51 protein-coding genes, 1 tRNA gene and 3 pseudogenes (1 of these 55 running past the window's edge) are annotated in these 57,671 nt (G+C 43.4%); 49 read left to right on the top strand and 6 right to left on the bottom strand.

Going from position 1 to position 57,671, the window contains the following annotated elements:
• The 3 genes from DW981_RS04955 to serS form a co-directional block, all read left to right on the top strand.
• On the top strand, nt 1-1,281 hold the 3' portion of the coding sequence (locus tag DW981_RS04955) for an EAL domain-containing protein (protein WP_118506968.1). 1,266 nt of this gene lie to the left of the window's left edge; only the last 1,281 of its 2,547 coding nucleotides appear in the window; its start codon lies off the left edge, out of view; it ends in the stop codon at nt 1,279-1,281.
• Nucleotides 1,282-1,452: 171 nt separating this feature from the next.
• Nucleotides 1,453-2,013, top strand: coding sequence for a hypothetical protein (locus DW981_RS04950; RefSeq protein WP_118506967.1), 561 nt, complete (start codon nt 1,453-1,455; stop codon nt 2,011-2,013).
• Nucleotides 2,014-2,105: 92 nt separating this feature from the next.
• Nucleotides 2,106-3,398: a serine--tRNA ligase gene (serS, locus tag DW981_RS04945; protein ID WP_022024200.1), complete on the top strand. Its 1,293-nt coding sequence runs from the start codon at nt 2,106-2,108 to the stop codon at nt 3,396-3,398.
• A 114-nt stretch (nt 3,399-3,512) separates the two neighbouring features.
• Here serS and DW981_RS04940 read toward each other — a convergent pair whose 3' ends face one another.
• Nucleotides 3,513-4,001: a DUF402 domain-containing protein gene (locus DW981_RS04940; protein ID WP_022024201.1), complete on the bottom strand. Its 489-nt coding sequence runs from the start codon at nt 3,999-4,001 to the stop codon at nt 3,513-3,515.
• 260 nt (nt 4,002-4,261) lie between these two features.
• On the opposite strand from DW981_RS04940, the gene DW981_RS04935 reads away from it, so the two are divergent.
• The 26 genes and pseudogenes from DW981_RS04935 (at nt 4,262) to DW981_RS04815 (ending at nt 28,262) form a co-directional block, all read left to right on the top strand.
• Nucleotides 4,262-4,591, top strand: a complete 330-nt coding sequence (locus DW981_RS04935; protein WP_022024202.1) for an AtpZ/AtpI family protein — start codon at nt 4,262-4,264, stop codon at nt 4,589-4,591.
• Nucleotides 4,551-4,943, top strand: a complete 393-nt coding sequence (locus DW981_RS04930; RefSeq protein WP_118506966.1) for an ATP synthase subunit I — start codon at nt 4,551-4,553, stop codon at nt 4,941-4,943. The genes DW981_RS04935 and DW981_RS04930 overlap by 41 nt, the downstream gene beginning before the upstream one ends.
• A 159-nt stretch (nt 4,944-5,102) precedes the next feature.
• Complete coding sequence (locus DW981_RS16110) at nt 5,103-5,555, top strand: F0F1 ATP synthase subunit A (protein WP_347474505.1); 453 nt, start codon at nt 5,103-5,105, stop codon at nt 5,553-5,555.
• Complete coding sequence (locus DW981_RS16105; protein ID WP_347474506.1) at nt 5,555-5,875, top strand: F0F1 ATP synthase subunit A; 321 nt, start codon at nt 5,555-5,557, stop codon at nt 5,873-5,875. The genes DW981_RS16110 and DW981_RS16105 overlap by 1 nt, the downstream gene beginning before the upstream one ends.
• A 50-nt stretch (nt 5,876-5,925) precedes the next feature.
• On the top strand, nt 5,926-6,192 hold the full coding sequence (gene atpE, locus DW981_RS04920; RefSeq protein ID WP_022024205.1) for an ATP synthase F0 subunit C: 267 nt from the start codon (nt 5,926-5,928) through the stop codon (nt 6,190-6,192).
• A gap of 102 nt (nt 6,193-6,294) precedes the next feature.
• Nucleotides 6,295-6,849 carry a F0F1 ATP synthase subunit B gene (gene atpF, locus DW981_RS04915; protein ID WP_022024206.1) on the top strand — a complete coding sequence of 185 codons (555 nt, stop codon included), beginning with the start codon at nt 6,295-6,297 and terminating at the stop codon, nt 6,847-6,849.
• Nucleotides 6,837-7,387 (top strand): annotated as a pseudogene (gene atpH / locus DW981_RS04910) (ATP synthase F1 subunit delta). Before atpF ends, atpH begins: the two are co-directional and overlap by 13 nt.
• Nucleotides 7,388-7,416: 29 nt before the next feature.
• Entirely contained in the window at nt 7,417-8,925 is a 1,509-nt protein-coding gene (gene atpA, locus DW981_RS04905; RefSeq protein WP_118506965.1) for a F0F1 ATP synthase subunit alpha, read from the top strand.
• 22 nt (nt 8,926-8,947) lie between these two features.
• Nucleotides 8,948-9,826, top strand: coding sequence for an ATP synthase F1 subunit gamma (gene atpG, locus DW981_RS04900; protein WP_118506964.1), 879 nt, complete (start codon nt 8,948-8,950; stop codon nt 9,824-9,826).
• Nucleotides 9,827-9,848: 22 nt separating this feature from the next.
• A pseudogene (gene atpD, locus DW981_RS04895) lies at nt 9,849-11,245 on the top strand (F0F1 ATP synthase subunit beta).
• Between the two features lie 14 nt (nt 11,246-11,259).
• Nucleotides 11,260-11,673 (top strand): ATP synthase F1 subunit epsilon, encoded by a 414-nt coding sequence (gene atpC, locus DW981_RS04890; protein ID WP_022024765.1) that lies wholly within the window; start codon nt 11,260-11,262, stop codon nt 11,671-11,673.
• Between the two features lie 316 nt (nt 11,674-11,989).
• Nucleotides 11,990-13,378, top strand: a complete 1,389-nt coding sequence (locus DW981_RS04885) for an Ig-like domain-containing protein (protein WP_207663983.1) — start codon at nt 11,990-11,992, stop codon at nt 13,376-13,378.
• Nucleotides 13,379-13,473: 95 nt separating this feature from the next.
• Nucleotides 13,474-15,447, top strand: coding sequence for an Ig-like domain-containing protein (locus DW981_RS04880; RefSeq protein WP_118506962.1), 1,974 nt, complete (start codon nt 13,474-13,476; stop codon nt 15,445-15,447).
• A gap of 18 nt (nt 15,448-15,465) precedes the next feature.
• On the top strand, nt 15,466-15,948 hold the full coding sequence (gene ybaK / locus DW981_RS04875) for a Cys-tRNA(Pro) deacylase (protein ID WP_118506961.1): 483 nt from the start codon (nt 15,466-15,468) through the stop codon (nt 15,946-15,948).
• A 47-nt stretch (nt 15,949-15,995) separates the two neighbouring features.
• Nucleotides 15,996-17,513, top strand: coding sequence for an Ig-like domain-containing protein (locus tag DW981_RS04870; protein WP_118506960.1), 1,518 nt, complete (start codon nt 15,996-15,998; stop codon nt 17,511-17,513).
• A 32-nt stretch (nt 17,514-17,545) separates the two neighbouring features.
• Nucleotides 17,546-17,914 carry a hypothetical protein gene (locus DW981_RS04865; RefSeq protein ID WP_118506959.1) on the top strand — a complete coding sequence of 123 codons (369 nt, stop codon included), beginning with the start codon at nt 17,546-17,548 and terminating at the stop codon, nt 17,912-17,914.
• 667 nt (nt 17,915-18,581) lie between these two features.
• The gene (locus tag DW981_RS04860; RefSeq protein ID WP_118506958.1) at nt 18,582-20,720 is read left to right on the top strand and encodes an ABC transporter substrate-binding protein; all 2,139 of its coding nucleotides are present in this window, start codon (nt 18,582-18,584) and stop codon (nt 20,718-20,720) included.
• A 51-nt stretch (nt 20,721-20,771) separates the two neighbouring features.
• Nucleotides 20,772-20,960: a DUF951 domain-containing protein gene (locus DW981_RS04855; RefSeq protein WP_118506957.1), complete on the top strand. Its 189-nt coding sequence runs from the start codon at nt 20,772-20,774 to the stop codon at nt 20,958-20,960.
• A gap of 174 nt (nt 20,961-21,134) precedes the next feature.
• Complete coding sequence (gene rpsF / locus DW981_RS04850) at nt 21,135-21,422, top strand: 30S ribosomal protein S6 (protein WP_118506956.1); 288 nt, start codon at nt 21,135-21,137, stop codon at nt 21,420-21,422.
• Nucleotides 21,423-21,442: 20 nt separating this feature from the next.
• On the top strand, nt 21,443-21,895 hold the full coding sequence (locus DW981_RS04845; protein WP_022025084.1) for a single-stranded DNA-binding protein: 453 nt from the start codon (nt 21,443-21,445) through the stop codon (nt 21,893-21,895).
• A 37-nt stretch (nt 21,896-21,932) separates the two neighbouring features.
• Entirely contained in the window at nt 21,933-22,193 is a 261-nt protein-coding gene (gene rpsR / locus DW981_RS04840) for a 30S ribosomal protein S18 (protein ID WP_022025085.1), read from the top strand.
• 225 nt (nt 22,194-22,418) lie between these two features.
• On the top strand, nt 22,419-22,976 hold the full coding sequence (locus DW981_RS04835; protein ID WP_182434138.1) for a DUF4358 domain-containing protein: 558 nt from the start codon (nt 22,419-22,421) through the stop codon (nt 22,974-22,976).
• A 21-nt stretch (nt 22,977-22,997) separates the two neighbouring features.
• Nucleotides 22,998-24,161: a DHHW family protein gene (locus tag DW981_RS04830; protein ID WP_022025087.1), complete on the top strand. Its 1,164-nt coding sequence runs from the start codon at nt 22,998-23,000 to the stop codon at nt 24,159-24,161.
• Nucleotides 24,162-24,197: 36 nt separating this feature from the next.
• Nucleotides 24,198-25,644: pseudogene (locus tag DW981_RS04825) on the top strand (MBOAT family O-acyltransferase).
• An 82-nt stretch (nt 25,645-25,726) separates the two neighbouring features.
• Nucleotides 25,727-26,857: a DHHW family protein gene (locus tag DW981_RS04820; protein WP_118506954.1), complete on the top strand. Its 1,131-nt coding sequence runs from the start codon at nt 25,727-25,729 to the stop codon at nt 26,855-26,857.
• Between the two features lie 244 nt (nt 26,858-27,101).
• On the top strand, nt 27,102-28,262 hold the full coding sequence (locus tag DW981_RS04815; protein ID WP_118506953.1) for a C40 family peptidase: 1,161 nt from the start codon (nt 27,102-27,104) through the stop codon (nt 28,260-28,262).
• A gap of 181 nt (nt 28,263-28,443) precedes the next feature.
• On the opposite strand, the gene DW981_RS04810 is transcribed toward DW981_RS04815, so the two are convergent.
• The gene (locus DW981_RS04810; RefSeq protein WP_118506952.1) at nt 28,444-30,138 is read right to left on the bottom strand and encodes a D-alanyl-D-alanine carboxypeptidase family protein; all 1,695 of its coding nucleotides are present in this window, start codon (nt 30,136-30,138) and stop codon (nt 28,444-28,446) included.
• Between the two features lie 190 nt (nt 30,139-30,328).
• Nucleotides 30,329-30,400 (bottom strand) — tRNA-Arg (locus tag DW981_RS04805).
• Between the two features lie 94 nt (nt 30,401-30,494).
• Between DW981_RS04805 and clpX the strand changes: the two genes are divergently transcribed.
• The 12 genes from clpX to DW981_RS04735 all read left to right on the top strand — a co-directional run bounded on the left by clpX (nt 30,495) and on the right by DW981_RS04735 (nt 43,531).
• Nucleotides 30,495-31,889, top strand: a complete 1,395-nt coding sequence (gene clpX, locus DW981_RS04800; RefSeq protein WP_118506984.1) for an ATP-dependent Clp protease ATP-binding subunit ClpX — start codon at nt 30,495-30,497, stop codon at nt 31,887-31,889.
• A gap of 60 nt (nt 31,890-31,949) precedes the next feature.
• Nucleotides 31,950-33,689 (top strand): S8 family peptidase, encoded by a 1,740-nt coding sequence (locus DW981_RS04795; protein ID WP_118506951.1) that lies wholly within the window; start codon nt 31,950-31,952, stop codon nt 33,687-33,689.
• Nucleotides 33,690-34,530: 841 nt separating this feature from the next.
• Complete coding sequence (locus DW981_RS04780) at nt 34,531-35,481, top strand: hypothetical protein (RefSeq protein ID WP_118506949.1); 951 nt, start codon at nt 34,531-34,533, stop codon at nt 35,479-35,481.
• 41 nt (nt 35,482-35,522) lie between these two features.
• Nucleotides 35,523-36,704, top strand: a complete 1,182-nt coding sequence (locus DW981_RS04775) for a CpaF family protein (RefSeq protein ID WP_118506983.1) — start codon at nt 35,523-35,525, stop codon at nt 36,702-36,704.
• A gap of 202 nt (nt 36,705-36,906) precedes the next feature.
• The gene (locus tag DW981_RS04770) at nt 36,907-37,524 is read left to right on the top strand and encodes a type II secretion system F family protein (RefSeq protein WP_147352607.1); all 618 of its coding nucleotides are present in this window, start codon (nt 36,907-36,909) and stop codon (nt 37,522-37,524) included.
• A 190-nt stretch (nt 37,525-37,714) separates the two neighbouring features.
• Nucleotides 37,715-38,875: a type II secretion system F family protein gene (locus DW981_RS04765; RefSeq protein WP_182434137.1), complete on the top strand. Its 1,161-nt coding sequence runs from the start codon at nt 37,715-37,717 to the stop codon at nt 38,873-38,875.
• A 15-nt stretch (nt 38,876-38,890) separates the two neighbouring features.
• Nucleotides 38,891-39,088, top strand: a complete 198-nt coding sequence (locus DW981_RS04760) for a Flp1 family type IVb pilin (protein WP_022025099.1) — start codon at nt 38,891-38,893, stop codon at nt 39,086-39,088.
• Nucleotides 39,089-39,197: 109 nt separating this feature from the next.
• Nucleotides 39,198-40,856, top strand: coding sequence for a DUF5702 domain-containing protein (locus DW981_RS04755; protein WP_147352606.1), 1,659 nt, complete (start codon nt 39,198-39,200; stop codon nt 40,854-40,856).
• Between the two features lie 179 nt (nt 40,857-41,035).
• Nucleotides 41,036-41,761: a hypothetical protein gene (locus tag DW981_RS04750; RefSeq protein WP_022025101.1), complete on the top strand. Its 726-nt coding sequence runs from the start codon at nt 41,036-41,038 to the stop codon at nt 41,759-41,761.
• Nucleotides 41,762-42,193 carry a prepilin peptidase gene (locus DW981_RS04745; protein ID WP_118506945.1) on the top strand — a complete coding sequence of 144 codons (432 nt, stop codon included), beginning with the start codon at nt 41,762-41,764 and terminating at the stop codon, nt 42,191-42,193.
• Nucleotides 42,190-42,609 (top strand): TadE family protein, encoded by a 420-nt coding sequence (locus DW981_RS04740; protein WP_022025103.1) that lies wholly within the window; start codon nt 42,190-42,192, stop codon nt 42,607-42,609. Before DW981_RS04745 ends, DW981_RS04740 begins: the two co-directional genes overlap by 4 nt.
• Nucleotides 42,596-43,531 carry a DUF6382 domain-containing protein gene (locus tag DW981_RS04735; RefSeq protein WP_118506944.1) on the top strand — a complete coding sequence of 312 codons (936 nt, stop codon included), beginning with the start codon at nt 42,596-42,598 and terminating at the stop codon, nt 43,529-43,531. Before DW981_RS04740 ends, DW981_RS04735 begins: the two co-directional genes overlap by 14 nt.
• 9 nt (nt 43,532-43,540) lie before the next feature.
• Here DW981_RS04735 and DW981_RS04730 read toward each other — a convergent pair whose 3' ends face one another.
• The gene (locus DW981_RS04730; RefSeq protein ID WP_022025105.1) at nt 43,541-43,948 is read right to left on the bottom strand and encodes a protease complex subunit PrcB family protein; all 408 of its coding nucleotides are present in this window, start codon (nt 43,946-43,948) and stop codon (nt 43,541-43,543) included.
• Nucleotides 43,949-44,113: 165 nt separating this feature from the next.
• Here DW981_RS04730 and DW981_RS04725 point away from each other — a divergent pair, with 165 nt between their 5' ends.
• The 3 genes from DW981_RS04725 (at nt 44,114) to DW981_RS04715 (ending at nt 49,099) form a co-directional block, all read left to right on the top strand.
• Nucleotides 44,114-46,570: a glycogen/starch/alpha-glucan phosphorylase gene (locus tag DW981_RS04725; protein WP_022025106.1), complete on the top strand. Its 2,457-nt coding sequence runs from the start codon at nt 44,114-44,116 to the stop codon at nt 46,568-46,570.
• A 96-nt stretch (nt 46,571-46,666) separates the two neighbouring features.
• The gene (locus DW981_RS04720; protein ID WP_022025107.1) at nt 46,667-47,314 is read left to right on the top strand and encodes a hypothetical protein; all 648 of its coding nucleotides are present in this window, start codon (nt 46,667-46,669) and stop codon (nt 47,312-47,314) included.
• 150 nt (nt 47,315-47,464) lie between these two features.
• Nucleotides 47,465-49,099, top strand: coding sequence for a class I adenylate-forming enzyme family protein (locus DW981_RS04715; protein ID WP_022025108.1), 1,635 nt, complete (start codon nt 47,465-47,467; stop codon nt 49,097-49,099).
• Nucleotides 49,100-49,276: 177 nt separating this feature from the next.
• On the opposite strand, the gene DW981_RS04710 is transcribed toward DW981_RS04715, so the two are convergent.
• Together DW981_RS04710 and DW981_RS04705 are read right to left on the bottom strand one after the other, a co-directional pair.
• Nucleotides 49,277-50,119, bottom strand: coding sequence for an amidohydrolase family protein (locus DW981_RS04710; RefSeq protein WP_207663982.1), 843 nt, complete (start codon nt 50,117-50,119; stop codon nt 49,277-49,279).
• A 188-nt stretch (nt 50,120-50,307) separates the two neighbouring features.
• On the bottom strand, nt 50,308-51,840 hold the full coding sequence (locus DW981_RS04705; protein ID WP_118506942.1) for a sodium:solute symporter: 1,533 nt from the start codon (nt 51,838-51,840) through the stop codon (nt 50,308-50,310).
• 337 nt (nt 51,841-52,177) lie between these two features.
• Here DW981_RS04705 and DW981_RS04700 point away from each other — a divergent pair, with 337 nt between their 5' ends.
• The 5 genes from DW981_RS04700 (at nt 52,178) to DW981_RS04680 (ending at nt 57,335) form a co-directional block, all read left to right on the top strand.
• Nucleotides 52,178-52,933: a DUF6033 family protein gene (locus DW981_RS04700; protein WP_022025111.1), complete on the top strand. Its 756-nt coding sequence runs from the start codon at nt 52,178-52,180 to the stop codon at nt 52,931-52,933.
• A gap of 82 nt (nt 52,934-53,015) precedes the next feature.
• Nucleotides 53,016-53,927: a LysR family transcriptional regulator gene (locus DW981_RS04695; protein ID WP_118506941.1), complete on the top strand. Its 912-nt coding sequence runs from the start codon at nt 53,016-53,018 to the stop codon at nt 53,925-53,927.
• Nucleotides 53,928-54,248: 321 nt separating this feature from the next.
• A complete protein-coding gene (locus DW981_RS04690; RefSeq protein WP_118506940.1) occupies nt 54,249-55,634 on the top strand; it encodes a lanthionine synthetase LanC family protein in 1,386 nt (461 codons plus the stop codon).
• Between the two features lie 30 nt (nt 55,635-55,664).
• Nucleotides 55,665-56,669, top strand: coding sequence for a cysteine synthase family protein (locus tag DW981_RS04685; RefSeq protein WP_022025114.1), 1,005 nt, complete (start codon nt 55,665-55,667; stop codon nt 56,667-56,669).
• Between the two features lie 120 nt (nt 56,670-56,789).
• On the top strand, nt 56,790-57,335 hold the full coding sequence (locus DW981_RS04680; protein WP_022025115.1) for a stage V sporulation T C-terminal domain-containing protein: 546 nt from the start codon (nt 56,790-56,792) through the stop codon (nt 57,333-57,335).
• Nucleotides 57,336-57,671: the final 336 nt, after the last annotated feature.

The following is a 57,671-nucleotide window of genomic DNA, read 5'->3' as shown; positions in this document are numbered from 1 at the left end:
AGTCAGGCAAAGTTTGAAGATACTTTGACGGGAATGATTCCGTATGCAAAGTTTTTGGACAAGGCAAGAGAAATGTTGGCAGAACGAACGGATGACAAGCGCTATGCGTTGATGTGCGCTGATATTGATGAATTTCGCAAGTTTAGTCATCATTATGGCTTTTCCATTAGTAATGAAATCCTGTTGAAATTTTCCAGGGTGCTTCAAAAGTTTGTGGAGCGAGGTGGCCTGTGCGCCAGAGTAGACGGAGATTATTTTGTTGCTATTTTCCCTTACCAGGATCATAAGACCCTGTTAAAAAAATTGTCTCGAATGATGCACTATCAGGATGAGATTACGAATGGGGAGAACCAGATCGGGTTTGATACAACGAATGGCTTGTATCTGGTTGAGCCGACGGATAATGAGCTTGGTGATATGTTGGAGAAAGCGGATCTTGCACGAAGAAGTATCAAAGGGATCAAGGGTAACCATTATGCGATTTATACCGATGATCTTCAGCAAGAACGTTTCCGAGAGGAACGGATCATTCAGGAAATACTCGATGCTATGGAAAAGCAGACAGTTGAAATATGCTATTTGCCGCGTATTCAGGGAGATAAAGAGAACGTTGTAGGCTGTACGGCGGTTGCACGGATTCAGATGCAGGATGGACAGTATTTAGAGACGGATGGCATTTTGCATTATATCGAACGTGGAGGAAGGTTGGATAAATTTTCTTATTTCCTGTTGAATCAGGTGTGCTGCAGCTTCGGCGCCAGAAAGGCAAAGGGGTTGAAAACGGTTCCGCTTGCTATTCAAATGACGGCAAGCCAGTTGTCGGCACGAAATGCTTTGTCCATGATCGAAAATATTGTGGAAGTGCAAAATAAAATGGATCCGTCGGACTTGATCATAGAAGTGCACGAACGTTATTTTGCGGATATGACCAGTGCGCTGCAGGTGGCATTGGAGCAGCTTTGCAAGAGAGGATATCAGATCGTGATCAGTCGATTTGCATCCCATCACACGGCATTGCATTCTCTGCGCACGATCCCGGTCAAAGGGATCAAGTTCCATGCAGAGTGTTTTATGGGTGGTAAGAATGGCGAGCGTGAGAAGACGATCCTTAAAAACATTGTTATCATGGCAAAAGAGCTTGGGATGACCGTTTATTGTGGTGGGATCCACACCAAGCTTCAAGAGGAATACGCACGCGAAATTGGTTGCGATATGTTGGAAGGTGAGATCTTCTATGGAGCAATGCGTAATAATGTGTTTGAAAAGTGCTTCCTACAGTAGTAGAAGACACCTGCCGGATGCAGTGGCAGATTAAAAATACCCTGCGAGTCTTGACACATCAGGGGAAATGACGGTATATTTTTGGGTGGGCTATATTGAAACGTACTTTCGAAATTCTTCGTTTAGAAGATTCCGAGAGCACATTGTACAGAAATGGAGGAAAGCAGAACAATGAAAGAGCAGTTACGTAAATTCGGAACATTGATCCTGATCTTGGCGTTATGTTTAACTTCGATAGGAACAACAAAGGTGCAGGCAGCGCCTAAACCATCCAGACCGAGTGTGTCTTTGGTGAAACGGTCTAAGACACAGGCAAAGATTAAGATAAAGAAGAGAGGCAAAGCAACCGGGTATCAGATTGCAGTTAAGACGTCCAAAAAGGCGAGATACCGTATTGTCATGCCGACAAAGAAGCGCACGGTTGTGCTTCGCAAGCTTAAAGCATCGAAAGTGTATTATGTGAAGGTGCGTGCATTCCGTACCAAAGGTTATCGCATCGTGCATGGTAAATTTTCAAAGCCGATCAAGATTGGCAAATACAAAAAGACGGTGAAAAAGCCAAAGCCAAAGGCAACAGCAACGCCGGAGCCGACAGTGACACCGGGAGCGACGCAGATACCGGAGCCGACAGTGACGCCGAGTGAAACACCTTCAGATGCGCCTGCACCGTCAGCGACGCCGAGTGAAGCACCTTCAGATGCGCCTGCACCGTCAGCGACGGCAGCACAGTAGGGCGCAGGACTATAGCAGCTTATTCAAGCAGGCTGTCACAGTACACTTATCAACAATATACGCATACGAACTGTGTGCAGAAATGAGGAAATATGTTAGACATTAAATTTTTAAGAGAAAATCCAGATGTGGTAAAGCAAAACATCAAAAACAAATTCCAGGATGACAAGCTTCCGTTGGTAGACGAGGTCATTGCATTAGATGCTGAGGCGCGCAAGACACAGCAGGAAGCAGATGAGCTTCGTGCCTCCCGCAAAAAGATTTCTAAGGAAATCGGCGCTTTGATGGGACAGGGCAAGAAGGAAGAGGCAGAGGCAAAGAAGCAGGAAGTAAACAAAAATGCAGCTCGTCTTGAGGAGCTTGCAGCAAAGGAGAAAGAACTCCAAGCAAAAGTTCGTGAGATCATGCTTGTTATTCCAAATATTATTGATCCAAGTGTTCCGATTGGTAAAGATGACAGCGAAAATGTTGAGATTAAACGCTATGGTGAGCCGGTAGTGCCGGATTATGAGATTCCGTATCATGCACAGATCATGGAGAGTTTTGATGGATTAGACATTGATGCTGCCGGTAAAGTGGCAGGAAATGGTTTCTATTATCTGATGGGTGACATTGCCAGACTGCATTCTGCTGTACTTGCCTATGCAAGAGATTTCATGATCGATCGTGGTTTCACTTACTGCATTCCGCCATACATGATCCGAAGCAATGTCGTGACCGGTGTTATGAGTTTTGCGGAAATGGATGCGATGATGTACAAGATCGAGGGCGAAGATCTGTTCCTGATCGGTACAAGTGAGCATTCTATGATCGGTAAATTTATTGATACGATCACCGATGAAAAGGATCTGCCAAAGACATTGACCAGTTATTCCCCATGCTTCCGTAAGGAAAAGGGTGCTCACGGCATCGAGGAGCGTGGCGTGTATCGAATCCATCAGTTCGAGAAACAGGAAATGATCGTAGTTTGTAAGCCGGAAGAAAGTCCGGTTTGGTTTGATAAGTTGTGGCAGAATACGGTAGATCTGTTCCGTACGCTGGATATTCCGGTCCGTACGCTGGAGTGCTGCTCCGGAGATCTTGCAGATCTGAAAGTAAAATCCATCGACGTTGAGGCTTGGTCTCCACGTCAGAAGAAGTATTTTGAGGTAGGAAGCTGCTCCAATTTGGGAGACGCACAGGCAAGACGTTTGCAGATCCGTGTCCGTAAGGAAGACGGCAGCAAATATTTTGCACATACGCTGAATAATACAGTGGTTGCACCACCTCGTATGTTGATCGCCTTTTTGGAGAACAATTTGCAGGAAGACGGAAGCGTACGTATTCCGGAAGCTCTGCGTCCGTATATGGGTGGCAAAGAAGCTCTGGAAGTAAAGAAGAAATAATGGCACGTGGGAGACTTGCGTGAAATAACAGTATAAAAAGACCCTCTTTTGGTAGAAGGTGGACTGTATGTCCGAGCTTCTGATCAAAAGAGGGTCTTTTCGTAGAGAGCAGAATTAACTGATCACTTTTAACATATCATCAATATAGTGTGTATATTTTTCAAATTCTCCGGCGTAGATCGTATGTAACAGATCATCGGTTGCGCGCATTGCATGTGCGATCGTGCCAACGCTCAAAATGCCCTGCTCCATTGCATCAGCAAATTCATCCATGTCCAGTACTTCAACCTGACCATCCGGATATACGACTACGTCAATGAGTAGATCGTTAAAGGTGTAGGTATTCTCTTTCTCATCATAATGCGTCTCTATAATGTCACAATACCAATATACCATTTGTCCGGCATTGTCAAAAACCTTGCTCACCTTAATCCCTTTATCTATAAAATAAGCGGAAACACCACGGGAAATATCGCGTCGTGGTTTCAAAACATTCCAACTGGTAATAATAAGGTTAGGCTCTAAGGCTAAGATCATATCATCTTTTAATTCGATGTTTTCGTCGGGGATAAAGCGACGTCGAAATAATCGTGGTCGGCTCATGAAGCAACTCCTTTCAGCGGCTTATTTTTATTTGATAGCAAAACGCTGGTTTTGCTCTTTTTCTTCTTGTGGAATAATTATAGTCTAGGGAAGTTGGCTTGTAAAGGACTTTCTAGCTTATCGAATTAAATTATTTGCGGGATGATCGGAGGGGAAAAGGAGTTAGCAGATCGCTTGATACTACACGAGATTTTTTGCGCTCTTTGGTGGACTTTTTCAGAAGAATAAATTATAATAGCATAATGAGAGGTTATTAAAAAATGAGTAAGAAAGAGAAGAAAATTTTGCGTAGTTTTATGATGATCACGCAGATCAGTATTACAATGCTCGTGCCGATCTTTATTAGCGGTTGGCTGGGCACTTGGCTGAATCGTCTGTTTGGTACACAGATCATATTTCCGTTCATGTTGTTGTTAGGAATCGGGGCTGCGTTCAAAAATGTATATATATTAACCAAGTCCTTTTATGAGGCTGACATGAAGAAAGAGCATGAGCAGCTTGATTATATGAAAGGACTCACCGAGAAGCGGGAGGAAGCAGCGGGAGAGCATGAAACAGGTAAAACAGGTACTAAAGGAATTGATGATTAGTTCTATTCTGTGGACAGCCATTGTTACGCTGCTTTTTGTAATTATCAGTCGAGGCAGAGTTTCGATGTTATTTGGAGGACTGTTTGGTGGTGCGGCGGCATTAGTTCTTTTGTGGCATATGTTTCGCCACCTGGACATTGCGCTTGATATGGATCCGGCGCATGCATCCAGACATGCGCAGCTTGCATCGCTGCAGAGATTGGTGATCATGGCGGTTACGCTGGCGGTATGCATGATATTTTATGAATATGTACATCCGATTCCGGCGATACTGACGTTGTTTGGAGTCAAGGTCAGTGCATTATCGTATCCGAAAATGCACCCGCATTATGAAAAATTATTAAAAAAATAGATATGTATTGCAGATATTCTGTTGTTTTATTTTATAGGAGATTGCGGTTGTGCGGTGCAATGTATCGTGAAACGTTGATTTTCGCTTTGTAATGAAATGGTAAACAAGAGATATTTGCCTGTATATATAATTTATTCTATAGAAAGGGAAGGTGAGAATGTGGGAAGTGGCGTCTTTTGTATGCCGTTTGATTCCTTTGCAAACAATGTGTTTTTGGCAAAGGGAAATGAGCAGCAGGTAGACTTTTTTATCCATGGATATACGAAATTCAAGTTTTTCGGTTCAGATGTGTATCTGACTACGACGCATATATCCATGATCATTGTAATCGCTGCACTGCTTATTTTTGCTGTTTTTGCAAATCGTGCGATTCGTAAGGCGACTCCGGATCAGGTGCCGGGACCGTTTCTAAATGTGGTCGAGCTGATCGTAGAATCGCTGGATGGTATGGTGGCGGGCTCCATGGGAGAGAGTAAGGCACCAAAGTTTCGTAACTATGTCAGCGCTCTGTTTTTATTTATTTTGGCGTGCAACTTGTCCGGTTTGCTAGGCTTCGACCGCCGACAGCAGATTACGGTGTCACATTTCCGTTGGCGATCATTACTTGGGTGATGATTCAATACAACGGTTTTAAGTACCAGAAATTCGGTAAGATTAAGGGATTGTTTGAACCGATCTTTCTGTTCTTTCCAATGAACTTGATCAGTGAATTTTCCACACCGGTTTCTATGTCTCTCCGTTTGTTCGGTAATATTTTATCCGGAACGGTTATGACGGGATTGATCTACGGATTATTGCCAAAGGTTTTGACATTAATCTGGCCGGCTGCATTGCACATTTATTTGGATGTATTTTCCGGTGCAATTCAGACGTATGTATTTTGTATGTTGACAATGTGCTTTGTCTCGGATGCGATTGGGGATCAGGCATAAACAAAAAAGTGAAGAAGTGCGGATAAGCACTTTAGAAATGGAGGATTATTATGAATATTGATAACGATGGATTGGTTTTGATGGGTTCTGCTATTGGTGCAGGTCTTGCGGTTATTGCCGGTATCGGACCTGGTGTAGGACAGGGTATTGCTGCCGGTTACGGTGCTTCTGCAGTAGGACGTAATCCGGGTGCGAAAGGTGACGTTATGTCAACAATGCTTCTTGGACAGGCAGTAGCAGAGACAACAGGTTTGTATGGTCTGGTAGTTGCTTTGATCCTGTTATTCGCGAACCCACTTTACGCAAAGCTTCATTAATCAATGCAAATGCCGGCAGCCGGTACTATTTTTCAATGGAAAAATGACCGGAAGATGGCGTAAGCATTTGGTGGAAGACTCTAGCGGAAAGGAGGCACTAACGTGAGCGGAGTAATTCAGGTTGCACTGAGCAGTGGACTGGGCGATTATATTTTTGGTTTAGATCCACAGTTATTAGTAGACTCAGCGATTACCATATTAGCAATGTTTTTTGTATTTTTGCTTCTGTCCTATCTGTTGTTTAATCCGGCGAGAAATCTGATGGAGAAGCGGCAGGAAGGCATTCGTGAGCAGATGGAAACGGCAGCGCGCGAGAAGCAGGATGCAATTCAATTCAAAGCAGAATATGATGAAAAAATAAAAAATGTGCAAAAAGAGACGGATGAGATCCTGAGCGAAGCGCGTAAAAAGGCACTCAAGAAAGAAAGTGTCATGTTAGAAGAAGCGAGGGAAGAAGCCGCACAGATCGTTGCCCGTGCAAATCGAGAAGTTGAACTGGAGAAGAGCAAGGTCAAGGATGAAATGAAACAGGAAATCATTAATGTCGCAACGGCAATGGCTGGTAAAATCGTTGCATCTTCTTTGGACGAAAGCAAACAGTCACAGTTGCTTGCAGACACTTTGGAAGAGATGGGTGATGAGACATGGCTAAGTTAGTATCAAAGACATACGGCGAAGCCTTGTTTGAGGTTGCCGTGGAAGAGGGAACAATTGATTCCACTCTGGAGGAAGTGCAGATCGTGCTTGATGTGATCGAAGCGAATGAGCAGTACATCAAGTTGCTGACACATCCGAAGCTTCCGGTTGAGCAGAAAGTCTCACTGGTAGAGCAGGTGTTTGCTGGCAAAGCATCCGATACGCTGACAGGATTCATGGTCACTATCGTTGAAAAAGGACGTTTTTCGGAAATCGAAAAGATTTTGACGTATTTCATTGATAAGGTTCGTGAATACAAAAAGATCGGCGTGGCATATGTGATATCGGCTGTCGAACTGTCTAAGGATGAGAAGCAGGAGATCGTGCAGAAATTATTGAACACGACATCTTATGTGGAGTTCATCATGAACTATTCTGTGGATGCATCCTGATCGGTGGCGTGGTGATCCGTATCGGAGACAGAGTGGTAGACAGCAGTATCAGATCAAAGCTGAATCGAATGGCAAAAGAGTTGTCGCAGGTTCAGTTGACGAATTAGAATAAACAGAAAGAAGGTGCGAGTGTATCATGAATTTGAGACCTGAGGAAATCAGCTCAGTCATTAAAGAGCAGATTAAAAACTACAGTACCAAATTTGAAGTAGCAGATATAGGTACTGTAATACAGGTTGCCGACGGAATTGCCCGTATTCATGGCTTAGAGAAAGCGATGCAGGGTGAACTGTTGGAATTTCCTAATGAGATATATGGCATGGTATTGAACTTGGAAGAAGATAACGTAGGTGCGGTTCTTTTGGGTGACCATAAAAACATCAATGAAGGCGACACCGTAAAGACGACAGGTCATGTTGTTGAGGTGCCGGTTGGAGATGCCATGCTCGGACGTGTAGTGAATGCACTGGGACAGCCGATTGATGGCAAAGGACCGATCAAAACCGATAAGTCCAGACAGATCGAGCGTGTGGCATCCGGTGTTATCGCACGTAAATCCGTAGACACACCGCTTCAGACAGGTATTAAGGCGATTGACTCCATGGTACCGATCGGAAGAGGACAGCGTGAGTTGATCATTGGTGACCGCCAGACCGGTAAAACCGCGATCGCGATCGACACGATCATTAATCAGAAAGGACAGGGCGTAAAATGTATTTACGTAGCGATCGGACAGAAAGCGTCAACGATTGCCAACCTTGTGAAAAAATTAGAAGAATATGGAGCGATGGATTATACCACGATCGTTGCAGCAACAGCGAGTGAGTTAGCACCGCTTCAGTATATTGCACCATATTCCGGATGTGCAATTGGTGAGGAATGGATGGAGAACGGCGAAGATGTATTGGTTGTGTATGATGACTTAACCAAACATGCTGCGGCATATCGTACACTTTCCTTGCTGCTTAAGCGTCCGCCAGGACGTGAGGCATTCCCTGGAGATGTATTCTATCTGCATTCCAGATTGTTGGAGCGTGCAGCGAGATTGTCAGATAAGCTGGGCGGTGGTTCATTGACGGCATTGCCGATCATTGAGACGCAGGCAGGCGATGTATCCGCCTATATTCCAACAAATGTTATTTCTATCACAGATGGACAGATCTATTTGGAAACAGAGATGTTTAATGCTGGTTTCCGACCTGCAGTCAATGCCGGTTTGTCAGTATCTCGTGTAGGAGGTTCTGCACAGATCAAAGCGATGAAGAAGATTTCCGGACCGATCCGTATCGAGCTTGCACAGTATCGTGAGCTGGCGGCATTTTCACAGTTTAGTTCGGATCTCGATCCTGAGACGAAGGAGCAGTTGGCACAGGGCGAGCGTATTCGTGAGATCCTGAAGCAGGATCAGTACAAGCCGATGCCGGTTGAAAATCAGGTTATCATTATCTATGCGGCGACCAAGAAGTACTTGATCGATGTAGAAGTAGATGACATTATGGACTTTGAAAAAGGATTGTTTGAGTATATCGATACGAAATATCCGGAAGTCCCTGCTTCCATTCGCGAGGACAAAGAGATCAAGGAAGACACAGAGAAGAAACTGATCCAGGCAATCGAGGAGTTTAAAGCAGAGTTTGAAAAATAGTTTCGAGGGGAGGTAAGAGACAATGGCGTCAATGAGAGATATCAAACGGCGTAAAGAAAGTGTCCAAAGTACCGGACAGATTACCAAAGCGATGAAACTTGTTTCCTCTGTCAAGCTGCAGAAAGCAAAAGTCGGTGCAGAAGTATCAAAACCTTATTTTGATGCGATGTATGAGGCTGTGGCAGCGATGATCGCCAAGTCCGGGGAAATGTCCCATCCGTTTTGCAAAAGCCGGTCTGACAAAAAAGCAGTGATCCTGATCACATCGAACCGCGGATTGGCAGGTGGTTACAACTCGAATGCAGTGAAACTGTTGACGAAAGACGAACGTTTTACTACGGAAAACACAGTGGTCTATGCAGTTGGTACAAAGGGTCGTGACAGCGTGGAGCGTGAGGGTTACACCATAGCCGGAGATTATTCGGAGGCGATCAACGAACCATTATATGCAGATGCATCGGAGATTGGCAAAGAAGTTTTGAGCAAGTTTACGATGGGGGAGATCGGAGAGATTTATCTGATCTATACGATCTTTAAGAACACGATGGTACAGATCCCTACGATGATGAAACTGCTTCCGATCAACGCATCCGATATTACAGCAGATGCGGAGGACGTAGAAGAGAACCCGATCGATCGCATCACGTTGATGAATTATGAGCCGGCACCGGAAGAAGCATTAAATGCGATTATTCCAAAGTACGTGAACAGCCTGATCTTTGGCGGACTTGTGGAGTCACATGCCAGTGAAAACGGTGCACGTATGCAGGCAATGGATTCGGCAACGAGTAATGCGGAAGAGATGATCAGTGACTTGTCGCTAAAATATAATAGAGCCCGTCAGGCATCTATTACACAGGAATTGACGGAGATTATCGCAGGAGCATCCGCGATTTCATAGCAAAATAAAAAGGAGAAATTAAATGGCAGAATTAAATGTTGGTAAGCTGACGCAGATCGTCAGTGCCGTTATCGATATTAAATTCCCAGAGGCAAACTGCCGGAGATTAACGAGGCAATCAATGTTCCGTTGAAAGATGGTGGAAAGCTCGTAGTGGAAGTGGCACAGCATTTGGGTGATGACACAGTTCGTTGTATTGCCATGGGACCAACCGACGGTTTGGTTCGCGGTATGGAAGCACATGCAACGGGCGCACCGATTTCTGTACCGGTAGGCGAAGCTACATTGGGACGTATCTTTAATGTGTTAGGTGAGCCAATTGATGAAAAACCGGCACCGGAAGGGGTGAGATATGACCCGATCCACAGAAAAGCGCCGGCATTCGATGAGCAGTCGACAGAAACAGAGATTTTGGAAACCGGAATCAAGGTCGTTGATCTGCTTTGCCCTTACCAGAAAGGTGGTAAGATTGGTTTGTTCGGTGGCGCCGGAGTAGGTAAAACCGTATTGATCCAGGAGTTGATCACAAATATCGCGCAGGAGCACGGTGGATATTCCGTATTTACCGGTGTAGGTGAGCGTACTCGTGAAGGAAATGACTTGTATTATGAAATGATCGAGTCAGGTGTTATTGATAAAACGACGATGGTATTCGGTCAGATGAACGAGCCACCTGGAGCGCGTATGCGAGTAGGTCTTACAGGACTTACCATGGCAGAGAATTTCCGTGATCGTTCCGGAAAAGATGTCTTATTGTTTATTGATAATATTTTCCGTTTCACACAGGCTGGATCAGAGGTATCTGCGTTGCTTGGACGTATGCCAAGTGCCGTAGGTTATCAGCCAACGCTGCAGACGGAGATGGGTGCATTGCAGGAGAGGATCACCTCAACGAAAACAGGATCTATCACATCAGTACAGGCGGTTTATGTGCCGGCGGACGATTTGACCGATCCGGCTCCGGCAAATACATTCGCACATTTGGACGCAACAACTGTACTTTCGCGTGCGATTTCCGAGCTTGGTATTTATCCGGCAGTAGATCCGTTGGAGTCAACATCACGTATCCTCGATCCGCATATTGTCGGTGAGGAACACTATAAAGTGGCTCGTGGCGTGCAGGAGATTTTGCAGAAATACAAGGAATTGCAGGATATTATCGCAATTCTTGGTATGGACGAGTTGTCAGAAGAAGACAAGATCGTTGTAAATAGAGCGCGTAAAGTGCAGCGTTTCCTGTCGCAGCCGTTCCATGTAGCAGAGCAGTTTACAGGCCTGCCGGGACAGTACGTACCGGTTAGTGAGACGATTCGTGGATTCCAAGAGATTTTGGATGGTAAGCACGATGATATTCCGGAGAGCTATTTCTTGAATGCCGGAAATATTGACGAGGTAGTGGCCAGAATGGCTTCCAAATAAGAAAGGAGGGTCATATGGCAGACAAAACATTTACTTTGCAGATCATATCTCCGACCCGAATCTTTTTTGACGAGGAAGTGGACATGGTTGAAATGCGGACAACAGAAGGTGAGATCGGTGTGCTGGCGGGACATATCCCACTTACGGCAATTGTTGAACCGGGTGTTGTCAAGATCCATCAGGAAGGCAAAGTACGTGAGGCGGCTTTGCTGGATGGATTTGTGGAAATTCGCGGCAATAAGGTTACGGTGCTCGCGGAAGCCTGTGAGTGGCCGGATGAGATCGATGTGCACCGAGCAGAAGAGGCAAAGCTCCGCGCAGAACGTCGTATCGGAAGCGGTGAGAAGCAGGTAGACATGGTACGCGCAGAATTAGCACTTAAAAAGGCACTGACGAGAATTAATCTTGTCAGCACGCTAGGTAAATAATACAGTGCGATGCAATGCTCGTGCCTGAACAATGCATAGTGAACGCAAAGTAGGTAAATACGATAAGCAGTTTTGGTATTCTCATTCGAGAATATCAAAACTGTTTTTTGCATTATAGGAAACTTTCCATACCGGAAGTTAGAGCTGCTTATCAATGGGGTTCCAAAAATGGCAGAAATGTGTCAGGTGTAAATTCGTACAAACCGCATAAATACTGTACGAAAACGGTTGAGAAATAGAGAAGAATATCATATAATAAAAGGTAACATAGAAATGAAAATTAATGTCGTACAATCGGCATGGAAAAGAGGAGCGTATGAAAAAAAGAAGACAGCCATGGGCGCGTGTATTAGCATTAGCACTAGCTGCCGCAATGATAATGCCACAGAGCATGGATGCTGCGGCTGCCGCCAAGAAGAAGGTGAAGCTAAACAAAACGAAAGTTGTTTTAAAAGTTGGTAAAAAGACTACGTTAAAGCTAAAGAACAACAAGAAAAAAGTAAAATGGTCCAGCAATAAAAAGAAGGTAGCGACCGTTACGAAAAAAGGTGTTGTCAAGGCAAAGAAAAAAGGAACTGCTAAGATCACTGCTAAAGTTGGCAAGAAAAAATATGTCTGCAAAGTAACGGTAAAAGCAGCTTCCACTAAAAAAAGCAATAAAAATACAAACCGTAAGAATAACAGTTCGAAAACGAATGGCGGTACACAGAAGGTGAACGGTACACCGGGTAAGAATGTAGCACTAAATGGGGATATTTTTCAGATTGGAGGACGCAATCTGACACTTGGTATGACATTGGCGCAGGTGCACACGGTATTGGGTTCACTTTCGACGGATATATTGCGTTCGGAAAAATCTCCACAGGGATTTGATGTCCTTGCATTCCGACCAAACGGTAACAACTCCAGCGTTTCGCGCGATGACAAATTTAGTACATATATTTTGCTGTATCTGAAAAGCGGCAAGGTCGTAGGTATTTGTGGTATCAGTAAATCAATGGCATATGGTTCTTTAGTAAAAGCGGGAACCAGTGCAGCTGTTTTAGAATCATCAAGCAGTTGGTCATCGGTAGAATGGTATGCAGCACATAACGATAAACACAAAGATGGAGAAGGAGCCTATTCCACAGAGACTTCCAATGCGAATGTGCTGGCGTTTGTAGATTATTATGGAACCCAGACGACTTACTGTATACAGGCGTTTGATAAAGCCTATTCTATTGATGGAATGACCAATCTTTCCAGTCAGGATGCGTCATGTACGTACAGCGATGCAGTGGTAAAGGCGATGGCAACAGAGAGTGGCGAGCTGATCAATGCATATCTCACTTTTTATGGAATGCGTTCCCTTGCGATCAATTCAAAATTAAGTGGTGTGGCACAAAGCTACAGCAACACGATGGCAAAAGCCGGTGCAACAGATGCGACAGACATGACCAGAAGCAGTTCTGAGATTAAATCGGCGATCGTCGGCGCAGGTTTACAGTGCGGACAGTGGGGTGAGCGAATTATGGCCAACAATATGGATGCCATTGGTTTTGCAAATTCTGCTGTGCAGAGTCAGGCGGCAAGAGCGCAGCTTTGCGATGAAGAGGGACTTGGCGTTATGGGGCTTGGAAGTGCAGCATATTTTGAAAATGGTGACGATGTGTTTTACACATATTTGGTCATTGACTTTGTAGATTATGTGAGAGTGGCATTTTAGAGTGGCTGGGATGAAATCCGTGATTTTAATGTTGTGCCTGTGGCGAATACAAAAACTGACAAGCCAGCGGGCAGAGAAAGGAATGTGGAAATAGCATGAAAAAAGAGAGAAAGAAATGGATGAGCCTTGTGCTTGCCGGAGCGTTAGTGATCACATCGGTGTTTGTACCGGGGCAGCAGACTGATGCCAAGGCAAAGGTCAAGCTAAACAAGAAAAAGCTTGTATTGACTGTTGGTAAAAAGGCTAAATTGAAGGTGAAAGGGACCAAAAAGAAAGTAAAGTGGTCTTCTTCGAAGAAAAAAATTGCGACAGTAACTAAGAAGGGTGTTGTCAAAGCGAAGAAAAAAGGAACGGCTAAAATTGTTGCCAAAATCGGCAAAAAGAAGTATACCTGTAAAGTTGTTGTCAAGGCAAAGAAAAAGGCGAAAGTTACGTCTAAGCCAAAAGCTGTGGCAAAAGTAACTGCTAAGCCAAAAGCTACGGCGAAAGTAACTGCTAATCCGGGAACTTTACCAAGCAAGAATCCACAGGTATCCGACAATCCTTCGCAGACAACGCAACCTTCGGAAGAGGGAGACCCAACGACAGCGAAGATCATTTTGAATGATAATGTGGCAACGACGTGGAATGCATACCACAGACCGTTGAAGGATGTAACAGTAACCGAAGCGGCAACAATCCGAATTGGTTACACAGATATTTTTGACGGCTCTTTGTATTATACGAATACTTACGGTAGAGAGGTGTCTTTGGATGAACTGAAAAGTCACGAAGGAGAAGAGTTTGGACAAGGTTTTTGGCAAAATCATCCTAGAAATGATCAGTCTTTTACTTTGCAGACAGGTACGGTAAATACGATTTATGTGCGTTTGGTTGATAATATGACAGAAACCGTATATTATTTGAATTCGGATAAGATCATAGTACAGGGAGCGGCACAGAAGACACCGGAGCCATCTGCAAGTGCAGCACCAAGTGCGACACCAACGAGTGGTACTACCAGTACTCCGACGCCAGCACCAACGAGTGGCACTACCAGTACTCCAACGCCGGCACCAACGAATGCGCCAACCGGTACCCCAACGTCAGCTCCAAGCAAAACGCCGTCAGTGACGCCAACAGCAGCACCAAGTTTATCAGGACTGACGGTAGGAAACAGACAGCTTTCGGTTGGAATGACAAAGACAGCGTTTAATAATGCACTGGCAAGTAAGTCAACTGACGTGAAACGTGAAGAAAAATCTCCACAGGGATTTGATGTGATCGCATTTCGTGAGAATGGCAATAATTCCAGCCTGAGCGGCAACCAATATGATCAGAAATATAGCACTTATATTTTGGCATATTTGCAGGATAATGAAGTGATCGGAATTACAGCAATTGCACCGGGAATGTCTTATGCAGGCGAGGTATCTTATGGAACGCCGGCGAGTACATTAGCATCGAATGGCTGGACCAGCGTTGACTGGTATTTGGCAGGCAGTGCAGCCGGTGCATATACAAAGACGATCAAGGGAACGGAAGTTATCGCATTTGTGGATGCACTCGGAAGCAACCAGGTATATTGTATTCAGGCATTTAGCGACAGCTTTTTGGTGGATGATATGACAAAGGTCAGTGAAACGACATTGCAGTTAAAATATCCGGCAGAGGTGCAGACCGCAATGGCAACCGAAAGCGGAGAACTTTTGAATGCATATTTGGTAAATCAGGGACAAAGCGCATTCCGTATTAATACGAAGCTTAGCGCAGCAGCCAAATCTTATAGCAGCGAGATTGTTTCAGCAGGAATTATTGATGCAAGTGATGCCTCAAGATCCAGTAGTGATATTAGATCGTCGATCCGTGCCGCAGGGATAGCACCTGGCGCATGGGGAGAGCGTGTTTTGATCGGCAACATGGATGCTATCGGATTTGCTAACAGTATGATCGAGAGCAGTGGTGCCAGAGCATTATTATGGAGTGGAGATTACGCTGTTATGGGCCTGGGCGCCGGTGCATATAATGACGGAACAGTGTATTATCCAAACCTTGTTATTGATCTTATCGATAAGGTAAAATTAATTTAAGTAAAAGAGGATGACATCATGGGTAAAGAAGTAAAAACCAATGCGATGAGAATGTTGGATCGGCAAAAGATTCCGTATGAGTTGATGAATTATGAATGTGAAGAATTTGTTGACGGAATGGATGTCGCTGACAAACTTGGGCAGGATTACGAAATGACATTTAAGACTTTAGTTACATTGGGCAAGAGCGGCAACTATTATGTATATGCAATACCGGTGCATCGTGAGCTTGATATGAAAAAGGCGGCACGTGCAGTTGGTGAAAAGCATGTGGAAATGGTGCCGGTCAAAGAGATCAACAAAGTGACCGGTTATATTCGCGGAGGATGTACTCCGATCGGTATGAAAAAGCAGTATACAACAGTGATTCATGAGAGTGCAAAACAGCAGGACAAGATTGCTGTGAGCGGAGGAAGAAGAGGCGTACAGATTCTTCTGCAGCCGGAGGATTTAGCGAAGGCATCCGGGGCGACTTTTGCGGATATTATTAAAGAAGAGTGAGGTATTAAATGTAACTGTTGACAGATAGTTGGAGGAAGGAGAAAGAAGTGAAAAAGAAATCATGCACAAGAGCTTGGTGCGGCGTGCTGGCGGCGGCATTAGTGGTAACTTCCACATCATCGGTTATGCTCGCCGAGGCAGCAAAGGCGCCAAAGCTCAACAAAAAAACGATAACTTTGCGCGCCGGGGCCAAAAAACAGCTCAAAGTGAAAAATTTAAAGAAAAAGCAGAAGGTAAAGTGGAAATCCAGTAAGAAAAAAATAGCGACAGTCAGTAAAAAAGGACTGGTAAGGGCGAAAAGGATAGGAATAACAAAAATTGTTGCAAAAGTAGGCAAAAAGAAATTGGTTTGTCACGTTCGAGTATTGCCGAAAAAGATAGTTATTAGGAGACCAAAACCAATGCCTGTTGCCACTCCGGTGCGGGTAGTGACACCGAAGCCAACCGCAATAGTACAACCATCAGAGACGACCAATGTTAGTCCGACTATGGATGTGACGGCAAAACCGACTATAGCTCCAACGGTGAAACCAACGATGGTGCCGACAGTGAAACCAACGACAGCGCCGACTGCAACGCCAACGGCGAGTCCAAGCAGCGCACCGACAGCAACGCCAACGAAAATGCCAAGTGCAGCGCCACTGCCGACACCTGCACGGACAACAACTCCGAGCCCGAGTGCCGCACCAATAGTGAAGCCAACAGCGAGTCCAAGCACTGCACCGACAACAAAACCAACAGCAACACCAACGCAGACGGCGAAGCCAAGTGCAAGTCCGACAGTGACACCGGCACCAACACCAAGTGCAGCACCGCAACCAAGTGCCACACCGACCGCAACGCCAACAGTAAAACCAACGGTAAAACCGACCGCGACACCAACGGTAAAATCGACCGCGACACCAACGGTAAAACCGACAGCGACACCAACGGTAAAACCGACAGCAACACCAACAGTAAAACCGACAGCAACACCATCCGGGAATGCAGGACAAAATGTTAACCTGAATGGAAAAAAAGCGTTTACGATTGCTGGTTACCAACTTGCTTTGGGATTGACCAGAGATGAAGTAAACACGGTACTTGGATCATTAAAAACAGATGTTAAACGTACCGCAAAATCGCCACAGGGCTTTGATGTTATTGCATTCCGTGCCGGTGGTAATGATACTGATAAGAGTTTTGATGAAAAATACAGCACATATATTTTGATCTACCTGAAGGATGATATTGTAGTTGGTATTAGCGGTAATGCGTCATCAATGAATTTTGATGGAACAGTGTCTTATGGAACATCTGCAGCTACGTTGGTTTCTAATGGATGGGTTGATGTAGACTGGTACAAAACAACAGCCGGCAATGCGGCAGCATACAGTAAGGATGTCGACAATGCAACGATCATTGCATTTGCGGACGCTTATGGAGATGACAAGGTATACAGCATTCAGATCTTCAACAATGCATATTCGATCGCAGATATGACGAAGTGTAGAGAGACAACGCTGCCAATGAATTATTCTGCGGACGTGTTGACAGAAATGGAAACAGAGACCTCGAAATCTTAAATGCATATTTGGTCAACACCGGAGTACGTGCTGTGGATGACAAAGCGTTACGCAAAAACACAAAGGTTTCCAATGTGGCACGTGCGTATAGCAAAGAGCTCGCAGATGAGGGATGTATCGATGCGGCTAATGTTGGAAGGAATCCAGAACTGAGCAAGGCAGCATTGGAGAACGCAGGACTATCATTCAATAATTGGGGCGAACGTATTATGATCGGTAATATGGATGCCATCGGATTCGCAAATAGCGTTATCGAAAGCAACGATGCACGTAACACGCTGATCAGTGCAAATTACGCAATCTGTGGTATCGGAGCAAGCGTCTACACAGAGAGTGCAGGTAAGGCTGTTTACTATCCTAATATGGTAATTGATTTTGTAGACAGGGTATCCGCGCTGTAATCCGTTTTCGAATCAAAAGAAGCTATGATCTGTCAGTGACTATTTGTCAAAATACTGCAGAAAAATACGGAAATAATATGTAAAAAAAGGCAATAAAATGTAAAATTTTATTGCCTTTTTTGATAAAATATGTTATTATAAGTCTACGAAAATGTTTTAGTAAGAATAAAAATGCGATTGAGCAATTATCGCAGATTATTCATTGAACTACATTGGAAATGACTACAGAAGACATTTTCAAAATCCGTCCATATGCAGGAGGCAGACAAAAAAGGTGAGGGCTGTCGCTGCGTATGCCCGGTATATATGAGCGCATGTATACATAAGGTGGTAGGAGTACATAAGTATTAACACAACGGATAGTCTATATTATTCGTTGTACTGGGTGGGAGCAGATTGAAACATACAGTGCGTGAAGAGAAGCAATCCGAAAGGGTTGCTTTTTTCATTATAAGCTCTGTAAGGAGTAATAAAGCCCTGCAACGTCAAATAAAGCTATCCAAAGCCGAATAAAGTTCTGTAAAGAGTTTTCCACGCAAGACATCAGGAGCTCTTTTGACACCTTGGAAATATAATGGTAATATGACAATGCAAAATTATCTGTTCAAACGACAGAAGTTTGAGTTAAGTAGTGAGGATCCGAGGTAAGAGTAAATGGAGGACAAGCATGATTAATATAGGGAAAAAATGTTTAGCTGCGTTATTGGCGGCATCCATGGTATTTGGGGTAACCGGCTGTGGCAAGCAGAAAAAAGCGAAGAAACCATATGTGCAGTCAACAGCAGAAGTTAAGAACGGTACTGCTAAGGCAGAAGGAAAAGGTAAGCAGCAGTCAGAGGTTCCGCTGATTATTGGCTGTGGCAGACTTGATAAAAATTTCAATCCGTTTTTGGCACAGGCTGCGTCTGATGAACAGGTCATGAATTTGACGCAGACCAAACTGTTTGACACGGATCGCGCCGGTCGGCTGGTGGAAAAGGGGATTGATGGAGAGCTTCGTGAATACAACGATGAGAACTATACGTATTATGGAATTGCGGATATTAAAAAGGCACGACGTACCAAAGCGAACTATACGGTATATCGTATTACGATCCGAGATGATCTTCTGTTTAGTGACGGCCAGCCGATCACTATTGACGATGTGATTTTTTCGCTTTATGCATTTTGTGACAATGATTATGACGGCAATGTGCAGCTAAAAAGCAGTAATATCCGTGGGCTGCTGAATTATCAGGCAAATAATGCTCGGGCAGAATCGTATACGGACAAGCAGGTGAAAAAGTATATTCGTAAGAAGCCGGCAGCACTGCAGAAATGGATGCAGAAGCATAGCAGCGATGAGAGCGGGTATGAAAGTGCGCTCGAAAGGCAGGCGCGTTATTTGATGGCGAAGCAGGCAAAGAAAAAAACGAGGGTAAACAGTATCGAAGGAATCAAACGCCTTAATGATTACGAATTGCGTATTTATACAACAGGCTATGACAGCAGATTTGAGGAAAAGCTGCAGATTCCGATCTGCCCGCTGCATTATTATGGAGATACAACAAAATATAGTTATAACGCAAATAAGTTTGGATTTAAGAGAGGAGATCTCTCTGCAATTCGCGCTAATAAGAGTTCACCGGTTGGAGCCGGAGCGTATCGATTTGTGAAATATGACAGTGGAATTGCATATTTCATGGCGAATGAGCTGTATTATCAAGGCTGCCCAAAAATCACGTACGTGCAGCTAAAGGATCTCACAAAACTGTTTAAGGATGAGGATCTGACCGGAGCGAAACTTGCCGAGGAGATGAAAGGACAAACAGTAGATGTGGCATCTTTGGCTTTGACTCAGTCTGACCTTGAGGCAATTGGTGAAATCAACGGAAATGGGAAAATGTCCGGCAATGAGATCAACACCTGTCAAAGTGCCAATGCATCATATGCATATTGGGGTCTCAATCCATACCGGGTATGCATAAATAATGAGCCGTTTAGTGAGCAATCAGCGGCTTTACGGCATGCGATCGCCATGGTAGTTAGCGCATGTCGGGGAGTGCAGATGGAAACAGAAGGTGCAAAACTTACCAGTGTAAATGCACAGGCGGCAAAGGATTCGTGGTTGTCTCCGGAGCAGCCAAATGAGGATAAACTTTGCTATGCAGAGACGCCGGATGGCAAAGAGCAGATCTATAAGACAGATGATGCGGTTGATCAAAAGCGGGAAGAGGCACAGCAGACTGCACTTAAATGGTTGGAAAAAGCGGGATATACAGTAGAGGATGGCAAAGTAACTGCAGCTCCTGCGGGTGCAAAGACGTTGTTTTCAATGGAATTAGCCGGTGGAACGGATACAGTCGGATATCAGCTGGCCACGGCGGTTGCGAGTGATCTGCAAGGGATTGGCATTACAATACAAATTCATACTACAACAGTAGATAAATTGAATAAGAAAGTCGCAAATCTTCGCCGCGGAAATGTATTTGCCAAGAAATCCTCAATAGCATTGTGGTACGCCGAGGAAGAGATGAGCAGCAATCCGGATCTTGCAGAGAGATTTGCATTTTTGGAAAATGCAGAGCTGATGAAAGCGATCAACAAGTCCGATCAAACCATAAACAAGGAAAAGCAGAAAAAATGGACACAAAAAGCGTTTGACGAGATTTATGCAATGATAGTGGAAGTGTCTGTTCACCAAAAGAGTACAACAATGTTATATAGCAGCAGCCGTATCCGTTCGAAGTCTATGACAAAAAATACGACAATGTTCTATAGCTGGATGCGAGAAATTCAAAATATAGATATGAAGGCAGAAAATTAGGATTTTGTGATGGAAATAGTGCTTGTCGATGTGACCATAAGGAGGGAATGGATGGATTTAAAAGTAGGCGATGTTATCAAAATGAAGAAATCACATCCGTGCGGAACAAATGCGTGGGAGCTTAGACGTGTAGGGATGGATATCCGCATTCGCTGCACCGGATGCGGCCACCAGATAATGCTTCCGCGGAAGCAGGTAGAAAAGGCGTTCCGCGGATTTGTATCCCGGAGTGGCCAATAAGCAGAAAAAAAGTTGTTGCAGAGGTTGTAAAGTTCTGCTATAATAGAGAAATGTGACATGTTAATTTTTCCTTGTTCTTTCCAGTGGGGCATGTGTTTTGAAAGACACCGATTCCGAAAGTCACAGAATCGCAGCCGGGAAAGAGCCAGAGACCAAAAGGAGGTACAGACGACTATGAACAAATATGAGTTAGCGTTAGTTGTCGATGCTAAGATCGAGGAAGATGCAAGAGTAGCAACTGTCGAGAAGGCAAAGGATTATGTAACCAAATTCGGCGGTACTATCACAGAGGTTGAAGAGTGGGGCAAGAAGAAACTTGCTTACGAGATTCAGCACATGAAAGAGGGCTACTACTACTTCATCAAGTTTGATGGCGAGGCAACTGTTCCGGGCGAGTTGGAGCAGGCTGTTCGAATCATGGACAATGTTCTGAGATACTTATGCGTTAGACAGGAAGCATAAGAAAGGAAGGTGTTTCCTTCATGAATAAGGTTATTTTATGTGGTAGATTGACCAGAGATCCTGAAGTTCGTTATTCTTCAGGAGAGAATCAGACAGCGGTTGCAAGATATACACTTGCGGTAGACCGTCGTTTTAAACGCCAGGGAGATGAGCAGACTGCAGATTTCATTAACTGTGTGGTTTTTGGCAGAGGGGCTGAGTTTGCAGAGAATTATCTTCATCAGGGCACTAAGATCATAGCTGAGGGTCGCATTCAGACAGGAAGCTATACCAACAAAGATGGACAACGTGTCTATACTACAGATGTTGTAGTGGAAAATCAGGAATTTGCGGAGAGCAAAGCAGCATCTGCAAATAATGCCGGCGGTTATCAGCAGGCAGCACCATCCAGACCAGAGCCGACACAGGCTGCAGGCGACGGATTTATGAATATTCCGGATGCCATTGAAGAGGAATTACCATTCAAGGTGTGATGGACTGATAGACACAAATTATTAAGGAGGTTTCGTAATGGCATACAATAAAGGCGATAACAATGCTTCAAGAAGAAGACCAATGCGTAGAAGAAAAAAAGTTTGTGCTTTCTGTGCAGACAAAGAGCATGATTATATCGACTACAAGGATGTAAATAAGTTAAAGAGATATGTCTCCGAGAGAGGCAAGATTCTTCCAAGAAGAATTACAGGTAACTGTGCAAAGCATCAGCGTGCGTTAACAGTTGCAGTTAAGCGTGCACGTCACGTAGCAATTATGCCTTATACAACTGATTAATTTTGGTTAGTTTATAGGAGCGATCATTATGAGCTTCTGCGATATGCAGAAGCTCTTTTTTTCTTATTTTTTGACCACAATATCTATCAGCGGTGCGCCGCATCTCTTGCACGATAGTTGGAAGTATGCTAAGATAAAATGTACGCAAATATGTATGTTTAGGGACATTATGAAGATGTGTACTAATGATAATATATGTCTTGCAATTTAAAGGAGCAGCCGCAAATGAACCAAAAGACGAATAATAGAATGCAGATGTTGACTGCGATGGCAATTTTTATTGCAGCAGTATTTATCTGGGGGATTGTCCAGTGGCAAGCAACAGGTGTAAAAGAGCCAGCTGTACAGAAAGCACTGGCAACACAGAAAAAAGTGAATAACGTGTCCGATAAAAAGGTGAATATAGAGGCGTTAACAAAGATACTGCTTCAGGACATAAAATACGAAACGAAGCTTAATTTAATGGATGATAGCGTTGTGGAGGGAATCGTATCGTTGCAGAAAGATTCCAAAGCAGCTTTATATATGGGAGAAGGAACATATTCCGATGAAGTGCTGGTGGTCACCGCTTCCTCAGAAGAGAAAGCTAAGAAAGATCAGGGAGCAGTAGAACAACATCTCAAAGAGATGAAGCATTCCTTTGAAGACTATATTCCGAAACAGGCAGATAAGATTGAAAATGCGGTTATCATACGATGCGGAAAGTATGTTGTTGCTTGCGTTACAGATGACTATGAGACCGCCCAAAATAAGATCGTGGATGCATTCGAGGCGGATAAATAGTATATACGGAAGAGGTTAGGTATGGGAAGGTTTAGGCAAGGGAAGATAATTGGTTTGGCGGTGGCAGTATGCTTGATTGTTATTTGTGGAGTCCTGTTATGGCGGGCAAAGCCTCACAAGACAGAAGAAACTCTGGTTATTTCTCATGCGCTTAAGGAAGATAAAGGTTCTAATACAACACATAAAAAACAGGCTGAGAAGAACAGACAGACTCCGACAGCGATGCCGACAGCAACGCCGACAGCAACACCACAGGGTGGATATGCAGAAATTACGTCACATGACAAAATGAAGATATATGAGGACACGGCAACTGTTGTGATTGGAGATACCGGCTATGAACTTTATAACTATGTGCCATCCATTGCGTCTTCTTATGCAAAAGCAATTAATAAAGCGGCCAAACTGTATGGTTCTTCTGCAACAATTTATGACATCATTATCCCAACGAGTGTAGGAATCACCATGCCGGACAATAAATTAGCACATGTTAATTCAACACCGCAGGACAAGGCAATCAAGAAAATCTTTGCAAAGCTGGAAAAATCCGTGCAGACGATATCGTTGTATGATGCATTGATGCAGCACCGACAGGAGTATGTTTATTATCGTACAGATCATCACTGGACGTCCAAAGGGGCGTATTATGGATATGTGGGAATTTGCGAGAAACTTGGCATTTCACCACATGCGTTATCAGAATATGAGAAGAAGAAATTTGGAAGTTTTATTGGTACATATTATGGTGACACCAATGGCGATAAAAATTTTCGCAAAGATGAGCTGGCAGCTTATTACCCGGTGAGCGATAAGATCAGCATGAAATATCAGAACGAATCCGGCAAAATAGTGAATGGACATGTTATTGCGGACTCGTCGAAATATGGAATCAGCAACAAATATTTGGCATTTTTGGAGGGAGATAATGCGTATACGGTGATCACCAATAAGAACATCAAGGATTCTTCCAGTTGTGTTGTGGTGAAAGAATCGTTTGGAAATGCACTTGTACCATATTTGACCGATCATTTTTCCAAAATATATGTCATTGACTATCGTTATTGGAATGGGAAGTTATCACATTTGGTAAAAGACAAAAAGATACAGAAAATCTTTTTTATCAACAACATTTCCATGACGCGCAATTCGTATCTGGTTGGTAAACTTAATCAACAGATTCGCTGATCTTTGTATGGTAACAAGGCAGAAGAGAGGATAACTATGGTATTTAGCAGTGTTGTGTTTTTGTTTTTATTTTTGCCGGCAGTGATCGCATTGTATATTATTTGTCCGGCAAAATTGCGTAATGGACTGCTATTTGCAGTTAGCTTGTTCTTTTATGCATGGGGCGAGCCGGTATATATATGGATCATGTTATTTTCTACGGTATTTGATTATACCAATGGTTTATTGTTGGAATATTTTTTGGCGAATAAAGAGCGTTTTGTCAATTATCAAAAATATAGAAAGATTGTATTAACCGTATCTGTTGTAGGGAATCTTGGGATTCTCTGCTTTTTTAAGTACACGGAATTTTTGTTGATTTCATTGAGGGATCTGACGGGGACAGACATACATATATGGAAGCTTGCACTGCCAATTGGAATATCGTTTTACACATTTCAAACTATGTCTTACACAATTGACGTGTATCGGCAGAAAGTGAAAGCGCAGCATAACCTGATCGCATTTGGAATGTATGTCAGTATGTTTCCGCAGTTGATCGCAGGGCCGATCGTGCGGTATGCATCGGTGGAACAGCAGATGAACGATCGTGTACTGGTTCCGGCAAAAATGGCAGCAGGTCTGCAGCGTTTTATTATCGGACTGGGCAAAAAGGTTTTGCTTGCAAATCAGATCGGTGCATTGTGGACAGAAATATCGACGCAGAAGACCGGGACGGTATTAGGGGCATGGCTTGGGGCCATTGCGTTTATGTTTCAAATATATTTTGATTTTTCGGGTTATTCGGATATGGCAATTGGACTGGGGCATATTTTCGGATTTACATTTCCGGAAACTTCAAATATCCGTATATTTCAAAAAGTATTACGGAGTTTTGGCGTCGCTGGCATATAACGCTTAGCACATGGTTCCGTGAATATTTGTATATTCGCTAGGGGGGAATCGACGGGGCAGAACCAGACAGATATGGAATTTGTTTGTAGTTTGGAGCCTGACCGGGCTTTGGCACGGGGCGTCTTGGAACTTTGTATTGTGGGGCATTTACTATTTTATTTTGCTTACCATAGAAAAAATATTTTTAGGAGAAAAATTGGAACAATTGCCGGGATGGCTGCAGCATGTTTATACCTGCCTGGTCGTTTTATTTGGCTGGGTGATCTTTGCCAATGAGAATATTGCGGATCTGGGACGTTATTTTCTTACGATGTTTGGTGCGAACGGAGCATTGTACAACCAGACAGCTATATATCAATGGTATACCCACATCCCTCTTTTGATCGTATTGATCATTGGATCAACAAAACTGCCTAAACAGCTGCTTCGTAAGGGCTGGACACGGCTGAAGCTTATAGATGCGATCTCGTCTCATCAGGAACAGATACGATTTGTGGCGGCAAGTATATTTACGGTGTTGGTGTTGTATTGCAGTGTGGCATTTTTAGTAAGCGGATCGTATAATCCGTTTTTGTACTTCAGATTTTGAAAGTAGCATTGATCGCAGAGCAAAATCTCCTGTTTTGTGAGCGGTCCTTTGCCGTGGAACGTCTGCGGAATGGAGGATTAGAATGAAACGTCACTGGTATATGATATATTTTGGGCTGATCATAGGAGGCCTGTTTACACTTGGCATAACCATGTTTATCAGACCGGCAAAACATTTTTCGGAAAATGAAAATCGTGTTTTGCAGCAGATCCCCGCATTTTCACTTAATAGTTTCGTGCAGGGACAATATCAGGAAAAATTAGAGAAAGGCGCAGATGACCAATTTCCCGGGAGAGATGGGCTTACGGCAACCGCATCTATATGCAAACGTATGATGGGGCAGAAGGATATTGGAGACACCTATTTGGGAAAAGATCATTATTATCTGGCCAAAAAGACCGAAGATTCTATAGATATGTTTCGCTATATGGAAAATCTGCGATATGTGGAATATGTGGGGAGTCAGAGAGCGTCAAAATCCACGCTGCTTCTTGTACCTGACGCCGGAACGATATTGGCAGACAAGTTGCCTGCGCAGGCACCGTTTTATCAGGCTGCGGCGCTGTATCGTGCTGCCGGTTCGGTATGCAAGCAGACTACATTTGTAGACATTGGACAGGCAATGAATGAACAGAAAAAGTCGGAACAATTGTATTACCGCACAGATCATCACTGGACTTTGGCAGGAGCTTATGTGGGCTATCAGCAGCTTTGTCAGCCGTTACACTTGACAAAACAGCCCTATGAGCATTTTAAGCCTAAGATGGTCAGCAAAAACTTTTTGGGAACATTACATTCCCGTGTGCTTGGTGCAGATGCCAAAGCGGATACGATCTATGCGGCGGATCATTTACCGGAGATTTCTTCGGTGGTGTGCGATGGCAAAGAAAAGCATACGATCTATGATGCCCGTAGATGTAGTACGAAGGATAAATATGCGTACTTTTTTGGCGGAAATTATGGGGAAGTGACGATCAAGATGTCAGAACAAAATCACACAGGAAAGAATCTGATCGTGTTTAAGGATTCTTTTGCCAACTGTCTGGTGCCTTTTTTGCTGGAACAATATGATCAGGTAACTATGATCGATTTACGGTATTACCGAAAATCTGTAATAAACATTCTACAGCAGAAGAAAGATGCGGAAATCTTATTTTTGTATGAAATGAGCAATTTTGCAGAAGATAATAATATATGGAAACTTACAAAATAGAAGAGTTGGACGAAAATCATATGTATAAAGGGAATGATGTATTCACATAGGGATTTCATGGTTAATATACGATCGGGCGCTGCCTTTTTTTGGTAATCATGTAATATCATTTGACAAAATTTAATAATGTTGTTATAATTTGTAATGAAATGTAACATATTTGTAACAAATTACAGGTGAAAGGTATGGTAACTATCGTGATTAGAAAAAATTTAGTGAAGAAAGCAGCGGGGGTCAGTGTTGCTTGTGCACTTACTATAGGAATGAATGTTGTGATTGCAGGACCGGAGGAGAGCGCCTTATTTCAGCAGATGGGGCTGATAAAACAGCAGCAGGAGCTGAGGTTACGAATGCTACAGTCGCTCCGGCAATTGCACCGACACCAATATCTATTAATAATCAGAAACGTGTAACATTAAATCAAGTTGTTTCGGATGAGTTCGTAGGACCGGTGCTTCCAAGTGCAACGCCGACAACAACGCCGACAATAACACCGGCACCAACGGCAAAGCCAACGGTAAAGCCTGTTGCCAAAAGATATCGCAGCCTGGTCTTATCCGTTGCTAAAGATTATGTTAATGTGCGTAAGAGCAGAAGTACAGACAGTAAGGTGATGGGGAAACTTCATCGTGGAAGTTCTGCAAAGATCTTAAAAGTAAAAGGTGACTGGGTTAAGATCCGTTCCGGTAAAGTAACCGGATATGTTAAGAAAGAGTACGTGGCTACAGGAGCTCGTGCAGAGAAACTGTCCACACGTTTTGGTAAGAATTACGCTGTAGTTAAAAAGGGAACAGATACCTTAAATGTGCGCGAAGAAAAGAATACAAAGTCCGATATCGTAACACAGATTACGGATGGAGATGATGCTATCGTGAAGAGTATCTCAAAGGACTGGGTAAAGATTAAGACAGACAGTGGAAAAGTTGGTTATGTGGCAAAAGAGTATGTGTCTACAACACTGAAATTTAAGCATGCAATATCTGCAGCACAGAAGAAAGCTTCTGAGAGTGCCAAGTCAACATCTACGGCAAAGGAACCATCCGGCAAGAGCGGCAGCGCAGTTGTTAAGTATGCATTACAGTTTGTCGGCAATCCTTATGTTTGGGGTGGAACCAGTTTGACTGGTGGTGCAGACTGTTCCGGATTTACTATGAGAATTTATGAGAAGTTTGGATATAGCCTTCCACACAGCTCAGCAGCACAGGCCGGATATGGACGCAGCGTAAGTATGAGCAGCTTGCAGCCCGGAGATCTGTTGTTTTACAAACATGGCAGCAGCATTGGCCATGTGGCTATGTATATTGGTGGGGGACGTATTGTTCATGCAGCCGGCAAGAAATGGGGTATTGTGACAGCTAATGCATTTTATCGTACTCCATGCTGTGCCCGCAGAATCCTTGGTTGATCATATATAATGATCAAGATGTCGAAAGTTCAATTTCATCATATAATTAAAATACCGTAAAAACAAATTAAACAGCGCTTCCTCTATTAACTTCAGAGGAGGCGCTGTTTTGTTGTTCTTTATTATCGCAGGATAAGCGTTGGATCGTTATTTTGAAAAGCTTATCTTATGATGTTTGTAGTTAGAAATCAAAGAAGTTTTTGCCGAAACTTTCCTTGGTTCGCTTATGGCGTTTATGATACTGTACTCCTTTTTTGCGTTTTTTAGTATTTTCTTTTCGAGGAGTATGTTTCTCATAGTGCTTGCTGTGATTTCGACGTTCTGATCTTGGAGCAAAATCGTCGCGGCTGCGGTTTTTTTTCTGCTTCGCATGATGACGTCGACCGCCACGACTTTGGTAGCCACCGCTTCGTTTGCGTCCTCGACGTCTGTGGCTTGGTGTCAGGTTGCGCAACAGTACCGCGATAATGATGATCAATAACAATGCGATGATGATAATGATCACACTTCCTAAAAGTTGATTGTGAAAAACGCTTCCTACCTTGCGGGACAACTGATTCGCAGCATCTGCAATATTGCGGAACAGTTTTTTTTGTATTTTATGCTTGGAATTATTGGCTTCCATATTTGCAATCTTGGCGTTCACCAGATTTCGTGAAGCTTCATCTAAGTGTTTTGTCGAATCAGAGTTCGTATATATAATGTTAGAAGCTCCAACAGTTTTATTGCCATACGTATAAGTAATCTGGCCGATCACATTGTCACCATCATGAAGTTTCACATTTTTATTGTAGGTGATCGATTGCTTTGCAGCAGAAAGTGGTATTCCCTTTGGGAGAACAACACAGGCACCATCCGCCAGGCGGACCGGAGACTCGTCTGCATTAAAGTAACTGCCATAGTTGTTAAACAGATCGGCATTGATCTGCTCATTTTCCTGATTTACGGTGTATTTTTGATACTTTTCAAACCCATAATTCAACAATTTGGTCGTGTCCGTGTATTCGTTTGGCTCGCCCTGTTTTGGTCCGGCAGCTTTCATGATGACGCAGACAAGTTCCATTCCATTTTTTTCACCATAAGTGACCAATGTGTTTTGAGCAACGTGGGTGTAACCTGTCTTGCCGCCAATGGCATACTTGTATTCGTATTTAGGATACCGCCATCCATTGATCATCTGATGATGATTTTGCCATGTGCGTTCCTGTTTGTGCTTATTTGTTTTGGCACAGACATATCGTCTTGTACCACAGGCTTTGCGAAAGGCGGAAGATTTCATTGCCTGTCGGGCGATCACTGCCATATCATAAGCGGTTGTGTAGTGCTTCGGATCAGGCAAGCCATTTGGATTGTTAAAGTGTGTATCCTTTAATCCAAGATCTTTTACGCGTTTATTCATTAATCCGACAAAGTTACTGATACTGCCGGAAATGTGTTCGGCAACTGCCAGACATACTTCATTGGCAGATTCCAACATGATCGCATTCAAGCATTGCTCTACTGATAACTTTTCGCCGGGCTCGGAAAAAATAGTGGAGCTGCCGGTTTCGATACCATATGCAGCAGTTGATGAGACTGTTACGGTTTCATTCATGGAAGTATTTTCTGCTAAGAGCATGGATGTCAGGATCTTAGTAATACTTGCCGGATAATGTTTTTTGTGAGAGTTTTTTTCATATAATATTGTGCCCGTTGACAATTCCATAACAATTGCCGAATCACTGGACAAAGAGTCCTTTTTTGGTCCGGATGGCCATTTGGTCTGTGTCGCCTGAGCCGTTGCAGCGTTGGCAGGGATGGTTAAGGTTGTGATTCCGGTACCGGTTAGCAGCATGACACCACAAAGCAGCAAAGCAACCGTTCGTTTTAGCTTCAACGTTTTCCTCCGTTCTGCGCACCTCTTAAGATAAGCCACTGTAATAACAGCGGTGGAACAATATTTGCGCAAAGTACGCGGAGACGCAAATATCAAAAAAGTAAGAACTTCTTAAATTTGTATAAAGTGGTTTAAGAAACGTATCCGAATGTGCTATACTGTAACAAGCCACTTTATGCGAAAAGAAAAGCACTCCCAGTAGGAATCGAACCTACAACTGCCCCTTAGGAGGGGGCTGTTATATCCATTTAACTATGAGAGCACACAGCACTAATTTTAGCATAGTGCAGGGAGTGCGTCAAGAAATGCAAAGCAGATTGAGCAGTGCTACAATAGAAAGGACATGAGTGAACAGTATGGCAGAAGAGAACAACAATAAAGATAAAAATAATGAATACGAAGATATATGCTACGTATGCAGAAGACCGGAGAGTAAGGCCGGTAAAATGATGCGTTTGCCACAGGGAATCTGTATTTGTAATGATTGTATGCAGAAGACCTTTGACTCCATGACAGGACTTCCGAATATGGGAATGCCGTATATGGATATGTTTAATATGGCACAGCCGCCACAGTATGAGGATATTCCGGAACGTCAAAAGCTCAAAAAGAAGAAACCCAAAGAGAAGAAAAAAGCTGCAGAGGGAGAAGAGGTTTTTGATATTCAGCATTTGCCGGCACCGCATGTGATCAAAGGAAGACTGGATGAATATGTAGTCGGTCAGGAATATGCCAAGAAAGTAATGTCGGTTGCGGTCTATAATCATTATAAACGCGTGCTGACGGATACTATGGACGATATTGAGATTGAGAAGTCCAATATGCTGATGATCGGACCAACCGGCTGTGGTAAAACATATCTGGTGAAAACACTTGCAAGGCTGTTGCAGGTGCCGTTAGCGATCACAGATGCAACGTCCTTGACTGAGGCGGGATATATTGGTGATGACGTGGAAAGTGTTTTGTCGAAATTGCTTGCTGCGGCAGACAATGACGTGGAAAAAGCAGAGCGAGGCATTGTTTTTATCGACGAGATTGATAAGATCGCCAAGAAGCAGAATTCCAAGAGTCGAGATGTCAGCGGCGAGTCAGTACAGCAGGGAATGTTGAAGCTGTTAGAGGGTGCCGATGTGGAAGTGCCGGTAGGCGCAACGAATAAAAATGCCATGGTGCCAATGACAACAATTAATACGAGAAATATATTGTTTATCTGCGGTGGCGCATTTCCGGAGCTGGATAAAACGATCAAAAATCGTTTGACCAAACAGTCCGCAATTGGTTTTATGTCAGAACTCAAAGACAAATATGATGATGATGCCAATATTTTGGAGCAGGTGACAACAGAGGATTTGCGGGAATTTGGTATGATTCCGGAGTTTTTGGGACGTCTTCCGGTGGTGTTTACGCTCCAGGCAATGACGGAGGATATGCTGGCACAAGTACTTACACAGCCTAAAAATGCGATTTTGAAGCAATATCAGAAACTACTTGCTTTAGATGAGGTGGATCTGCAATTTGATGATGGTGCAATCCGTGCGATTGCTAAGCAGGCGGCAGAGAAAAAGACAGGCGCGCGTGCTTTGCGTGCGATCATTGAGAAATTCATGCTGGATATTATGTATGAGATCCCGAAAGATGATCTGATCGGTCGCGTGACGATCACGGAAGATTATATTAATCATGAGGGGGCGCCTCGTATTGAAATGCGGGAAAGCGGAGAAGCAAAATTATTGACACAACGACAAGAATAATATGATCACGGTGAGCATATATATAGAAGTGATTGTATTTCCTTGTGAGGTGAAATACCTATGACCGACTGTGAACAGCAGATTTATTCCAATGAATATCAGGATTATTTGATAGAACACACTGGTGACGAAGCATTGATCAAGCAGTGGTATGGTACGGATTGTGTACAATTCGCCAGCCGGAGGTTTGCAGTGATCTATCAAGCGGCAACAGTTGAGGATGCGGGAATTCGTGCACGTTTTCTACAAAGGCCGCGTTGCTACGGTCTGCTCTCCTCGGAACAAATATTGAACGAAATAGGAGTGTCGGCAGTCAGAAGACTTCCGGCACTCGAATTGTTTGGAAATGGTGTATTGGTAGGGTTTGTCGACACGGGGATCGATTATACGCACCCGGCGTTTATGAATGCAGACGGGACTAGCAGGATCTTAAGTATATGGGATCAAACGATAGAAGGTGGTGAGAAGAAGCCGAAAGGTTTTGCGTATGGCTGTGAGTATAGCAATGAACAGATCAATGAAGCAATCTCGGCGAGCAATCCTTATGAGATCGTTCCGAGCCGAGATACGGAGGGGCATGGAACATTTATGGCAGGAGTTGCCTGTGGAAACGAGACGGAAGATGGGCAATTTTCAGGAGTGGCACCTTCTGCAGCAATCTGTGTTGTGAAATGTAAGCAGGCAAAACAAAATTTAAGAGATTATTATCAGATATCCTCGGAAATTACTTGTTTTAGTGAAGCAGATTTGATTTTGGGCGTTTGTTACCTCTGGCGGCAAGCAGTGCAAATGCGAATGCCTCTTGTGTTGTGCCTTGGTGTTGGTACGAATTTGGGAGGTCATGTCCGTGGCGGTGTGATTGGAGAATTACTGCGGGATTATGGGGATTATCGCGGTACTTTTGTGGTAACGGCAGCAGGGAATGAGGCGAACACAGCGAGACACTATGAAAGTGGCGTTATTTTGCAGGGAGGCAGCGAAGAGGTTGAGTTAGAGGTTGCCGAGGGAAGAGACGGATTTGTGATGGAGCTGTGGAGCGATGCAACGCAGGTATTTTCGATAGGTTTGATCTCACCAAGCGGCGAATATAGCGGAAAAACGGTGCCGAGACAGGCAGAAAAGCGAGTGATTTCTTTCCTATTTGAAAATACAGTCGTGGAAATTCAGAATCTTTTGATCGATCAGGAAAACGGGGACGAATGCATTTTGCTGCGTTTTTTGCAGCCGCAGGAAGGTGTTTGGAAAATTCGTGTTTTTAATGAACAAAATATGCCGGGCAGATTTCATATATGGCTGCCGATGTACGAATTACTTCCGGGAGATACACGATTTTTGCGTTCAGATCCCAATACGACAATCTGTGATCCGGCGAATAATCTTGGAGTTATTACAGTGGCTTATTATGATTCAACAACGCGCGGCATTGCAGTTGATTCCAGCCGTGGTTACAGTCGTGATGATTACATCAAGCCGGACGTGGCGGCACCGGGCATTCAGGTTTTAGGACCAATTGCATTTACCGGAATGACGCCGGCAGATACGCAGAGACAGCGAGCGGAAGAGGCACGTTATGGTATGCGAAATGGTTCCAGCATTGCTGCAGCTTTGACGGCGGGCACAGTAGCCCTACTGGCAGAATGGGGAATTGTGAAACGCAACGACTTGTCCATGGATACGACAACTCTTAAAAAGTATTTGATCCGGGGGACAGATCGGACAGGGCGCGAGTTTCCAAATCGAATGTGGGGATATGGATTTCTGAATCTATATGGGGTGTTTGATGCACTTCGTCCGAAGTAAGTGCTTTTACATCGCGCAAAAGTACGCGGTAACGCAGATAGGCAGCGTTCAATTGATAGATGTAACTGTCGATCAAGTCAGGCTCCTGCACAGAATCCAGCCCGGCATACGCATCTGTCAGATTTTTTTGTGCTTCTAATAATGATTTTTTAAGGAACTTTTCTTTTTTGGGAAGTTCCTTTTTCTTTTCCAATAATCTCATGGCTACATTCATCCTTTCTACCTCCATCTTTTGTAATAGTATAGACCAAATACTGTTAATTTATTCCTGTCCTAAAAAAGAATAAAACGAATAAATATATAGTGTTATCTGAAAAAAATGACAGAAAGAAAGGGGTAGATTGCTATGTTTGCCATGTTGATTGTGGTAATTGCGTTTTTGGTGGTCAAGGTAATTGGGTATGGGGCTTTGTCCTGGATGCAGTACCTTTCGGAAGTGTTGCTCCGATGTCTGTCAGGCCTTATTGTTCTATATGTCTGCAATTTTTTTATGTGTTATCTGAACGAAAATCTTATCGTCAATATTAACGAAATCAGCCTGACAATTTCGGCATTTTTCGGGTTGGCAGGGGTGTTCCTTTTATACTGTTTTCGTTGGATTTTACTAATAGTCTAGATATAGATTTGGCATATTTGCACAAAAATTGTACCAGTTGACAGGGCCGGAAGTGGGGTGCTATAGTTGCGGCACGCTTCACCAAGCTGATGTCTGCAGGAGTGCAAAGGCATGTTGGGAGTACCTGCAGCCGGAAAGCTTGGGATAGCGAATAGGGACGGAGACGGTGAAGATACGAATGGGAACTGTAATCTTACTGTCAAGTTGTAAATGGGAGGTGTGTAGGTGAAGAAGATCGTTGTAGCAATGTATGATGAGGAAGGTTATACGAGACGTTTGGCTGACTACTTTTGTCAGCATCAAAAGAATTTGTTTGATGTCCGGTTGTTTACAAGTGAAGAGAGCCTGCGCAAATTTTTGATAGGACAGGGAACGGAGCTGTTGATTACCGGAGAGCGGGACTGGGAACTGTTTCGCGGGATCAACCATGGTATTCACCGCTTAATATTGCTGTCCGATGGACAATGTGTCAGAGAAGACAATGGACAGGCCGTGTTGTTTAAGTATCAATCTGCGGAAAGTATGTTGCAGGAGGTACTGGCGATCGTGGCTGACGATGAGGAACTTAAGGTTCCCCTTCCCAAAAAGCAGATGAAGGGGACGGAGTTTGTCGGAGTATTTGCACCGTATGGTGGAGCTGGTGTGACATCGATGGCACTACAATTGGCTCAAAAGTATAGTGCACAGACCCGTTGTCTTTATCTGAACTTTGAAGTGTTTGATGGAAAGGTTCTGATAGATGATGAGCGCAATCATGACATATGGAATGCCAATATGTGCAGAGGAATGTCAGACCTGATCTTTTTTCTGCGGCAGAGACAGGAGAAAACAGCGGTCAAGTTACAGTCGCTTATTCGTCGCATTGGAACAATAGAAGGGATTGCTGCAGTGGAGGATTACAGGGATCTGTATGAATTATCTGCGAAAGACTTGGAACGACTGCTGCTCGTATTGGCAGAAGATACAGAGTATGAAAAAGTTGTCTTTGATATTGGATTTTTCGGGGATGGTTCGATGGAATTGTTGAAATGCATGGATAAGTTATTCGTGCCGCAGCCTGCGACGAGATCTCAGCAATGCAAGTGTAAATCCTGGGAGGCATTGCTTAAAAAGGAGGGATTGGAGGAGTGTCTGGCAAAGATGCAGTATGTGGCAGTCAATCGCGGCAGGATCTGACAAAGATCAAGGAGTGTATCAGGGAAGATATTATCCGATGCATGAATCGCGAACGTGTTGTTTCTGATGAAGAAATCAAGGACATGATCCAGCAGCGGGTGCTTGATCTGGGGCATGAAATGTATTTTTCCGTTACTCAGAAACAGGAAATGATACAGGGGATTTTTAATTCACTGCGTAAATTGGATATTTTACAGGAAATTCTGGAACAAGATGATGTCACAGAGATCATGGTGAATGGCTATCAGACAATCTTTATCGAAAAGGCGGGAAGACTATACCGCTATCCACATAGTTTTTCCAGTCAGTCGAAATTAGAGGATGTTATTCAACAGATTGTCAGCAGAATGAATCGTGTTGTCAATGAGGCAAGTCCGATTGTGGATGTCAGGCTGGAGGATGGATCACGTGTAAATGTGGTATTACCTCCGGTTGCGATCAATGGACCTATTTTGACAATTCGTAAATTTCCGAATCAGCCGATCACGATCCAAACATTGATCGAGATTGGCTCGATAACACGAGAGGCGGCAGAATTCCTAAAAAGTCTTGTTATAGCCGGATACAACATATTTATAAGTGGAGGTACCGGCAGCGGAAAGACTACCTTCTTAAATGCACTGTCATGCTTCATTCCGGAGACGGAACGTTTGATCACCGTAGAGGATTCTGCGGAGCTGCAGATACAGGGAATTGCCAATTTAGTCAGACTGGAAGCCAGGGAGGCTAATTTGGAGGGGAAGAATGCAGTATCTATTCGGGATTTGTTGCGATCAGCATTGCGCATGCGGCCGGATCGAATCATTTTGGGAGAGGTGAGAGATGCGGCAGCGTGTGAGTTGCTGACAGCAATGAATACCGGACATGATGGAAGTTTGTCTACAGGGCATGCCAATAGTCCACAGGATATGTTGAACAGATTGGAGACATTGGTACTTATGGGGATGGACATTCCCCTTGAAGCAGTACGCAGCCAGATAGCTTCTGCAATTGATATTGTGGTGCAATTGGGGCGGTTGCGTGATCGCAGCCGGAAAGTCTTAACGATAGCCGAGGTCGCAGGGATGCAAGAAGGGCATATTGTTCTGCGGGACATATTTCAATTTCAGGAACGAGGGGAAGCAGAGGATGGAACTGTCGTAGGAAATCTGCAGTGGACGGGCGCTAAATTAAGTCAAACCACAAAATTAGAATTAGCAGGTGTAAAAGTTCCTTGTGGATAGGGGAAGATGATGGAAAAATCGTAATATTTTCATAGGCAGGAGATCTGATGGAGGGAATGCAACAGTACATTTCGACAAAAGGGGTGATTTGGTGAAAGGACGCAGCAGATATTTCGAACTCATCAAATGCTTTGGAATATGGGGCATACAGGGGGCTGGAATTGTTTTACTTTTCTTTCGAAGTCTATGGTTGTGTGTACTTGTGAGTTTGGCGACTGCGATCTATGGCGTGATCACAGAGAAGAAACGAGCCAAAAGACGCTGGCAAAACCAGATCAGTATCGAGTTTCGTGAAGGATTACAGGGAATCGCAGCCGCATTACAGGCCGGTTATTCTATGGAAAATGCTTTGGAAGAATCACAAAAAGATCTGGTATTGCTTTACGGGGAACATTCCGTTTTGGTGCCACAGATGCAGAGGATGTCATATGAATTGCAGTTAAATCAACCGATAGAAGAGGTTTTTTATCGGTTTGGGCAATTGACGCAAGTGGAGGACGTTATGCGTTTTGCGCAAGTCTTACATATTGCAAAGAGAACAGGAGGAGATTTGATAGCGATTACAAGAATGACTGCAGATAGGATTAGTGAAAAAATGGAGGTCAAACGGGAAATATTGGTGATGATCGCAGGAAAACAAATGGAGGCACAGATTATGAAACTGATGCCGTTAGCCATTATATTGTATTTCTGGGTGTTCTCTCCGGGATTTTTAGATCCGTTATATCGTTGGGAAGGACGCCCTGTTATGGCAGTTCTTTTACTTGTTTATCTGGCAGCAGCATATTGGATCGATCGCATCAGTCGTATTGAGATATGAATTATCAGGGAAGATCAAACAAATTGGAACATTCATTTTCAGTTATCATATCGTGGCTGCGTTCAAGGTTTTGCGAGAAACAGTTGACATCGTTATCTAAGTTGTATGTTGGTAAAGGAACGGAGGAATTGTTTGTAATATTCTTCGAAAGAGTGCCAGGTATGCATTGACCGGAATGGTGGTCGCAGGAGTGTTATGTGCATTGTTTGTTATATCTTCATCAAAAAAGCATGAGATTTGGCATGGAAATATGATGGAGCGTTCTGAGGCTGGTGGCAGAGATAAGACCATTGAAATGCAGATTGAGACAGAGGATGGTAAGCAGGATTATACGGTTAAACTTCCTGCACGTAAATTGACAAAGCATGAGATCAAGGAGCAATTTGCGATCGCGAGAGAAAAGGTGCAAAAGTTATATCTTGGTGAAAATAATTCGGCGGATAATATCACATCTTCATTAAATCTGATAGAAACAGTTCCGGATACAATGGTGCAAGTGGCATGGCAGTTAGATAAGGAGGGATTGATTACAGATAATGGCGAGATTGTATGGGCTGAGATTATTAAGCCGTACAAAACAGAAATCACTGCAGAGTTGTCTTGTGAAGATGTGCAGGAGAGTGTCGTTTTAGAATTAACCATACAGCCGCCACAACGGACAAAGTTTGAACAGTGGCTTCAAAAATGGGAGGCTGCATTTAATAAGCGGCTTGAGGATACTGCAAGCGATAAAAGAATCTTTCTTCCGACAAGGGTGGAGGGACGAGAGATTACTTATCGTGATAAAACAGATTCTTATTTGGTGCCATGCGTGGTGGGGATGATCTTGGCAGCGATTGCAGGAATGCTGCTTTACAATAGTCAGATGCAGCAAAATGTCCGTAAACGGGATGAGGAACTATGTAAGGATTACCCGGAAATGGTGGAACAGTTTGTTCTGTTAGTGGGGGCCGGCATGACGATCAAGAGCGCATGGATCAAAATGACAGACGATTATCAATCGGGTCTGGATAGAAAGCAAGCAAAACGTTATTTGTATGAGGAGATGAGTGTGACAGAACGTGAGATGCAGAATGGAATGGGTGAAGAACGTGCCTATGAATTATTTGCAAAGCGGACAGGCATTCTTTGCTATATGAAATTCAGTGCACTTTTGACACAAAATCTTCGGAAAGGTTCAGCAGATATGTTGCGCCTTTTGGAACAGGAAGCACAGGATGCGTTTCAAAAACGCAAGGAACAGGCTAAGGAGGCAGGAGAAAAGGCAGGAACAAAAATGCTGTTTCCCATGATGTTAATGCTGCTGATTGTGTTTGTGATGATTTTATATGCAGCATTCCGCTCCATGTAGCAGAAAGGAAAGAATATGAAGAACAGATGGAAACAATTTTGGAAAGACGAATCGGGAATCGGAGTTGTAGAGATCATATTGATTTTGGTTGTGTTGATCATGCTGGTTGTTATTTTCAGAGAGCAGATTACGGCGATTGTGACAAACGCATTTCAACAGATTAATTCCGGTGCGAGTAAGATCAATACAGGAATATCGATCAAAAAGAAGTAGAGCATAAGTTTGAGGTGTGGAACTAGAGGAAGTTTTCTGAAGAAATCCGGAAAGGGTGGAGGTGGATGTATTTTGCAGGGAACCGGAAGTGAGAGGAGGGATGTGTTTTGTGAAAGGTGCAATTACCGTATTTATGACGCTGCTGTTTGGGATGATCTTGTCATTAGTTCTAGTCACAATTGAGAACGTACGTTTTTTGACAGGGGAAAGTTATGCCAGACTTTCGGCCAAAGGAGCTTTACATGCAGTGTTTGGAGAATACAATCGAGAATTGTATGAAGATTATGGGTTGTTTGGTTATGGAGGATATAGTCAGAAGAATCAGGATGAATTGTCGCGAAATATCGAAAGGCAGTTGCAGACAGCTTTGGGACAGCAGGATAAGGCAGCGTCTTCCGCAAATATTGACTTATATCGTATCCATGACATTTCCTGCACAATTGCGGACATAAAGAGTGTGGCAGACCGCGAGGAGTTGTATCGTCAGATTAAGTTGTTTTTAGCAAGTGAAACGGTAGAAGATGTTTTGGATCGGTTATTTACAAAGGGCGATTCCACAAACTCAAAGGTGGGAGTAGATAGTTTGCGTGATCTTTTTCGAGAGGGTACCACGGCGTGGTCAAAATCACTGGAGCAGACCGAAAAGTATGAGAAAGGGGAGATGGATGATCCGGAAAAAACATCGCCTAAAAGAAAGAAACAGTCTGATAAGGCAGACAGTCAGTTTGCCGGGGGAAATAGGAGGTTTGATGGGGAAGATGGACAGTTTGCGGAAGCAAATAAGCGATCGGTTAGAAAGGCGGGATCCTCTGGGAATGTCATGGATGGGGATGGCGGTATGGCAACGCAGGATCATGCAAATGGTAATCCGTTGGAAAGTTTTTGCGAGTTGATGAGAGACGGCATCTTGCAGTTGGTATGTGACACGGAGAAATTGTCGGGAGAGGATCAGCAAGCCAAGAGTATCGGACAAGCGGCGGGTCTGTTAAAAGAACTTTTGAGTACAAAAGAAAGTTTTGATCTGCAGGGCAATTTAACACCAACAGGACAAAAACTATTACTTATGCGTTATGCTTTTTGTGTGTTTTCTTGCTATACAACGGATCGCAATCGGTCGACCAGATGCGGGTTAGAATATCTGATCGAAGGGAAAGAAAACGAAAAGGACTGTATGCTTGGCATTGTAAATCGCATGTTACTTTTACGTACAATGATTAATTATGCGTACGTGAATACGGATGAGCAGTTGAAAGCAGAAAGTCTTGCCACTGCGACTGTAATTGCGGGAGCAACAGGTCTTCCGCCGGTCATACAAGCAATCAACCAGACTATTTTATTGATCTTGGCAGTCGAGGAGAGCTTGATTGATATAACTGCATTATTATGTGGTTATAAGGTGCCATTATTCAAACAGCACGCATCTTTTCAAATGCGTTATTCGGAAATATGTATGGTTTCAAAGAGCTTTTTGCGAAAAAAAGCAGAAATATACAAGAAAGGCGGTGGTGTCATAACGGGAAAGGCGATGTCATATATGCAGTATTTAGGGATGCTTATGGCTTTGACTGTGGAGAAAAGTATGCGGGAACGAGCAATATCATTGATCGAGACGGATCTTCGCGAGCGATACAACCAGACTTTTTGTATAGATCAATGTATTGATCTGGCAAAAGTGAAAGTGGTATATCGGCAGTCTTTGTTCTGGAGTATGTCCCAATTGGGCGTTGTGCAGGAACAGCGACAGTTAGAGGTGATGTATCAATATTAATAGAAGTGCTGTTTGTTACAGCAAAAAGTCGAGCAGGATGTTCTCTGGCATTTCTGCGCTTACAATCTAAGAATTAAAATCTTTATCATAGGTCAGACTCTCTTTTGCATAACCTAATGTCAGAGGATGTCCTGCTCGACTTTTTGCAAATCTGTTGGGAAAGGCAGGTGGTAATTTGGGTGCATCAGAACAAACAAGATCCTAACATGGATTATTACAGCAGATTGACCATGTGCCGTGGGGCATTGACGGTTGAAGCAACATTTATTGTTCCTATTTTTTTCTTAGTGTTTTGCAGCTTTTTGTATCTGTTTCAGATTTTGCAGGAGCAGAGGCAGATTCAGGAACAATTGGTAACGGTGGCAGAGCGATATGAAAGTTTGGGCATTAGAACACCAATACTTCAAACGGATAGGGGCGATAAATGGCTGGTAAACTGGAAAATATCGGGGGACAGCGGAACTTGTGAGTGTATATGGCGAAAAAGTGTGCCGATGATCGGTGAGTGGTTTCAAATAACGCTGTATCAAAGAATGCCGCTTCACAATTATAGTGGACATTCTATGATCAGTACAGACCGAGCAGCGGATAGCTGCGTCTATCTTGCCCGAAATGGGACAGTGTACCATCTTAGATTGGATTGTACATATCTAAAGCTTGGGATCCGTCAGGTAACAGGAAAACTAGTGGAAAAGGAACGTAATCGTTCGGGCGGCAAGTACAAAGCATGTGAATTGTGTGCGGATGGGCAGCAGCTAACAGCACAGATGCAATGGTATATTACGCCGTATGGTGATAGATATCATAAGGAGAAAGATTGTGCGGGACTGCGTCGTTCTATCCGTAAATTAAAGAAATCGCAGGTGGGGGATTTGCCCGCGTGCAGTAAATGTGGGAGGGAGTAGATGGTATTTGTAAACAGTAGTTTGTTAATGACATTAGGCGTATGCAGCGTATATGATCTGCGTTATCGAAGGATACCTGCCATTGTCGTGGCGATCACGACACTGTATATCGCTGTGGCATTGGGCGTTATGGGATGCCTTACGCCGATTCGAATTGTGGGAGCAGCAGTATTATGTACGTTCCTTGAACTGCTATGCATTGCAAGCAGAGACAAAATTGGCACAGGTGATGCGATTATGATCGGCATGATACAGTTGGCACTTGGGATGCGGCAGAATATGCTTGTTCTGTTGGTGACATTTAGTATGGTTTTTATTACAGCCTGCATTTTGTATATGGTTTGCCGGGTTGATAAAGATCTAGAGATCCCATTGGCACCCTATTTGCTGGTAGGGGTAGGAGTGGTGTTGTTTGCAGAGGTGTTGCAATGAGGTGGAAAGGAAGTTATACAGTTGAAGCAGCATTTGTCATCCCGATAGTATTAGGTGTCGTATTTGTATTATTATACGCATTATTTTGGGTGCATGATCAGTGTGTTCTGCAGGCAAATATACAGAACGGATTGATACAATACAGTGATACTGGAGAGGAATTGCCAACTAACGAGGAGTGGAAGCGCACTTTGCAGCAAAATCTCTGGATGGGGAATGTGACGGAAACAGCAATTTCCCACAAAAGGACGGTGTGGCGAGGGCAGGCAAAGTTGGAATCTGTATGGCAGAATGATCTTACAGCAATCTTTTTTGCTGATAGCCAAAATTCCGTGTATTGTTTGGAATGGGATGAACAGCAGCCATCGGACATAGTACGATTTCGCCGGAAAGGAGAATCTGATGATAGAGATTGAACAGGGTACCGGAAAGTATGTTACCATTGCAGCAGACGAAGAAACTGCACTGCGATGGTCAGGAGATATCGGATTCAAGATGATGCAGTACAACCAGATTCGGGGTGTTCTGCCCATAAGCCAGCAGTACATTGATGAAAGGCTGCATGTCTACTATGAAGTAAATAAAATGCAAACGCTGGAATCGGTGTATGCAGAAGCCGGCTTATCTGTGGACAAGGCGTTGAAGATCCTGCTTTCATTGCTGCAGACAGTACAGGGGGCAGAGCAGTATTTTTTATCGGCAGAACAGTTTGTATTAAATGAACAAATGGTATTTTTAAGTCGGGACAACAGCAGAATATGGCTCTGTTACCATCCGGATCATGATGTGGAGATCGCAGAGGGAGTGCGAGCCGTCATGGAATTTTTAATGAAACGGATATTGCACTCAAACAGAACTGCCACAGCCTCTTTTTATGGCTTGTATGATATGGTTTGTGAACGGAGATGCACCATGGCAGAATTGGCAGAGCATATAATACGACAGCAGAGCGTATCGCAGGAACAGACGAAACAGCCAAAAGATGTGTCTCGAACCTTGCAGCCGAAAGCTGATAGTAAATTGCAGCTATCCCTTCACGGAAAGCGGGCTTTACCACAACAGACCCTGCAGAGTATATGTGTGCCTGCTGTTATATCGCTGTTAAAATCGGAGGTGCACATAGGACGTCTACAGACAGAGGATGTTTGCATTCCGATAGATTATATTAGCAGAGAACATGCAGTCTTGTATATTGATGACGATCAAATACAGATTGAAGACTGTGACTCTGCAAACGGAACCTTCTTAAACGGAGAGCAACTTATGCCACATGTCAGAACAACATGTAATCCCGGAGATCTCATTTCGTTTGCAGATATAACATACGACATCTGTTGACGATGTTAACTATTTTGAAAAACTGACCGGCAGGTCGACATATTCTGTTTTGATAACAATATAAGGATAGGAACTGCGCTCATCAGGATTGTCGCTTTTGGGACCGAATAATTCGGTATCAAAATACAGTCCATCCTCTCGCTTGCAAAAATCATTTACCGTGATCTTATAGCCGCCACAAGACTGCTTGCCATAGCCTCTGACAACATAAAGGTAAGATTGATCGGTGAAAGTAAGTGAAAACGGATTCTTTTTGCGCTCGTTGATAAGGCTTTGCAGCTCTTCTGGAATGTCGGAACCCGTTATTACCGTGAAGTCTGCATCTGCAATCTTGTCGGGAGGGTTCTCCTTAGAACATCCGCAAAGCATAATACAGGTTAAAATGATCACAGTCATCATACGATAGAAGTGTCGCATAAACAATTGCTCCTACTCGTTGTTATTGATATTTTATGCGGGGGTCAGAATATATATTCAATTTGATTTTTGCACTACAATAGTATATAATAAGCGTGCGGAGCATGATGTGTCGGGAGGACGGGAGTTCTTTTGGCGTCGGCAATTTTAGGAGGGCCTAGGAGAATGAAGGAAATCAACAAAGAAGAATTCAAAAAAGAAATTGAGGATTACGTAAAGGTTTTATTTCGTAAGACAATCAAGGAAGCTGACCAGCAACAGTTGTTTCAGGCAGTTTCATATGCGGTAAAAGATTTTATTGTTGACCAGTGGATGGCAACGCACAAGACATACGAAGAGAAGGATGTCAAGACTGTATACTATTTGTCTATGGAATTTTTGATGGGACGTGCTCTTGGCAATATGATCATTAATCTGAAGGGAAATAAAGAAATTAAGGAAGCTGTAGAAGAGCTGGGATTAGATTTGGATGTTATCGAGGATCAGGAACCGGATGCAGCACTTGGTAATGGTGGTTTGGGACGTTTAGCCGCTTGTTTCTTAGATTCATTATCAACATTAGGATATTCTGCATACGGTTGTGGAATTCGTTACAAATATGGAATGTTCAAGCAGGCGATTGAGAATGGCTATCAGGTTGAGAAGCCGGATGATTGGTTGAAAGATGGCAACCCATTTGAGATCAAACGTCCGGAATATGCGGTAGAAGTTAAGTTTGGTGGATATGTAGCGATCCGCAAAGATGAGAATGGTAAGGACAAGTTTGTTCAGGAAAATTATCAGAGTGTTCGTGCCGTACCATATGATATGCCAATCGTTGGTTATCAGAATAATGTGGTTAATACGCTGCGCATATGGGATGCAGAGGCAATTGATACATTCAACTTGAGTTCTTTTGACAAAGGAGATTATCAGAAAGCTGTTGAGCAGGAGAATCTTGCACGTACGATTTGTGAGGTGCTTTATCCAAATGACAATCATATGGCAGGTAAAGAGCTTCGCTTAAAGCAGCAGTATTTCTTTGTATCCGCAAGTGTACAGCTTGCAGTTGCAAAATATATGGAAAACCATGATGACATTCGTAAGATTCATGAAAAAGTATGTTTCCAATTGAACGACACACATCCGACTGTTGCGGTAGCAGAGTTGATGCGCATATTGATGGACCAGTATAGTTTGGAATGGGATGAGGCATGGGCAATCACTAAGAAGACCTGCGCATATACAAACCATACAATTATGTCAGAAGCACTTGAAAAATGGCCGTTAGAGCTGTTCTCACGTCTTCTCCCTAGAATTTATCAGATCGTTGAAGAGATCAACCGTCGTTTTATTTTAGAAATCCAGTCTGCATATCCGGGAGACTACGGTAAAGTAGAACGCATGGCTATCATTTATGATGGACAGGTTAAGATGGCACACTTGGCAATTGTAGGAAGTTTCTCTGTTAATGGTGTTGCCAGATTACATACAGAAATCTTAAAAAATCAGGAATTAAAAGACTTCTATCTTATGATGCCTGAGAAATTTAACAATAAGACCAATGGAATTACACAGCGTCGTTTCCTTCTTCATGGAAATCCGTTGCTGGCTGATTGGGTTACGAAGAAGATCGGTGATGAGTGGATCACAGATCTGTCTCATATTAATAATCTTGCCGTATATGCAGAGGATGAATTAAGCCGTAAGGAATTCATGAACATTAAGTATCAGAATAAGGTACGTCTTGCAGAGTATATCAAGAAACATAATGGAGTTGAGGTTAATCCACGTTCGATTTTTGATGTACAGGTTAAGAGACTGCATGAGTATAAGAGACAGTTATTAAATATTTTGCATGTAATGTATCTGTACAATGAGTTAAAGAAAAATCCGGATAAGGATTTCTACCCACGTACATTTATCTTTGGTGCTAAGGCGTCTGCAGGTTATCATGTCGCAAAACAGATCATTAAATTGATCAATAGTGTTGCGGATGTGGTAAATAATGATAAGAGTATTCATGATAAGATCAAAGTGGTATTTATCGAAAATTATCGTGTATCGAATGCAGAGATCATTTTCGCAGCTGCAGATGTATCTGAGCAGATTTCCACTGCCAGTAAAGAGGCATCAGGTACCGGTAATATGAAGTTTATGTTAAATGGTGCATTGACACTGGGAACTATGGATGGAGCGAACGTAGAGATTGTCGAGGAAGTTGGAGAGGAAAATGCATTTATCTTTGGTCTGTCCTCAGACGAGGTTATTGCATATGAGCACAACAATGAGTACAATCCAAGAGAAATCTACAACATGGATTCAGACATCCGTGCCGTGCTGACACAGTTAGTTGATGGTACGTATGCACCGGGTAATCCGGAAGAGTTCCGTGATATTTACAATTCTTTGCTCGATGGCAACGGCGGACGTCCGGATATGTACTTTATTTTGAAGGATTTCCGTTCCTATGCGGAGGCACAGCAGCGTGTAGAGGCAGCTTACAGAAATGAAGATGCATGGGCTAAGTCTGCGCTTCTCAATACAGCTAAGAGTGGTAAATTCTCTTCCGACCGTACGATTGAAGAGTATGCAACAGAGTTATGGCACTTGGAGAAAGTTACGGTAGAGTTACCGGAATAATCATATAATTAGAACGTAAGGTATTGCCAGAGGAAAAAGGATATTTCGTCTGGCAATACTCATATGAATATTAACTACATAAAGGAGGTTAGGACTATGAGCATGTTGGACAGACAGGTTAAAATACCGGCAAAAGCAAATCGAAAGATTGAGTTGAAGGCATATCCTGGTCACTTTGCAACCAATCACTCACACATCAACTATTACCTTGATATCACACCGATAAAGTGTCGCCACACGGAAGCGCAGCTGGTAGCGAAAGAATTTGTGCGGGAATATAAACATACGAAAGCGGTAGATACCATCGTGTGCATGGATGGCTGTGAAGTTATAGGAGCATATTTGGCAGAAGAGCTTACAGACGCAGGGATCATGTCCATGAATACACATGAATGTGTGAATATTGTTACTCCCGAGATCAATACGAGTGGACAGATCATATTTCGCGATAATGTTGAAGCTATGCTTACCAACAAGCATGTCGTACTACTGTTAGCAAGTGCGACTACCGGACAGACAGTTGAGCAGAGCATACAGGCAATTCGATATTATGGCGGTAATGTGCAGGGGGTATCGGCGATCTTTACAGCTGTAGATGAGGTTGAAGGTATTCCGGTTCATTCAATCTACCATGTAGATGATGTTGGCAGTTACAAGAATTATCTGCCAAGTGAATGCCCATACTGCAAAGAGAAACGTAAACTGGATGCTATCGTAAACAGTTATGGATATTCGAAAATTTAACACAATATAGCAGAGAAGTCACCCGATGCAGTGGATGGCTGCGGGCGACTACCACGGAATCTAAACCGGCACGTGATAGTGCCGGTTTTTTCTTTCAGTGATAGGAGAATGCTATATTTAAAAAGTACGGAGAAAGGATAGGAAAAAAGGATGCCTGTTACAGATTTTTTGGAAAGAAATGCAAAACTATATCCGAATGAAGTTGCGTTGGTGGAATTGAATCCGGATGAAAAAGATACAAGGAGAACGAGTTGGAAAGAGTATGAATTGATCCAGCCATCTCGTTTCGAACCGTATCGACGTGAAATTACTTGGGGGGTATTTAACGAAAAGGCAAACCGTTTTGCAAACCTGCTGCTTAGTCGAGGAATAAAAAAGGGCGATAAAGTAGCAATTCTGATGTATAATTGCTTGGAATGGCTGCCTATTTATTTTGGAGTGCTCAAATCAGGAGCAATAGCAGTGCCGTTTAACTTTCGCTATGATGCAGAGGAGATCTTATATTGTGCAGAGCTTGCCGAAGTGGATATAATCGTATTCGGGCCTGCGTTTATCGGACGGATCGAGGCAAATGCAGAAAAGCTGAGTAAAGGAAGACTATTGATCTATGTTGGGGACGGCTGTCCGGACTTTGCAGAGAGTTATCATGAACTTGTTGCGGATTGTTCCAGTAAAACACCTGATATCCCGCTGACAGAAGATGATTATGGAGCAATCTACTTTTCTTCGGGAACAACAGGTTTTCCAAAGGCGATCTTACACAAACATCAGAGCTTGACGCAGGCCGCTGAAATGGAACAAAAACATCATAGTACAGGCAGAGATGACGTATTTTTGTGTATTCCGCCATTATATCATACCGGAGCCAAGTTCCATTGGATGGGAAGTTTGGTTGCAGGCAGCAAGGCGGTGCTATTAAAAGGAACGAAGCCGGATACGATCTTATCTGCCGTTTCTAGCGAAAAGTGTACGATTGTCTGGCTGTTAGTACCATGGGCTCAGGATATCTTGGATGCGCTGGATCGTGGAGATCTGAAGCTGGAAGATTATGAGTTATCGCAGTGGCGCTTGATGCATATTGGTGCTCAGCCGGTGCCACCTTCCTTGATCAAACGTTGGAAAGAATATTTTCCGAATCATGCATATGATACCAATTACGGTTTGTCCGAGTCGACAGGACCGGGTTGTGTGCATCTTGGTGTTGAAAATATACATAAAGTCGGTGCAATCGGTGTGCCGGGATATCGATGGCAGTGCAAAATTGTTGATGAGCAGGGCGTAGAAGTGAAGCAGGGAGAAGTCGGAGAACTATGTGTAAAGGGTCCGGGTGTCATGACCTGTTATTATCACAATGAGAAAGCAACTGCAGAAACCTTAAAAGATGGCTGGTTGTATACCGGAGACATGGCAATGCAGGATGAGGATGGTTTTTATTTCTTAGTTGACCGTAAAAAAGATGTTATCGTTAGTGGCGGTGAGAATATTTATCCGGTACAGATTGAGGATTTCATGCGCAGACACGATAAGATCAAGGATGTAGCGGTGATCGGTCTTCCGGATCGTCGATTAGGGGAGAAGACTGCAGCGATCATTGAAGTAAAGGATGGTATGAGCTGCACAGAGGAGGAAATCGAAGAATTCTGTATGGAATTGCCGCGATATAAGCGACCAAAGGAAATTATCTTTAGTGAGATCCCGCGAAATGCAACCGGGAAGATTGAAAAACCAAAACTACGTAAAATGTATGGTGCAGATCGCCTGGTAGCGCAGGAAAATCAAGCATAAAATAACCAGCATACGCTGTAACAATGCTTAGGAAACTAAGCATAAACAAATAGCATACGTCGTTATAATGTTTAGAAAACTACCAAATACAAACACGCATAAAAGCAAGGGCATATCACAGTTGATATGCCCTATTACTTATATTTTCACAATATTTTTATAAAATGCAGCTAGCAACTATAACTGCAATAATTTCTTTGCATTATCTCCAAGAATTTTTGCTATGCTTTCTTCTGGAATATTGCAATTTTTTATAGCATTGATAGAGTCTAGCTGATCGCTCCAAGGACTATCGCTGCCCATGACAATGCGGTCAGCACCATGTTTTTGGATCATTACCGTGAACAGATCCATGGACAATGGCGCGCCCTCGCGGGGTGCTGAAGTTGTTGAAAAAGCAGTATCTAAATATACATCTCGTCCAATGATGCGATCCATAACCTGATCCCAACATCCCCAGCCGCCCATATGTGCCAGAACCATGCGGGACGGTTTGATTTCGTCTAGCATATTGCATATGTGTACAGGAAGGGATTGTTCTTCTCCCGGAAAACCAATGTCGTATCCGGCATGTGTAATGGTGACCAAACCGTATTCTTCCGCACAGTCAATGATGCGCAAAAATCGGATATCATCAATCGCCACACCTTGATACACCGGATGGATCTTGATCCCCTTACAGCCATGGCCTGCAAGAAATTGAATGATTTCCCGGTAATTGTCATTATCCGGATGAATGCCGCCGAACGATAACAGTCCGGTTTCCTTGGTGTGTTCGTTGGTTTCCACTGCGACACGATTCACCGTTTCGAATTGATGCGGATTCGTAACCACAGGAAGAATAATAGACAGATCAACACCGCTTTTATCCATGGATGCACGGAGTGACGCCTCAACACCACTTACGTGCGCACGCATCTTTGCTTTTTGTTCCAGACTTGCAATAGCCCGACTGGCGATTTTTTCTGGAAATATATGTGTATGAAAATCAATAATCATAACAATCCTTCTTTCTGTCATATAATAACTGCTATTGAGAGCATTTTCCATAACCATTAATTTCATGGTAAATCAATAAGTATCTAGTTGCCAGTATAGCATTTCCCATAACCATTAATTTTATGGTAAATCAATAAGTATCTGGTTGCCAGTATAGCATTTCCCGTAGCCGTCAACTTTATTATTCATCCATTAATATCCCACTGCCATTATTTACCTAACGCAGTTTTTTGGGATACTGTATTCTCCTTGTCATAACAAGCAAACGTACTGTCTACCATTGCTTTATCCGGTTTCGGAGTAAACAGACTGACAACCGGCACGATCACAAGTCCGGCCAACATCGCGATAGCACCACAGTTGATCGGTGACTGCATAATTACAGGGAAAGATTCTCTGCAGAAAATATTAGCGATCATCAATACGGAGCTAAAAATAAAGCAGACAAAACAGGACGCTTTGGTGACCCATTTTACGTACAGAGAGTACATAAATGGTGCTAAGAAAGAACCGGCAAGAGCACCCCAAGACACGCCCATCAACTGCGCAATGAATGTTACGGAGCTCTTATACTGGATCAAAGCTAAGACTGAAGATATTGCGATAAATACCACGATCAAAACGCGGATCAGTAATACCTGTTTCTTTTCACTCATGTTTTTCACAAAATTATCTTTGATAAAATCAATCGTCAACGTAGAGCTGGACGCAATAACGAGCGAAGATAATGTTGACATCGAAGCAGACAACACTAAGATCACGACTAAGGCGATCAGCACGGATGGCAGCCCGGATAACATGGTTGGGATAATAGAGTCAAAGCCATTTGCCTCCACGTCGATCTGATCCGAGAACAGACGGCCAAATCCACCGAGAAAATAACTTCCACCGGCGACGATCATGGCAAAGATTGTTGAAATAATAGTGCCTGTCTTGATCGAGGACTCATCTTTGATGGCATAAAATTTTTGTACCATCTGTGGCAGCCCCCAGGTACCGAGCGATGTCAAAATAACCACAAACAAAAGACCAAGTGGATCAGGACCAAAGAAAGAGGCGAAAATGCCGGGTGCTTTGGAAACTTCCGGATCGCTTATCTGAGCCAGACCATTCAAGGAAGCCATAAATCCGCCCTTGCTCATCAATACCGCAGCGATGACCGCAACAATGCCGACCAACATTATGATACCCTGAATGAAATCATTGATCGCCGTTGCCATATATCCGCCTGCAATAACATAAATTGCGGTAAGTACAGCCATAATGATGATACATACGGAATAGTCAATATCAAAAGCCATACCAAACAAACGTGATAATCCATTATAAAGAGATGCTGTATAAGGGATCAGGAAGATAAAAATAATGACGGAAGCAGCGACCTTTAGGGCGCGGCTGTTAAAACGTTCTCCAAAAAACTGTGGCATTGTTGCCGAGTCTAAGTGCTGTGTCATTATTCGTGTGCGTCGACCTAGGACAACCCATGCTAACAGCGAGCCGATCAGCGCATTTCCAATACCGGCCCAAGTCGCTGCAATACCATATTTCCAACCAAATTGTCCGGCATAGCCGACAAAGACAACGGCAGAAAAATATGAGGTTCCATAGGCAAAAGCAGTCAGCCAGGGACCAACTGAGCGACCACCTAATACAAAACCATTGACATCAGTAGTGTGTTTCCTGCAATACAGCCCGATACCGATCAGGACTGCAAAGTAAAGGATTAAAATTGCTAATTTCATATTTCTTCTCCATTTCTTTAGAATAGTTTATCTGCTGCGTATACCAACTCATGTTTATAAAAACATATATGTCAAAACAGCAACTTCATCATACCATAGGTTGCGAAGCACGCACAATGATTATATCGTTTAATTTTAGGATCGTATCATGTTGTGGCAGAATGGAAAGATCATTGCGCAGGAACAAATGAAAATTGCGTAAGGAAATAGCAAATCTTATCCGATATATTAAATAGCCGAAATATTACATAATGCGATTGGACATTGTGATGCCGTGCAAGATGTGAGACGTTGGCGCAGATGACTCAGAGTGACATACAGTAAATGGAGGTAATGTATGAATCAGGTAGTGACAAATAGTGGTGCAGCAGCACAGTATTATGATGTGGCAAAGACAATGCAGAATAAGAAAGCAGCAAAGGCAGAGAATAATGCAGCCCCTGCAAAAAAAAGCAGCAGTACAGCGGCAGATAAGACGAATACATATGATAATCTTTCGACTAAAGCGAAAGCGTTGTTAGACGAGCTGAAAGATAAATATACCAATATGGATTTTTTTGTGGCAGATTTTAGCAGTGATGAGGAAGCACAGTCGATCATGTCTGCAGGAACTAAAGATTTTTCGGCGTTGTTTACCGGCGATGAACTGGAAAAGATGGCAAACGATGAGAGCTACAAGCAGGAAAGGCTCGACATGATCAATGATGCACTTGAGAAATTCAAGCAGCTTAAAGAACAGCTTGCCAACAAAGAGACAGAAGATGGTCAGAACGGCGCATCTTATGACGATATTGTGAAAGTAGGCATTGCTTTTCATGATGATGGTACAGTGTCATACTTTGCGGAACTGGAGAAGTCTACAGCAAAGCAGAAAGAGCGCATAGAAGATGCAAAGGATGCCAAAGCAGAAGAGAAGAAGAAAGCCGCCAAAAAGGAAAAAGCTGCCGATCAGAAAGAGACCGTGAAGAAAAAGACAAAAGTACAGGCATCATCCTACGAGGAGCTATTAGATAAATTACAGAAGGTTGACTGGAATACGGTGAAAGAAGAGGCCACCCGGTCTGTTGGACAGAAATTTGATCTTTCCGTATAGGAGCAAATTGTCCTGAAAATGGGACATAAATAGGAGAGAATTATCCTGAAAATGGGACATAATAATAAAGGAAACTAGAACGATGACCTTGAATCAATTAAAGTATATTGTGGAATTGTCCAAAGACAGCTCGATCAATGAAGCTGCCAAAAAACTGTTCATTTCGCAGCCGAGCCTGACTGCATCTTTGAAGTCGTTAGAACAGGAAGTTGGATTCGAAATTTTCTCACGAACAAAGAGCGGCATATCTCTTACCGTCAAGGGACGTGAGTTTTTGGGCTATGCAAAGTCAGTGATCGAGCAATATGACATTTTGGATGCTAAATATATATCGCACAAAAATATCAAGCGTACTTTTCATGTCTCTATGCAGCATTACACGTTTGCGGTGAATGCGTTTGTATCAGTGATCGATCAGTATGGCATGGAAGAGTATGAGTTTGAGATCCATGAGACGAAGACGCATGAAGTCATTGAAAACGTCAAAAATCAGATCAGTGAAATAGGTGTGCTCTATTTGAATGCTTATAATCAGGCAGTGTTGCAGAAGATTTTTCGGGAGTCCGGGCTGGTATTTACACCATTGTTTGAATGTGGGATTTATGCCTACATGAGTAAAAACAATCCGCTTGCGGGCAAGTCAAGCGTCACTATGGAAGGGCTGAATGATTATCCGTGTCTTGCCTTTGCACAAGGAGAAAGTAATTCGTTTTATTATGCGGAAGAAGTACTGAGCACCTATGCTTATAAGCAGTTGGTGCGTGCTAATGATAGAGCGACCATGCTTAATCTGATGGTTGGAATCAATGGTTATACATTATGTTCCGGTATTATTTGTGAGGAACTGAACGGTTCTGCGTTTTGTGCAGTTAAATTGGAGACAGACGAGAAAATGACCATTGGCTATATCGCGCGCAAAGCGTCAGTTATGAGTGAAATGGGTAATAAATTCCTTGAAGAGTTAAGCAAATACAAGGATAAGGTATTGGCGTAAATATAATAAAGGCGAGTAAGTATAACAAGTACCGCATAAGTGTAATAATGCCGCATAAGCATAACAGTACTGCGTAAATATAATAATGCTGCGTAAGTATAACAGTATCGCATAAATATAATAATGCTGCGTAAGTATAACGAGTACCGCGTAAGTATAACAGTATCGCATAAATATAATAATGTTGCGTAAATATAACGTGTTATAGAAAAAAACTATAACACGTTATATTTTTTGGAGATTATACAAAGATCGAAAAGAGTAGTATGATTCGAATATAGATAATTCCTATAGAGATAGTAGGAGAAAGGAGCAGCGCTTATGAGTAAAAGAAACTGGATCAAGGCATTTGCACCGTTAGATCGGCAGAGACTTCTCCAGACGGCAGCAGAATCGGTCAATTGGATCGAACAATATGGCCATGTAGATGGTGATGTGGAGAGCTGGGATGTCATGCCGGGCAAACAAGTGGAAAAGGATGCCTTACTTTTAGATGATGCGAGTCTGTATGCGGGCGCAGCAGGAATTGCATTATTATATTTGAAATATTATGTCGCGACAGAGCAAGAGAAATACTTACGCAAGGCGGAGGCAGGTATCCGTTATGTGATCCGTAAATATCGTGGCAAAGAGGATTTTGCGACGGAAGTACCATTTTTGCAGGGGGCCTACATCGGTTATTTGAATGGTCCGGCGGGAGGTGCCTATGTTGCAAAGGAACTCTATAAAATTACAGGAGAGGAACGTTATAAGCAGTTTGCGCTGACAGTTGCCGATGATGCGATCGAGGCAGCAAAAGACGAGCAGGGAGCACTTACTTGGTATGGGTTTTACGGCATATTAGGCGAAGGTGGTTTGATCCTATTTCTGCTCGACGTTTATAATACGTTCGGCGGTGATAAATATCTGGATGCCGCGGCAAAAGCAGCGAAATATATTGCAGACCGCAAGGAAGATGCGCCGCAGGGTGGATACCGCTGGTACGTAATGGATACAGAGACTTTTCCGACAATTGGCAAAGCGGGTGGCTATTTCCCGGGATTTGAATATGGTGCTGCAGGCTGTGGTTATATTTTGGCAAGCGTATATGAGCAGACGCATCAGGAAGAATATTTAGACATTGCAAAGAAAGCGGCACAGTATATTCAAAATATTGCAGACTACTCCGAAGATGGCGAGGCAGCTTTGGTTAAGTATAACGATACGTATCTGACAGACCTGTATTATCTGGGAGTATGTCAGGGACCGATCGGCACCTCAAGATTGTTTTACAAACTGTATCGGATTACCGGAGACGAATCGTATAAAGATTTTGTCATTAAGTTGACTAATGGTCTGTTGGCAGCCGGTGCGCCAACGAAACATTCGGACGGTTATTGGAGAACGAATTGCTATTGCTGTGGTGCAGCGGGAATGTTAGAACATTTTCTGCATGTACATAAGCTGACAGGTAATTCGGTATATCTGGATGCGGCCTATGAGGCGGCTGAGGCGATCATTGGTGAATCGACCTATCAGCACAAAGTGCGCAATTGGTATACGTCTTGGAACCGGCATGAACCGGACCGATCAGAGGCGTATGTGGGACTGTATCACGGAAGTGGCGGCTGCGCGGCATCGTTGTTGGCGTTGGCGCAGTACATAGAAGATAAGACATATTTACCGGGATACCTAGAAGATCCTTATCAAGATCTGTATGTATCGTAAATTGCAAAAAAGAAAGGAACGAGAATAGTTATGGCAAAGATTGTAAAAAATATTGAAGAATTAGTAGGACGCACACCGTTATTTGAGTTTGAAAAGTTTGAGGAAAAACACGATATCAAAGCACATTTGCTGGGAAAATTGGAGTATTTTAATCCATCGGGTTCCATCAAGGACCGCGCCGCTCTTAACATGATCAAAAAGGCAGAGGAAGATGGTATTCTTCACCCGGGAGATACGATCGTAGAAAACACCTCTGGAAATACCGGAATTGGGTTGGCTGCATTTTCTGCAAGCCGTGGTTACAAGCTGACGGTATTTTTGGAGCCGGGCCAGTCCGAAGAACGCCAAAAGATGCTGCGTGCATATGGCGCTGACTTAAAGAGCATGTTTGATGTGCCGGGCGTGCCGGAAGCCTTTGCGAACGGAACATTCACAACAGGATTTTATCAGGAAGCGATCCAGAAATATTGCGATGCTCAGCCAACGCATCATTATTTCATTAACCAGTTGGCCAATGAGGCCAATCCGGGAGTTCATTATGCGACAACCGGACCGGAGATCTGGGAAGATACAGATGGCAAAGTAGATATTTTAGTAGCAACCAGTGGAACTGCAGGAACAATTACCGGACTTACTAAATATTTCCGTGAAAAAAATCCGGATGTTAAAATTGTTGCCGTACAGGCAGATCCGACCTCAAGACCTGGTGGTTCCGAAGATCCGCAGACCATTGACGGCATTGCGCCATTTGGCGATCCGGGTTTCCCGGATGCTGCAAAGGCACCATTTATTGTCGGATTTGATTACGATGAATATATTGATGTCAAAGGCGAAGATGCGTATGCTCTTGGCCGCGAAATTGCACAGACGGATGGTGTGTTTTTGGGACAGTCTGCCGGTGCAGCACTGCACGCAGCAACTATTGTTGCCCAAAGACCGGAAAATGCCGGCAAAAATATTGTTGTTATTTTGGCAGATAACGGAATGAAATATTTAAGCACCAATATGTATCCACTTGATAAAAAAGTACAGTAATCAGCAGGTGAGATCTCGGTTGTATAATTTTTCCGGATTTCCACATACTAACTCCAAAGTGAATATGCAGCAAAAATGACAATTTGTTATTGCTAAAATATGGAATTGGAGGAAACATTGGTGAAAGCAACAGGAATAATCAGAAAAATTGACGATCTGGGACGAGTCGTAATACCGAAGGAAATTCGTCGTACTTTGCGTATCCGTGAAGGAGACCCGTTAGAAATTTATACAGACAGAGAAGGCGAAGTGATATTAAAGAAATATTCCATGATGGAGGATATGGGAATATTAGCACAGCAGTATGCAGATGCATTAGCGCAGACAACGGGACATCAAGTTGCGGTGACGGACCGGGAGCATATCATAGCTGCATCATCAGGCACGAAAAAATTGCTGTTAGATAAAGCAGTCAGCAGGGATTTGGAGCGTATGATCGACAGAAGAGAGAGTGTGGTCGCCTCCGGAGCAGGCAAAGAGTATCGAAAAGTGTGTGATGAGCCTGAGAACTTTGCATGGGAAGTGATCTGTCCAATCATATCAGAAGGAGATGCGATAGGGGCCGTTGTAATATTTACACGCAGCAAAGAGGTGTCTTTGGGAGATACGGAGCACAAATTAGCTCGCGTGGCAGCAGGTTTTTTGGGAAGACAATTAGAACAGTAATTCAAACTTCGCACATCCGAAGCTGCCATCTGGTCACTTATTGCTTATTATGTCGATAGTTTAATTATATTTTGCAGCCACCATATTGTGGGTTCTGCCATGAAGAAACTATAGCAATTGCCTTGCCGCAATTAGTTTTCACAGTGATTTCTAGATTTTGTTGTCTCTGATTTATGATTTACATGCCTTACGGAAACTCGAAGTCCCGGAAGCAAGGTATTCATCATTTTTGAAAGGGACTTTGCGCTCGTCGTTACTTATGTCTCGTATTTCAGAGACATTAAGTAACGTGACGTAGCGCATCGTAGCGAAAGCGTCCCGTCCAAAAATGGATGA

This window comes from Clostridium sp. AM49-4BH (genome assembly GCF_003478335.1).
In the GTDB taxonomy this organism is placed as follows: Bacteria; Bacillota; Clostridia; order Lachnospirales; family Lachnospiraceae; genus Butyribacter.
Note: the sequence above shows the minus strand (reverse complement) of the source record. Positions and strands in the feature narration are given on the sequence as shown.

Bases quoted from the DNA above. Each gene is read 5' to 3' on its own strand.
- DW981_RS04950 (WP_118506967.1), top strand. From the start codon at position 1,453: ATGAAAGAGCAGTTACGTAAATTCGGAACATTGATCCTGATCTTGGCG.
- DW981_RS04880 (WP_118506962.1), top strand. From the start codon at position 13,474: ATGAAAAAAGAGAGAAAGAAATGGATGAGCCTTGTGCTTGCCGGAGCG.
- DW981_RS04695 (WP_118506941.1), top strand. From the start codon at position 53,016: ATGACCTTGAATCAATTAAAGTATATTGTGGAATTGTCCAAAGACAGC.
- ybaK (WP_118506961.1), top strand. From the start codon at position 15,466: ATGGGTAAAGAAGTAAAAACCAATGCGATGAGAATGTTGGATCGGCAA.
- DW981_RS04705 (WP_118506942.1), bottom strand. From the start codon at position 51,840: ATGAAATTAGCAATTTTAATCCTTTACTTTGCAGTCCTGATCGGTATC.
- DW981_RS04710 (WP_207663982.1), bottom strand. From the start codon at position 50,119: ATGACAGAAAGAAGGATTGTTATGATTATTGATTTTCATACACATATA.
- rpsR (WP_022025085.1), top strand. From the start codon at position 21,933: ATGGCATACAATAAAGGCGATAACAATGCTTCAAGAAGAAGACCAATG.
- DW981_RS04820 (WP_118506954.1), top strand. From the start codon at position 25,727: ATGAAACGTCACTGGTATATGATATATTTTGGGCTGATCATAGGAGGC.
- atpE (WP_022024205.1), top strand. From the start codon at position 5,926: ATGAATATTGATAACGATGGATTGGTTTTGATGGGTTCTGCTATTGGT.
- DW981_RS04830 (WP_022025087.1), top strand. From the start codon at position 22,998: ATGGGAAGGTTTAGGCAAGGGAAGATAATTGGTTTGGCGGTGGCAGTA.
- DW981_RS16105 (WP_347474506.1), top strand. From the start codon at position 5,555: ATGATTCAATACAACGGTTTTAAGTACCAGAAATTCGGTAAGATTAAG.
- DW981_RS04860 (WP_118506958.1), top strand. From the start codon at position 18,582: ATGATTAATATAGGGAAAAAATGTTTAGCTGCGTTATTGGCGGCATCC.
- DW981_RS04885 (WP_207663983.1), top strand. From the start codon at position 11,990: ATGAAAAAAAGAAGACAGCCATGGGCGCGTGTATTAGCATTAGCACTA.
- atpG (WP_118506964.1), top strand. From the start codon at position 8,948: ATGGCGTCAATGAGAGATATCAAACGGCGTAAAGAAAGTGTCCAAAGT.
- DW981_RS04690 (WP_118506940.1), top strand. From the start codon at position 54,249: ATGAGTAAAAGAAACTGGATCAAGGCATTTGCACCGTTAGATCGGCAG.
- DW981_RS04935 (WP_022024202.1), top strand. From the start codon at position 4,262: ATGAGTAAGAAAGAGAAGAAAATTTTGCGTAGTTTTATGATGATCACG.
- DW981_RS04685 (WP_022025114.1), top strand. From the start codon at position 55,665: ATGGCAAAGATTGTAAAAAATATTGAAGAATTAGTAGGACGCACACCG.
- clpX (WP_118506984.1), top strand. From the start codon at position 30,495: ATGGCAGAAGAGAACAACAATAAAGATAAAAATAATGAATACGAAGAT.
- DW981_RS04940 (WP_022024201.1), bottom strand. From the start codon at position 4,001: ATGAGCCGACCACGATTATTTCGACGTCGCTTTATCCCCGACGAAAAC.
- DW981_RS04775 (WP_118506983.1), top strand. From the start codon at position 35,523: ATGAATCGCGAACGTGTTGTTTCTGATGAAGAAATCAAGGACATGATC.
- DW981_RS04740 (WP_022025103.1), top strand. From the start codon at position 42,190: ATGAGGTGGAAAGGAAGTTATACAGTTGAAGCAGCATTTGTCATCCCG.
- DW981_RS04795 (WP_118506951.1), top strand. From the start codon at position 31,950: ATGACCGACTGTGAACAGCAGATTTATTCCAATGAATATCAGGATTAT.
- DW981_RS04725 (WP_022025106.1), top strand. From the start codon at position 44,114: ATGAAGGAAATCAACAAAGAAGAATTCAAAAAAGAAATTGAGGATTAC.
- rpsF (WP_118506956.1), top strand. From the start codon at position 21,135: ATGAACAAATATGAGTTAGCGTTAGTTGTCGATGCTAAGATCGAGGAA.
- DW981_RS04845 (WP_022025084.1), top strand. From the start codon at position 21,443: ATGAATAAGGTTATTTTATGTGGTAGATTGACCAGAGATCCTGAAGTT.
- DW981_RS04835 (WP_182434138.1), top strand. From the start codon at position 22,419: ATGAACCAAAAGACGAATAATAGAATGCAGATGTTGACTGCGATGGCA.
- DW981_RS04745 (WP_118506945.1), top strand. From the start codon at position 41,762: ATGGTATTTGTAAACAGTAGTTTGTTAATGACATTAGGCGTATGCAGC.
- DW981_RS04730 (WP_022025105.1), bottom strand. From the start codon at position 43,948: ATGCGACACTTCTATCGTATGATGACTGTGATCATTTTAACCTGTATT.
- DW981_RS04855 (WP_118506957.1), top strand. From the start codon at position 20,772: ATGGATTTAAAAGTAGGCGATGTTATCAAAATGAAGAAATCACATCCG.
- atpA (WP_118506965.1), top strand. From the start codon at position 7,417: ATGAATTTGAGACCTGAGGAAATCAGCTCAGTCATTAAAGAGCAGATT.
- serS (WP_022024200.1), top strand. From the start codon at position 2,106: ATGTTAGACATTAAATTTTTAAGAGAAAATCCAGATGTGGTAAAGCAA.
- DW981_RS04735 (WP_118506944.1), top strand. From the start codon at position 42,596: ATGATAGAGATTGAACAGGGTACCGGAAAGTATGTTACCATTGCAGCA.
- DW981_RS04930 (WP_118506966.1), top strand. From the start codon at position 4,551: ATGAAACAGGTAAAACAGGTACTAAAGGAATTGATGATTAGTTCTATT.
- atpC (WP_022024765.1), top strand. From the start codon at position 11,260: ATGGCAGACAAAACATTTACTTTGCAGATCATATCTCCGACCCGAATC.
- DW981_RS04715 (WP_022025108.1), top strand. From the start codon at position 47,465: ATGCCTGTTACAGATTTTTTGGAAAGAAATGCAAAACTATATCCGAAT.
- DW981_RS04720 (WP_022025107.1), top strand. From the start codon at position 46,667: ATGAGCATGTTGGACAGACAGGTTAAAATACCGGCAAAAGCAAATCGA.
- DW981_RS04760 (WP_022025099.1), top strand. From the start codon at position 38,891: ATGAAGAACAGATGGAAACAATTTTGGAAAGACGAATCGGGAATCGGA.
- DW981_RS04700 (WP_022025111.1), top strand. From the start codon at position 52,178: ATGAATCAGGTAGTGACAAATAGTGGTGCAGCAGCACAGTATTATGAT.